The sequence below is a fragment of the Pseudomonas sp. NPDC087358 genome (genome assembly GCF_044900785.1).
Taxonomy (GTDB): domain Bacteria; phylum Pseudomonadota; class Gammaproteobacteria; order Pseudomonadales; family Pseudomonadaceae; genus Aquipseudomonas.
In genome coordinates, this window is sequence record NZ_JBJDOA010000010.1 from 121,537 (window position 1) to 179,072 (window position 57,536).

The 57,536-nt window shown below is 60.1% G+C and carries 48 protein-coding genes, 1 tRNA gene and 4 pseudogenes (1 of these 53 running past the window's edge); 26 read left to right on the forward strand and 27 right to left on the reverse strand.

Features of this window, described 5'->3' with window-relative positions:
• Positions 1-447: 447 nt before the first annotated feature.
• The 4 genes from ACI2KS_RS21870 to ACI2KS_RS21885 all read right to left on the reverse strand — a co-directional run bounded on the left by ACI2KS_RS21870 (position 448) and on the right by ACI2KS_RS21885 (position 7,164).
• A complete protein-coding gene (locus ACI2KS_RS21870; protein WP_404623095.1) occupies positions 448-2,139 on the reverse strand; it encodes an FAD-binding protein in 1,692 nt (563 codons plus the stop codon).
• A 9-nt stretch (positions 2,140-2,148) separates the two neighbouring features.
• Positions 2,149-3,858 carry an FAD-binding protein gene (locus ACI2KS_RS21875; RefSeq protein WP_404623096.1) on the reverse strand — a complete coding sequence of 570 codons (1,710 nt, stop codon included), beginning with the start codon at positions 3,856-3,858 and terminating at the stop codon, positions 2,149-2,151.
• Positions 3,859-4,042: 184 nt separating this feature from the next.
• The gene (locus tag ACI2KS_RS21880) at positions 4,043-5,623 is read right to left on the reverse strand and encodes an amidase (RefSeq protein WP_404623097.1); all 1,581 of its coding nucleotides are present in this window, start codon (positions 5,621-5,623) and stop codon (positions 4,043-4,045) included.
• 77 nt (positions 5,624-5,700) lie between these two features.
• Positions 5,701-7,164, reverse strand: coding sequence for a coniferyl aldehyde dehydrogenase (locus ACI2KS_RS21885; protein WP_404623180.1), 1,464 nt, complete (start codon positions 7,162-7,164; stop codon positions 5,701-5,703).
• A 169-nt stretch (positions 7,165-7,333) separates the two neighbouring features.
• Between ACI2KS_RS21885 and ACI2KS_RS21890 the strand changes: the two genes are divergently transcribed.
• The 11 genes and pseudogenes from ACI2KS_RS21890 to ACI2KS_RS21940 form a co-directional block, all read left to right on the forward strand.
• A complete protein-coding gene (locus tag ACI2KS_RS21890) occupies positions 7,334-8,317 on the forward strand; it encodes a flavin reductase (protein WP_404623098.1) in 984 nt (327 codons plus the stop codon).
• Complete coding sequence (locus tag ACI2KS_RS21895) at positions 8,314-9,642, forward strand: spinster family MFS transporter (protein WP_404623099.1); 1,329 nt, start codon at positions 8,314-8,316, stop codon at positions 9,640-9,642. The genes ACI2KS_RS21890 and ACI2KS_RS21895 overlap by 4 nt, the downstream gene beginning before the upstream one ends.
• Before the next feature lie 68 nt (positions 9,643-9,710).
• On the forward strand, positions 9,711-10,340 hold the full coding sequence (locus ACI2KS_RS21900; RefSeq protein ID WP_404623100.1) for a TetR/AcrR family transcriptional regulator: 630 nt from the start codon (positions 9,711-9,713) through the stop codon (positions 10,338-10,340).
• 238 nt (positions 10,341-10,578) lie between these two features.
• The gene (locus ACI2KS_RS21905) at positions 10,579-11,187 is read left to right on the forward strand and encodes a hypothetical protein (RefSeq protein WP_404623101.1); all 609 of its coding nucleotides are present in this window, start codon (positions 10,579-10,581) and stop codon (positions 11,185-11,187) included.
• A 329-nt stretch (positions 11,188-11,516) separates the two neighbouring features.
• On the forward strand, positions 11,517-12,047 hold the full coding sequence (locus ACI2KS_RS21910; protein WP_404623102.1) for an AAA family ATPase: 531 nt from the start codon (positions 11,517-11,519) through the stop codon (positions 12,045-12,047).
• 79 nt (positions 12,048-12,126) lie between these two features.
• Positions 12,127-12,357, forward strand: coding sequence for a hypothetical protein (locus tag ACI2KS_RS21915; protein WP_404623103.1), 231 nt, complete (start codon positions 12,127-12,129; stop codon positions 12,355-12,357).
• A 729-nt stretch (positions 12,358-13,086) separates the two neighbouring features.
• Positions 13,087-13,545 (forward strand): Hsp20 family protein, encoded by a 459-nt coding sequence (locus ACI2KS_RS21920; RefSeq protein ID WP_404623104.1) that lies wholly within the window; start codon positions 13,087-13,089, stop codon positions 13,543-13,545.
• 557 nt (positions 13,546-14,102) lie between these two features.
• Positions 14,103-14,543, forward strand: a complete 441-nt coding sequence (locus ACI2KS_RS21925) for a TspO/MBR family protein (RefSeq protein ID WP_404623105.1) — start codon at positions 14,103-14,105, stop codon at positions 14,541-14,543.
• Positions 14,544-14,686: 143 nt separating this feature from the next.
• Positions 14,687-15,265, forward strand: a complete 579-nt coding sequence (locus tag ACI2KS_RS21930) for a hypothetical protein (RefSeq protein WP_404623106.1) — start codon at positions 14,687-14,689, stop codon at positions 15,263-15,265.
• A gap of 264 nt (positions 15,266-15,529) precedes the next feature.
• Entirely contained in the window at positions 15,530-15,922 is a 393-nt protein-coding gene (locus ACI2KS_RS21935; RefSeq protein ID WP_404623107.1) for a RidA family protein, read from the forward strand.
• Between the two features lie 182 nt (positions 15,923-16,104).
• Positions 16,105-16,460, forward strand: a pseudogene (locus tag ACI2KS_RS21940) (LysR substrate-binding domain-containing protein); the annotation flags it as partial.
• 164 nt (positions 16,461-16,624) lie between these two features.
• Here the strand turns inward: ACI2KS_RS21940 and ACI2KS_RS21945 are convergent.
• The 6 genes from ACI2KS_RS21945 to ACI2KS_RS21970 form a co-directional block, all read right to left on the reverse strand.
• Positions 16,625-17,431: an IclR family transcriptional regulator gene (locus ACI2KS_RS21945; protein WP_404623108.1), complete on the reverse strand. Its 807-nt coding sequence runs from the start codon at positions 17,429-17,431 to the stop codon at positions 16,625-16,627.
• A 146-nt stretch (positions 17,432-17,577) separates the two neighbouring features.
• Positions 17,578-19,119: an AMP-binding protein gene (locus ACI2KS_RS21950; protein ID WP_404623109.1), complete on the reverse strand. Its 1,542-nt coding sequence runs from the start codon at positions 19,117-19,119 to the stop codon at positions 17,578-17,580.
• A gap of 2 nt (positions 19,120-19,121) precedes the next feature.
• Positions 19,122-20,825, reverse strand: coding sequence for an ABC transporter permease subunit (locus ACI2KS_RS21955; RefSeq protein WP_404623110.1), 1,704 nt, complete (start codon positions 20,823-20,825; stop codon positions 19,122-19,124).
• Positions 20,822-21,889, reverse strand: a complete 1,068-nt coding sequence (locus ACI2KS_RS21960) for an ABC transporter ATP-binding protein (RefSeq protein ID WP_404623111.1) — start codon at positions 21,887-21,889, stop codon at positions 20,822-20,824. Before ACI2KS_RS21960 ends, ACI2KS_RS21955 begins: the two co-directional genes overlap by 4 nt.
• A 10-nt stretch (positions 21,890-21,899) precedes the next feature.
• Positions 21,900-22,964, reverse strand: a complete 1,065-nt coding sequence (locus ACI2KS_RS21965) for an ABC transporter substrate-binding protein (RefSeq protein WP_404623112.1) — start codon at positions 22,962-22,964, stop codon at positions 21,900-21,902.
• A 156-nt stretch (positions 22,965-23,120) separates the two neighbouring features.
• A complete protein-coding gene (locus tag ACI2KS_RS21970) occupies positions 23,121-23,882 on the reverse strand; it encodes an enoyl-CoA hydratase/isomerase family protein (RefSeq protein WP_404623113.1) in 762 nt (253 codons plus the stop codon).
• 237 nt (positions 23,883-24,119) lie between these two features.
• On the opposite strand from ACI2KS_RS21970, the pseudogene ACI2KS_RS21975 reads away from it, so the two are divergent.
• Positions 24,120-24,308, forward strand: a pseudogene (locus ACI2KS_RS21975) (GNAT family N-acetyltransferase); the annotation flags it as partial.
• Between the two features lie 672 nt (positions 24,309-24,980).
• Here ACI2KS_RS21975 and ACI2KS_RS21980 read toward each other — a convergent pair.
• Positions 24,981-25,427, reverse strand: a complete 447-nt coding sequence (locus ACI2KS_RS21980; RefSeq protein WP_404623114.1) for an NUDIX hydrolase — start codon at positions 25,425-25,427, stop codon at positions 24,981-24,983.
• 885 nt (positions 25,428-26,312) lie between these two features.
• Here ACI2KS_RS21980 and ACI2KS_RS21985 point away from each other — a divergent pair.
• From ACI2KS_RS21985 to ACI2KS_RS22005, 5 genes are all read left to right on the forward strand, one after another.
• Positions 26,313-27,236, forward strand: coding sequence for a homocysteine S-methyltransferase family protein (locus ACI2KS_RS21985; RefSeq protein ID WP_404623181.1), 924 nt, complete (start codon positions 26,313-26,315; stop codon positions 27,234-27,236).
• Positions 27,233-28,780, forward strand: coding sequence for an ABC transporter substrate-binding protein (locus ACI2KS_RS21990; protein ID WP_404623115.1), 1,548 nt, complete (start codon positions 27,233-27,235; stop codon positions 28,778-28,780). Before ACI2KS_RS21985 ends, ACI2KS_RS21990 begins: the two co-directional genes overlap by 4 nt.
• 62 nt (positions 28,781-28,842) lie before the next feature.
• A complete protein-coding gene (locus tag ACI2KS_RS21995) occupies positions 28,843-29,781 on the forward strand; it encodes an ABC transporter permease (protein WP_404623182.1) in 939 nt (312 codons plus the stop codon).
• Positions 29,782-29,784: 3 nt separating this feature from the next.
• Positions 29,785-30,606 (forward strand): ABC transporter permease, encoded by an 822-nt coding sequence (locus ACI2KS_RS22000; RefSeq protein ID WP_404623116.1) that lies wholly within the window; start codon positions 29,785-29,787, stop codon positions 30,604-30,606.
• Positions 30,599-32,248, forward strand: a complete 1,650-nt coding sequence (locus ACI2KS_RS22005; RefSeq protein ID WP_404623117.1) for an ABC transporter ATP-binding protein — start codon at positions 30,599-30,601, stop codon at positions 32,246-32,248. The genes ACI2KS_RS22000 and ACI2KS_RS22005 overlap by 8 nt, the downstream gene beginning before the upstream one ends.
• Here the strand turns inward: ACI2KS_RS22005 and ACI2KS_RS22010 are convergent.
• Genes ACI2KS_RS22010 through ACI2KS_RS22020 form a run of 3 tightly spaced genes read right to left on the reverse strand, consistent with a single transcriptional unit; the run spans position 32,207 to position 34,643 of the window.
• Entirely contained in the window at positions 32,207-32,527 is a 321-nt protein-coding gene (locus tag ACI2KS_RS22010; RefSeq protein ID WP_404623118.1) for a histidine phosphatase family protein, read from the reverse strand. The two genes, ACI2KS_RS22005 and ACI2KS_RS22010, sit on opposite strands and share 42 nt — an antisense overlap.
• Positions 32,528-34,054: a GNAT family N-acetyltransferase gene (locus tag ACI2KS_RS22015; protein WP_404623119.1), complete on the reverse strand. Its 1,527-nt coding sequence runs from the start codon at positions 34,052-34,054 to the stop codon at positions 32,528-32,530.
• A gap of 16 nt (positions 34,055-34,070) precedes the next feature.
• On the reverse strand, positions 34,071-34,643 hold the full coding sequence (locus ACI2KS_RS22020; RefSeq protein ID WP_404623120.1) for an AAA family ATPase: 573 nt from the start codon (positions 34,641-34,643) through the stop codon (positions 34,071-34,073).
• Positions 34,644-35,571: 928 nt separating this feature from the next.
• Here ACI2KS_RS22020 and ACI2KS_RS22025 point away from each other — a divergent pair.
• The 6 genes from ACI2KS_RS22025 to ACI2KS_RS22050 all read left to right on the forward strand — a co-directional run bounded on the left by ACI2KS_RS22025 (position 35,572) and on the right by ACI2KS_RS22050 (position 41,659).
• Positions 35,572-36,111 (forward strand): MFS transporter, encoded by a 540-nt coding sequence (locus ACI2KS_RS22025; RefSeq protein WP_404623121.1) that lies wholly within the window; start codon positions 35,572-35,574, stop codon positions 36,109-36,111.
• 536 nt (positions 36,112-36,647) lie between these two features.
• Positions 36,648-37,418 (forward strand): alpha/beta fold hydrolase, encoded by a 771-nt coding sequence (locus ACI2KS_RS22030; RefSeq protein ID WP_404623122.1) that lies wholly within the window; start codon positions 36,648-36,650, stop codon positions 37,416-37,418.
• A 93-nt stretch (positions 37,419-37,511) separates the two neighbouring features.
• On the forward strand, positions 37,512-38,201 hold the full coding sequence (locus ACI2KS_RS22035; RefSeq protein ID WP_404623123.1) for a type 1 glutamine amidotransferase domain-containing protein: 690 nt from the start codon (positions 37,512-37,514) through the stop codon (positions 38,199-38,201).
• Positions 38,202-38,314: 113 nt separating this feature from the next.
• The gene (locus ACI2KS_RS22040) at positions 38,315-39,472 is read left to right on the forward strand and encodes an alkene reductase (protein ID WP_404623125.1); all 1,158 of its coding nucleotides are present in this window, start codon (positions 38,315-38,317) and stop codon (positions 39,470-39,472) included.
• Complete coding sequence (locus ACI2KS_RS22045; RefSeq protein WP_404623126.1) at positions 39,469-40,779, forward strand: CynX/NimT family MFS transporter; 1,311 nt, start codon at positions 39,469-39,471, stop codon at positions 40,777-40,779. Before ACI2KS_RS22040 ends, ACI2KS_RS22045 begins: the two co-directional genes overlap by 4 nt.
• A 277-nt stretch (positions 40,780-41,056) precedes the next feature.
• Complete coding sequence (locus ACI2KS_RS22050; protein WP_404623127.1) at positions 41,057-41,659, forward strand: TetR/AcrR family transcriptional regulator; 603 nt, start codon at positions 41,057-41,059, stop codon at positions 41,657-41,659.
• A gap of 260 nt (positions 41,660-41,919) precedes the next feature.
• Here the strand turns inward: ACI2KS_RS22050 and ACI2KS_RS22055 are convergent.
• Positions 41,920-41,995, reverse strand: a tRNA-Asn gene (locus tag ACI2KS_RS22055).
• A 268-nt stretch (positions 41,996-42,263) separates the two neighbouring features.
• The gene (locus tag ACI2KS_RS22060) at positions 42,264-43,655 is read right to left on the reverse strand and encodes an aldehyde dehydrogenase family protein (RefSeq protein WP_404623128.1); all 1,392 of its coding nucleotides are present in this window, start codon (positions 43,653-43,655) and stop codon (positions 42,264-42,266) included.
• Between the two features lie 151 nt (positions 43,656-43,806).
• On the opposite strand from ACI2KS_RS22060, the gene ACI2KS_RS22065 reads away from it, so the two are divergent.
• On the forward strand, positions 43,807-44,694 hold the full coding sequence (locus ACI2KS_RS22065) for a LysR family transcriptional regulator (RefSeq protein ID WP_404623129.1): 888 nt from the start codon (positions 43,807-43,809) through the stop codon (positions 44,692-44,694).
• Between the two features lie 10 nt (positions 44,695-44,704).
• Here the strand turns inward: ACI2KS_RS22065 and ACI2KS_RS22070 are convergent, their stop codons facing one another.
• From ACI2KS_RS22070 to ACI2KS_RS22100, 7 genes and pseudogenes are all read right to left on the reverse strand, one after another.
• On the reverse strand, positions 44,705-45,400 hold the full coding sequence (locus ACI2KS_RS22070) for a RibD family protein (RefSeq protein ID WP_404623130.1): 696 nt from the start codon (positions 45,398-45,400) through the stop codon (positions 44,705-44,707).
• 219 nt (positions 45,401-45,619) lie between these two features.
• Entirely contained in the window at positions 45,620-45,781 is a 162-nt protein-coding gene (locus ACI2KS_RS22075) for a hypothetical protein (protein ID WP_404623184.1), read from the reverse strand.
• A gap of 183 nt (positions 45,782-45,964) precedes the next feature.
• Positions 45,965-46,171 (reverse strand): annotated as a pseudogene (locus ACI2KS_RS22080) (hypothetical protein); the annotation flags it as partial.
• 138 nt (positions 46,172-46,309) lie between these two features.
• A pseudogene (locus ACI2KS_RS22085) lies at positions 46,310-46,639 on the reverse strand (phage infection protein); the annotation flags it as partial.
• A gap of 629 nt (positions 46,640-47,268) precedes the next feature.
• Complete coding sequence (locus ACI2KS_RS22090) at positions 47,269-47,556, reverse strand: hypothetical protein (protein ID WP_404623131.1); 288 nt, start codon at positions 47,554-47,556, stop codon at positions 47,269-47,271.
• Positions 47,557-47,805: 249 nt separating this feature from the next.
• Entirely contained in the window at positions 47,806-48,726 is a 921-nt protein-coding gene (locus ACI2KS_RS22095) for a LysR substrate-binding domain-containing protein (RefSeq protein WP_404623132.1), read from the reverse strand.
• A gap of 297 nt (positions 48,727-49,023) precedes the next feature.
• On the reverse strand, positions 49,024-49,536 hold the full coding sequence (locus tag ACI2KS_RS22100) for a helix-turn-helix domain-containing protein (RefSeq protein WP_404623133.1): 513 nt from the start codon (positions 49,534-49,536) through the stop codon (positions 49,024-49,026).
• Between the two features lie 220 nt (positions 49,537-49,756).
• Between ACI2KS_RS22100 and ACI2KS_RS22105 the strand changes: the two genes are divergently transcribed.
• Entirely contained in the window at positions 49,757-50,401 is a 645-nt protein-coding gene (locus tag ACI2KS_RS22105) for a phosphohydrolase (RefSeq protein WP_404623134.1), read from the forward strand.
• A 37-nt stretch (positions 50,402-50,438) separates the two neighbouring features.
• Here the strand turns inward: ACI2KS_RS22105 and ACI2KS_RS22110 are convergent, their stop codons facing one another.
• The 4 genes from ACI2KS_RS22110 to ACI2KS_RS22125 form a co-directional block, all read right to left on the reverse strand.
• Complete coding sequence (locus ACI2KS_RS22110; protein WP_404623135.1) at positions 50,439-52,721, reverse strand: ATP-binding protein; 2,283 nt, start codon at positions 52,719-52,721, stop codon at positions 50,439-50,441.
• A gap of 37 nt (positions 52,722-52,758) precedes the next feature.
• Complete coding sequence (locus ACI2KS_RS22115; protein WP_404623136.1) at positions 52,759-53,397, reverse strand: response regulator transcription factor; 639 nt, start codon at positions 53,395-53,397, stop codon at positions 52,759-52,761.
• A 16-nt stretch (positions 53,398-53,413) separates the two neighbouring features.
• Positions 53,414-54,937 carry an ATP-binding protein gene (locus tag ACI2KS_RS22120; RefSeq protein WP_404623137.1) on the reverse strand — a complete coding sequence of 508 codons (1,524 nt, stop codon included), beginning with the start codon at positions 54,935-54,937 and terminating at the stop codon, positions 53,414-53,416.
• A gap of 298 nt (positions 54,938-55,235) precedes the next feature.
• Positions 55,236-56,228 (reverse strand): MBL fold metallo-hydrolase, encoded by a 993-nt coding sequence (locus tag ACI2KS_RS22125; RefSeq protein WP_404623138.1) that lies wholly within the window; start codon positions 56,226-56,228, stop codon positions 55,236-55,238.
• A gap of 227 nt (positions 56,229-56,455) precedes the next feature.
• On the opposite strand from ACI2KS_RS22125, the gene ACI2KS_RS22130 reads away from it, so the two are divergent.
• Positions 56,456-57,536, forward strand: the 5' portion of a protein-coding gene (locus ACI2KS_RS22130; protein WP_404623139.1) for a mechanosensitive ion channel domain-containing protein. It continues 350 nt past the right edge of the window; the window shows 1,081 of its 1,431 coding nt (coding positions 1-1,081); its start codon is at positions 56,456-56,458; its stop codon lies beyond the right edge, outside the window.

A 57,536-nucleotide genomic window follows, 5' to 3' on the forward strand; every position in this document is an offset into this window, starting at 1 on the left:
ACGGACACCGCCCCGCTTCTGCCCGGAGGGCGTGGGAGTTGGCTTGCCGACGATCTGGCGCGAAGCGGCAGTAGACCCTGGAAACGTGCTGTACCTGACACGGCCAAGCTGTCTGGATTTACTGCCGGTGCCCGGCAGATCGCGGGCAAGCACCGCTCCCACGGCCTGCGGCCAGAATCAAAAACGCTCGGCGTATCGGTTGTAGAGGTTGGGGCTCTGGGAGTGCAGCATCTAAGGTGCGATGCCGGATGCCCCGCTTCTGCCCGGAGGGCGTGGGAGTTGGCTTGCCAACGATCTGGCGCGAAGCGGCAGTGGACCCTGGAAACGTGCTGTACCTGACACAGCGAGCTGTCTGGATTTACTGCCGGTGCCCGGCAGCTCGCGGGACGAGCCCGCTCCTACAGGCCTGCGGCCAGAATCAAAAACGCTTGGTGCATTGGTCGGTCATCATGTCATCTCGATCGCGTGGGGTTGTTCGGCATGCTCGCCACAGGCGACGGCAGCGCCAGCACGCCGACCGGAAAACACACAGTCGGCGAGGGAAAGACCGCTGATGTACAGATGCGAAGGAATGCCCAGGGCCGTGCGCCCGGCGGCGTACAGGCCGGCGATCGGCTGACCGTGTTCGTCCAGCACCGCGCCGCTGAGTTCATCGACCCGCAGGCCACCCAAGGTCAGCGCCCCCAGTGGAAAAACCGGATTGGTCACGGAAATGTCGCAGGCATAGAACGGCCCCTGATCCAGTGCTTGCCGCCCGGCCTCGGACTTGCCGAAGGGATCGGCAGCCTCGCCACGTGCAGCGGCGTTGGCCGCCAGCAACGAGGCACTGAGCACGGCCGGATTCATACCCGTGGCAGTGGCCAACTCGCTTGCACTGTTGCCCTTGCGAACCTTGAACAGCATCAGGGCCAAGGCCGGAAAACTCTGAAACCACCAGTAGCCGCCGAACAACGCCTCGCCAATGGCCTTTTTGCGCAACGGCGCATCGAGCACCAGCCATGCCTTGCCACCCTGCTCTTCCATCAAAGGCTGACCCAGGGTGGCGCCGTAGACCTCTTCGTTGCAAAACCGCAGCCCTTCCCGATTGACCACGATCCCCTTGTGCCAGCTGTAGGGCGGGTTGAGAAAGCGCCATGCCGAAACACGCTCCAGGCCGCTGCCCTGGCCCCCGACACTGGCGCCCAGGCGCAATCCGCTGCCATCGCAGCCGGTGGCACCGACCTTGAAGTTGCGCCGGAACCTGGGCGCGAACTGCTCGATCATCTGCCGATTGAAGATGAAGCCACCGGTGCTCAGGATCACCCCTTTGCGAGCCAGCACCCGTCGTGGCCGGGCAAAATCGCGTTCAAGCTGGCAGACCTTGCGCCGCAGCGTGTCGCAATACCTGGGAACGAAATTCTGCAAGCGCTCGGCGCGTGCCGCCAGGCGGGCATGCAACCGCGCCTCCTTGCTGCCTTCAGGCATGCACCAGAACTCGACACCGAGCACCCGCCCCTGCGGATCCGTCAGCAAGCGCCGCGCAGCCGCCTGCAGCAGCGGTCGAACTCCGTTCCTCAGGCACGCAGCCTTGAGGTGGGCGTAAAGCACCGCGCCGCCCTGGCCTTTCCCCACCGTACGATGACCGCGCGGCGCCGGTGGCAAGGGACCGCTGTGATCGGGCACCAACTCGTTACCCGAGTAATAGAGGAAGTAGCCATCGGGCGGGTACGAGGTCTTGCCCCCCGGCGGCATCTGATGCGCGTAAGGCGCGCCATGACCCTCAAGCCATTGGAGATTGTCCACACTCCGGGCACAAAAACGCCGCAGCGTGTCGTCGCTGATCACGCCTTGGGTTTCGTGCTTGAGGTAGTCGAACATGGCTTCGGGGCTATCGCTGAAACCGGCTGCCTGCTGGTGGCGGGTACCACCCCCGGCGTACACCACCCCGCCACTCTTGGCGCTGGCGCCACCACCGTTGAAGCGGTCGGCGATCAGCACATCAGCGCCCTGAGCGCGAGCTTCCAGGGCAGCACAGGCCCCGGCCGCTCCCCAGCCGACCACCAGTACGTCGCAGTGTTGGTCCCAGGACACGCTGGCGCTGTCGGGCACCTGCAAAGGCGGCAGTACCTCTGTGCAGGGAAGGTTGTTGGACATTGACATCACGGACTCCTAGCGTTGGCTGGCAAGGTGCTTGGCGGCGACATAGCCGAAGGTCATTGCTGGCCCCAGGGTGCCACCGGCGCCCGGATAGCTGGTGCCCATAACCGATGCAGAACAGTTGCCGATGGCGTACAGCCCGGCGATGGTGGAGCCGTCATCGCGCACCACCTGAGCGTGCTCATTGGTCAGCAGGCCGCCTTTGGTGCCGATGTCTCCGGCGTCCAGGCGCATGGCGTAATACGGGCCCTTGCGCAGCGGCGCCAGGCAAGGGTTGGGCTTGACGTTGCAGTCGCCGTAATAACGGTCGAAGACGTTACCGCCACGGTCGAAGTCCAGGTCCACGCCGGATTGCGCGTAGCCGTTGATGGTGCTCACGGTGTCTTGCAGCCCGGCGCTGTCGATGCCAATCTGCGCCGCCAGACCGTCCAGGGTGTCGGCCTTCCAGTACAGGTTACCCAGCCACTCCTTGCGCAGGCGGCCATCGGGCATGACCTGGCCCGGCATCATCGGACCCATGGCGTAGTTGAAGCGGAAATGCGCGTCGAAGATCACCCAGGCCGGCACCGATTGACCGCCGGTTTTCTGGTTGTCCTTGTGCATCGCATCGACGAACTCCAGATACGGCGCGGCTTCGTTGACAAAGCGCTGCCCCTGGCCGTTGACCACGATAGCGCCGGGGAAAGCGCGCTCGGCGAAGATACCCCTGGGCTTGTCTTCTCCCGGCACGGCAATGGTCGGTGCCCACCAGCCCCAATCCAGTAACGCGGTGGCCGCGCCATGGGACATCCCGGCTTGCAGTGCCGCACCGGTGTTATTGCCCGGCGGCGTCGCACTCCATGCCACCCGGGTCGGCTTGGGCAGGTACTGATCGCGCAAAGCCTGGTTCTGCTCGAACCCACCGCTGGCCAGGATGACCCCGTGCCGCGCATACAGGTGTCGCTCGGTCCCGCCCTGCTGCACGGTAATGCCGGCGATCCGTCCGTTATCGTTGATCAGACCGGAGAAATCGGTGTTGAGCCACAGCGGCACATTGCGATCCATCAGCGAGCGGCGCAGCGAAGCGACCAGGGAACTGCCCAGAGAAGCACGGCGATCCATCTTGCTCTTGCGGCGCCATTTGAAATCCAGCTTGTAGCGCAGCATCAATTTCATGATCAGCAGACGCCAGCCGAAACTGCGGGCCATGGCTTTGTGCGCATCGCGCGCGGTCCAGGCAATGCGCCCCATGAGCAGGGTCGAAGGCGACGGCTTGCGCAGATTGACCAGTTCCTCGCCCAGCAGACTGGTGTCGAATAACTCCGGATCAAGGGTACGCCCACCGGCAAGTGCCCCCGGCAAGTGCGGGTAATAATCCGGGTATTGAGCCGCCACCGCATAGCGCACCCGGCTGATGCGGGTCAGTTGTTCGATCATCTTCGGCGCGTTGTCCAGATACGCGCGCAGGCGCGCGTCATCGACATGCTCGCCCGCTGCCGCCCTGAGGTAGGTCAGCGCCGCTGCGTAGCTGTCCTTGCCGCGCAGGCGAGCGAAATAGTGGTTGTTGGGGATCCAGATGCCGCCGCCGGAGATGGCCGAGGTGCCGCCATACTGGTCGCTTTTTTCCACCACCAGGACACTCAGACCCTGGTCGCAGAGGAACACCGCCGAAGTCATCGCGCCTGCGCCCGAACCGACGACAATCACGTCGTAATGGTCCTGTGACTGAACTTGAGCCGTCATTATTGTTATGCCATTAGCTGAGGTCAGAAAGAAAACCGCCGGCGACGCAGCGGGCCCGCTGGCGGAGTGCAGCCCATGATCAGCGCTGCGGGGGATGGGCTCATCGTCAAAGTGGACTAGGACCTGCCCTCCCTCGGAACGCATCCAAGGGCGGGCGCAGGCCAGGGAGGCTTACAGGGCGGGTTTACACCACAGCGCGTCTCGCTGCCCACGGATGGACCTGTTCCAGCTGGCTGGCCAGGCGCAGCAAGACGTCTTCTGCTCCCATGCTCGCCGTGAACATCATGCCCACCGGCAAGCCGTCGTCGCTCTGGCCCAGAGGCAGTGAGATGGCTGGCTGTCCACTGACATTGGCCAGCACGGTATACCCGGCGCTGCCCATGGCATGTTGCACGTAGCTGTCCCAGGGCTGATCCAGGGACAGCAGGCCCAGCTTGGGCGTCACGCTGCCGGTCACGGGCGACAAGATAACGTCGTAGCGCTCGAAGTGCCGCTCCATCTCGGCGCCGATGCTCTCGAACGACTGGCGGGCGCGATACAAGTCCGCCCCACTGGTGCCCTTCCAGCGTTCGAGGTTGACCAGGGTGATGCGCTCCAGGTCTTGCGTGGTAGCAGCCCGTCCAAGCATCTGTTCACGGTCCTGGATCAGGCTCCGCAGCGCGGTACCAATGACCGTGCCATGGGCGCCGAACAGCTGACGCGGGTCAATCGTCAGCGTCAACTCCTCGACTTCGTGCCCCAGCGCCAGCAGCTGCTTGATGGTCTGTTCCAGGGTTGCGGCAATCGCCGGCTCCAGAGGGGCGCCGGTCAGCGACTGGCGCACCACCGCCACGCGCAGCTTGCCCGGCTCACGCTGCAGCTCTTGTGCATAGGGTCGGACCAGCGGTGGGCACCAATAGGCGCTGCCCGCCTCATGGCCTTGCCCGGCGTCCAGGAACAGCGCGGTATCGCGTACCGTGCGTGAGACCACATTGGCCACACTGGCGCCAAACCAGCCTTCGTAATGCAGCGGCCCGCTGGGCGTGCGATAACGGCTGGGCTTGAGCCCCACCAGACCGCAATACGAAGCCGGGATGCGGATCGAACCGCCGCCATCGGTGGCATGGGCCACCGGCACAATCCCGGCCGCCACCGCCGCTGCCGCGCCCCCGGAGGAACCGCCCGCGCTCATGGCGAGGTTCCACGGATTACGGGTCTGACCCCAGGCCAGGGATTCGGTGGTGGTGGTCAAGCCGAACTCGGGACAGGTGGTCTTGCCGAATGGCACCGCACCCGCCTGCTCGTAGCGGCTGATCAGGGTGCTGGTGCGAGTCGCCGGCGGCGAGTCCTTGAACAGCCGCGAACCGTTGCTGGTGATGGTGCCCTGCAGGGGCGTATTGAGGTCCTTGATCAACAATGGCACGCCTGCCAGCGCGCCTTGATTGTGAGTCCCCGCCGCGCGACGTCGGTCGAGCAAGCTGCGCGCATAGGCTTCATGCAGCATGTTCACCGCGTTGACCTTGGGATTGACTGCGCTGCAGCGCGCCAGCGCCGCCGCCAGCAGGTCCTCGGCGCTCAGCTCGCCGCTGCGGATCGCCTGACCCATGGCCCAGGCGTCCATCGCCTGATAATCGCTGGCCGAAAGACCTGCTGCGCGGGCATCGGCGAAACGCCCCAGCAGGCCGACGCCAACGGCCAGCGCGCCGGCCTTGAGCACGCTGCGACGCGGCCAGCCTGTTTCGGGAGCAGTAGCTGCGTTGAGTGGGGGATGTCCGTAATTGTCCATGGTAGTGGTCGCGACCTGATTGATTATTGTTGTCATATGTCTGAATAACGGAGTATCGCGGATGGCAGGGCCTGCCGTCAGTCGGCAGTGACCCCTGCCAGCATGGCCGCCAGGAAGTGTTCACCGTAGGGCGGCAACAGGCCCCACTCGCGACGTGGATCGTGGGCCGGCGCCTTGAACACCGCACGCAGGTGACTGAACTGCAGAAAACCTTCGCGGCCATGATAGTGGCCCATGCCCGAGGCACCGACACCGCCAAACGGCGCATCGTGCAGCGCCGCATGCATCATTACGTCGTTGATGGTGACCCCGCCGGACAAGGTGTGACCCAGCACCCGACGTTGCTCCTGTTCATCTTCACCGAAGTAGTAGAGCGCCAGGGGACGCGGCCCGGCGTTGATCTGGGCGATGACCTGATCGACGTCGTCGTAACCGAGCACGACCATGGCCGGGCCGAAAATTTCCTCATGCATGATCAGGCTGTCCGGGGCGGGATCGACCACCACCCGCAACGGTCGGCGACGGTCACCGACATCCACCGCCAGCGGTTCGGGCAGGCTTTCGATGCGCGCACCCCGCACATCGGCATCCTCGATCAAACCCTCGACCCGCTGCAGATGACGTTCGTTGACCACTGCCACCACATCCGGATTGCCAGCCACTGTCGGATGAAGATCGCGGTAAGCGCCGCGCAACGCATCAAGAAAAGGTTCCAGTTGCGCCTTGGGCACGTAGACCAGATCCGGATTGATGCAAATCTGCCCGCCGTTACTGGCCTTGCCTGCGGCCAGGCTCAAAGCGGCTTTATTCAGGTCGGCGGTGCGGGAAATGATGACCGGCGACTTGCCGCCCAGCTCCAGGGTCACCGGCACCAGGTTTTTTGCGGCATTGGCCATCACCTTTTTGCCCACCGCAGTACTGCCGGTGAACACCAGGTGATCGAAGGCGTGGCTGCTGAAGGCCTCGCCCAGCTCCGGCCCGCCGTTGACCACCGCCACCACTAACGGGTCAAGGTGTTCGGCGCACAGGCGCGCCACCAGCTCCGCCGTACGCGGCACGACTTCCGATGGTTTGAGAATGGCCCGGTTGCCAGCCGCCAGCACCGACGCCAACGGGCTGAACAAGGTGTACAACGGCGCGTTCCAGGTGCCGAGGATACCCACCACACCTTTGGGCTGGTGCATGACCCAGGCCGTGGCGCCCAGTTGGTCATAGGGGCTGAACACCTCGCGCGGTTGGTCCTGCATCCATTCCTGCAAATGGTCACGGGCATATTTGAGCGAGGCCAGCGCACCCAGTACGTCATTCATCAGGGAGAAGCCAGCGGGCCGCCCGCCAAAGTCCTCGTCCATGGCCCGGGTCAATGCCCCGTGATGACCCACCAACAGGTCGATCACTTGCTGGAGGCGCTGACGACGCGTGTCGGCACTGACACTCCCTGCGCTGACAAAGGCGCTTTTCTGTCGCGCCAGCAGACTGGAAAGGTTTTCGACGCAAGACGTGGCTGAACTCATTGTTATCCCCTTGCAGGCTGGCTCGATGGCCGTTAAGCGCCCGATGCGCTGGGCGCCACACTAGCCGGGGGATACCCGCAATGCCTCGTCCAATCGGACCAGACAGCGCAATAGTGTTAGTCCGTTGAGACGATGTTCAACACCTGCAAACGCCCAACAATGGCCATACGAAAACCTCTGATCAATGAGGCCAGCCATGGCAATGCAAGACATCAGCTTCGATCCCCAGGCCTTTCGTGCCGCGCTGGGTACGTTCACCACCGGGGTTACGATTATCACTACCCAGACCGAGGACGGTTTGCCGGTGGGCATCACCGCCAACAGTTTCAACTCGGTTTCGCTCAACCCCCCGCTGGTGCTCTGGAGTCTGTCCAAGCAGGCGCGCAGCCTGCCGGTCTTCAGCAGTGGCAAGCACTGGAATGTGCACGTGCTGTCCACCGAGCAAGAGACGCTGTCGGGACGCTTCGCCACCCAGGGCGAAGACAAGTTCGCCGAGATCAGTCTGGATAACGGGGTCAGCGAGGCGCCGCTGCTGCAGGACTGCACGGCACGCTTTCAGTGTCGCACCGCGTTCCAGTACGAAGGCGGCGACCATGTAATCTTTGTCGGCGAAGTACTGGCCTTCGACCACAGCGACCGGGCGCCTCTGGCCTTCCAGAGTGGTCAATACGCCCTGGCCACGCGCAAGCCCCGCAGCGAGCTGCGCCTGGCGACCACGCCGCCACCCCCGGAGTGCAGTTATACCGAGGACTTGCTCGGTTATCTGCTGGGGCGTGCGCATTACCAGGTCCTCAACGCCCTGCGCGAGCTCCTGAACAGTCAGCAACTCGACGAACAGACTTTTTTCGTGCTGTCGATTCTGTGCATCCGCGACAACATTACCCTTGAAGAAATCAATACGTTCGTCAGCTACACCGGCCGCCTGGTGACGCTGGCAGGCATGCGGTTTCTTGAACACCAGCGTCTGGTGGCGTTCGAGGGCCCGGCCCATGCGCTGCGTTTTGTCCTCACCGCTCAGGGCCGCGAAGTGTCACTGCATCAGCTTGCGCTGGCCAAGGCAGTCGAAGAAGACCTTTCGGTCAGGCTCGGGGCCGCAGATGCGCAGGCCTTGAAGGTATTGCTCAAGCGTTTGATCGTGGTCAGTGACCCCGGCCTGCCTGATTTATGGGCACCGCGATGACTGCTCGCGCAGGCCTGCTGCCACCGGCCAGGCTCGATTGGGGCCGTCATGGTTTGTTGGGGTTGCTGGCCATGGTATTTGCCGGCAACTTCGTCGGCCGCCAGATACTGGCGGTGATGGTCGAGCCGATCAAGTCCGAGTTCGCCGTGAGCGACACCGCCATCGGCCTGATCTCGGGCCTGGCATTCGCCGCGGTGTATGCGCTCATGGGGCTGCCTGCGGGGCGGTTGGTAGACCGCCTGCCGCGAATCCGCCTGCTGGCAATTGCCTGCTTGCTGTGGGCGATGGCGACCATGTTCTGCGGCCTGGCTGGAAGCTTCGTTGCCTTGGCCGTTGCGCGAATGCTGGTGGCTGTCAGCGAATCACCGACGACTTCGGCTTCACTGTCGCTGATCGCCGATCTGTATCCGCCCCAACGCCGCTCATTTGCCATCAGCTGCTTCACAGCCGCACCTACGTTTTCCTCGATCATCGGCTTGAGTGTCGGTGCCTGGGTCGTGGAGCACTACGGCTGGCGCAGCGCATTCATTGCCCTTGGTATGCCTGCGCTGGTGTTCAGCACGATCCTGGCCTTTTTCGTGCGCGATCCGCAGCGCGGTCGATGGGATGTCACGCCGCACGCCGCGGCGCAGCCCGCGCTACTGGGCATCGGCGCCGAATCACGCAATCTGCTGGCGCTGCCGGCCTACCGCTGTCTGATCCTCGCTGGCGGCCTGGCCACGCTCAGTTCATACGCCGTGGGCATGTGGAACACCAGCTTTCTGGTGCGCTCGCACGGCTTGTCACTGCAACATGCCGGCTTGCTGGTTGGGCTGACCTGCGGCATTTGCGCCGGAATCGGCGGCCTGTTCAGTGGCTGGTTGAGTGATCGTCTGTGCAGCCGTGACCCCCACTGGCAAGTTTCCATTCCGGTGCTGGGCCACCTGGCGGCCGTCTGTGCACTGGTCCCCTATCTGCTCTGGTCTGACTCCATTTTGCTGCGCCTGGGGGATGTCCCGATTCCGGGTGCAATGCTCTGGTGTGCGCTGTATTCCTTCTTTGCCGTGTGGTGGGTCGCTCCGTCCTACAATCTTGTCAGCCAACTGGTGCCACCCGGGCGCCGCGGAACGGCCATGGCGTTGCAAACCATCGTCAGCACCCTGCTCGGGGTCGGCGTCGGGCCATTGGTCACTGGACTGTTCAGTGACTTGTTGCTGCCGCTGTTTGGGCAAGAGTCGCTGCGCTATTCATTGCTGCTGGTGAATCTGCCGGTGATTTGCGCGGTGCTTTTACTGGTGCGCACGGCAAGGCATGCATCAGCAACCGGTTATCGCCACCCGGGATAAGGGAACGCCGCTCGCGTCCAGGAAAAGTACACGTGCCCTCACTGTCCAACTGACGGATGCACTTGCAAATGACCATCGCTTTGGCCAATCCAAAACCCAGCGCACGCGATCGAGTACTCAGCGGGGCCATTGAACTCTTTGCCACTCGTGGCTTTCAGGCCGTCGGCTTGCGTGACCTGGCGAGCTATCTGGGTTTGCAGGCAGGATCGCTCTACCACCATATCGAGAACAAGCAGTCCCTGTTGTTCGAACTTATGGAGGCCGCGCTCGCGCAGTTACTGTTGAACACGACATGCCGCGTGAAAGCCATCCGCAGCCCTCGCAAACGCGTGGATCTGTTTATTCAGACCTTTGTCGACTTCAGCATCACTGAAAAGTACAAATTAACCCTGATCACCCATGAATTCTGCAATCTGGACGAGTCACAAAAGCAACGGATCATCCAGTTGAAAAATACTTATGCGTCGCTTCTGAACGCCATCATCACGGACCAATACCGACCCGATGCAACCCTAGGCACTCACCTCTGCCCGGTCGCCAATACGGTGATCGCCATTCTCTTCGGACAGGCCCAGTGGTACACCCTGGATACCACTGAGCCTGCCTTGGGAGAGACGCTGAAAAATGTCGTGCTGTGCCTGGTCTCGAATCAGCCGTGCTCTGGTGCAAATGCGCAACAGCGAGCGACCATCAGGTGATCGCCAGTGAGTTGAACCAGGGCTCGCATGCTGCGGGTGGCATTGGGGGAGTGACCGCGATATCGCTTCAAATGCCGCCACTGGTGACCGGCAGGTATCAGCCACTGGCCGCCGGTCGCGGATGTTGCGCGAAGGCGACCTCTTGACGCACCGAGTGGCGGTTGAGGTCTATGCTCATAGCGATTTAGAGACCCTTCACAACCAAAGCGAGCTGACGTCGAGTCCGTTGGGAGCAAAGATGAGCACTCAACCCGCAATCGGTTTCTGGCAGGTAATGCCAATCATCACATCGCTATTGGCACTGGTTTTCATCTATACCAATGCGCGCTTCAGCATTCGAAACAAGCAAGCGGACCTCATCATCCACTTTCACAAGCAATTTGACGAAATGCAGAAAAAACGCTGTGAGCTATTGGTCGCACAGGCAGAGTTGGCCAGCGGGTCGGCAGGAGCCTGGACCCCGGAGCGCATCAACGTTGAGGCTGAGATGTTCTTCGATAGATTCTGGAGCCTTCAGTTCGACCAGTTCCTGGCGTGGTATGAGGGCCATCTGCCGACGTCGATCTACATTTACTGGGTATTCTCGCGCTGGCGCGAGCTGCACCAACCGTCTGCGGGTTGGACCGTCTGCGCAAGTACGCTGGCATCTACCCTCGACACCTTGAACATCAGGTGGCAGAAGAATCAGGATAAATCCTCCAGACTGTCAGCTCATCTGACCAGTTTTTTCGGCTTGATGTTCGCACTCAAGCAGAATGCCGCGTCCGCCGAGGTTGAAGAGCAACTGGGGCATTTTGGACCCTCGGCTGCACGCCGATTCGGTCGATGGCTATTCGGCGCGTATTGACGAGCACGCGTAAAGGCATGGGGTTTCCCCTTCGCCCGGAATAGCGCTGACACGCCCCCTTGATGACCGCGCTGTGCCCGTCGACCTCGACCCCGTGGAAAGCAGATCCGAGCGTGGACACTCGAACGCTCGAACTGATCGTTTGCCATGTCGTTATGCAGCGGAAAACGGGCAGCATCGAGCACAAGCCTCATTGAGTCTGCGTGCAGGAACGGTCAAGATCCGCATGGTAGCTTAAGTACGCCCTGCCCCGTCTGAACTTGGACGGGTGTGACCGCATGTTTGGCCACGGCTTATACTGGCTCAATTCACTCATCCAAGGACAGGCAATGCTCATTGTATTCAGCGGCGTTCCTGGCACCGGAAAGACCACGATCGCCAAGGATCTCGTCGCCACGACCGGCGCCGTTTACCTTCGGATCGATACGATAGAGCAAGCCATTCGAAACTCAGGTGCTCTTGCACACGACGTTGGACGTAGCGGTTATCTGGTCGCCAACGAGCTTGCGCTGAGTAATCTATGCCTCGGCCGCACGGTGATCGTTGATTGTGTCAATCCGGTGATCGAAAGCCGTAAGGCGTGGAGCGAAGTCGCCACAAAGGCGGGGGTCCGGCTAGTCAATATTCAAGTGGTTTGCTCGGATAAGCACGAGCATCGGCGTCGGGTGGAATCAAGGCTGACAGATATTCCGGGGCTGACCCCACCCTCCTGGCAGTCGGTGCTGGAGCATGAGTATGAGGCGTGGATCGACGCTCCGTTTTGCATAGACACGGCGCTGACTTCGCCGGCGCAAGCGGTGTCGATGGTCACGAAACGACTGGCGCAACGCTATAACCCCCGCCATCATTGCAGTGATTGAGGTTGATGCCACCGCCCAATAGCCAACCTCGCCAGAACCGCTGCCCTGCCCCAACGTTCACTCACCTAGATGGCCCGCAATGTTCGATACCGAGTCATACAAGTTGCAGAGCCTGGAGGCCAAACTGAACCTGCGGTATGCACATGAACGGCTGAATGAAATGTTCAATGCCGGCTGCATCACCGGCCCTCTGTTTCGCAAGCGCCAGCTCGAGCTGGCTTCCTGCATTCAGGCCTGGTGCGACCTTTCTCAAACAAGGGAAGTCGAGATCAAACGCCTTCGCAAATCTGGTTTACCCGCCGCCAGTTGAACCGGAGCGTTTGCGCCTCGACGTGAGCGACGCCAAGTCTCACCCCGCCTGGAAAGCATCAGCACAAGTAGTCGTGCGTATCTGCTGGTGCACAGCGTCCGCAATCGGCTGATCGAACCGTACTACTGGCCACGTCTCTAACGGCACGGGTGCGTTCGATTCAAATCACCGAACCAAATTCGACCGCCGTAGGTCTAGAAACCAAGTCCAGTCGATGAAAGAGAGTAAAACATGTTTAAATTTCTAGGCGGCACCATAGGCGTCATTTTCCTGATCGGCCTGATCGTAGTGATTGCCCTCTTCAAGTTCATCTTCTGATCGGGACGGTCAATGGATGACTTATCGGTGCAGGCGTCAGCCCGCACCGACACCCCGAACTTCGCTGTCGCGCTTATGGCTTCCACCGTCCCCATCGCCCATCGCCCGTCGGCCCTTGTGATGGGCCCAAACCCTGAAAAAAGTTACACCACCCCTCCCACTTGACTCTTGTGGCTTCTGAGCAAAAACGGATCGCAATGTCTGCGCACAAGCCCGTTGCGCTCAGGCTCCAAGGCTCAAGGACGGTGCTCATAAGGGATTTATGACGCTGTGGCGCGTGTGTAGTTTCGCCGCAAAATTTTTTTTCTGATGCTCTTGAAATCCTTTTTCCCTGATCCTAGATTTGCGTCACGCGATGCCGAAAACGGGTCGCGTCTTAAATCACTTGGAGAAACCTCAGGAGATTTTGCTATGGCTACTACACTTTCGTTGGCACCACTGTTCCGTCAATCCGTGGGCTTTGATCGTTTCAACGACCTTTTCGAATCGGCGCTCCGTAGTGAGGCCCCTAACGCCTATCCGCCTCATAACATCGAGAAGCGCAGTGACAACGAATATCGCATCGTCATTGCTGCAGCCGGGTTGTCTGAAGAGGATATGGAGATTCAGGTTGAAAGGGGTGTTTTGACCATCGCTGGTGGTAAACGCGAGAACGAAAAAGAAGTGACTTATCTGCATCAGGGCATTGCCCAACGGGCGTTCAGACTGTCGTTCCGCCTGGCGGATCACATCGAAGTCCAAGGAGCCTCGCTGACCAATGGCTTGCTGAGCATTGATCTGCTCCGGGTGGTACCTGAGGAAGCCAAGCCACGCCGTATTGATATTGGAAGCGCCAAGAAGCCCGATCTCAAAACGGTTAGTCTGCAGTAAGCAGTAGTCAGAGGCGCTCTACGGAGCGCCTCTCTCTTTTAATCGACCGGTTGGTCTGCTCTATGTGACGAGGTTGCAACGCTCCGCACCGCGATTGCGAGTGGCTTGCGCATTGATGACTTCTCACACCGATAGCTTAAGGATTTGCTCATACTGATCTGTGCAACGCCCTCTCACCGGGAAGACCAAGACGGGTGCCCAGGCCAATCACTTTCGCTGTAAACGGTTGAATGCGTTTCAGAGAAACTTCTCGAACATGCCGACCCTCGTATCCGCCCCAATCTCCATGAAGCGCCAGGGTGACGGCAGATTCATGTATGTCGAGTCCTCGAGTGTTGATCATCAATCTGCCACACCGTGACACAGCAGCGTCTCTCCCATTGGGTGAAATGGTTGAGAATTGCCCGCTCGAGCAACGCAGGCCCGCCTAATGTACGGGCCAAGGGGACGAGTTTTCCAAAGGGCTACGCTCGTCCACGAACCGACGTTAAACCGCGCTTGAATCATTGAAAGGTTAATGCGGTCGAAACCAGACTGCTCCAGCCCAAGGACAACAGATGACTTTCTATATCTTCCTCATAGCCTGCTGCGCTGCCGCCGCTACCGGCATCATCTTCAAGCCAGGTGCATGGTACCAATCGCTTCAGAAACCCAGATTCACGCCGCCCAACTGGCTCTTTCCAGTCGCTTGGACGACGATCTATCTGCTGCTTGCCTGGGCGGGATATCGCCTGACCCTGCTGCCAGGAAGCGAGACTGTTTTGGCGTTGTGGGCGGCTCAGATTGCGCTTAATACCTTATGGACACCGGTCTTTTTTGGCGCGAATCGTATCGTTGCGGGCATGGTGATACTGGTCGTGCTTTGGCTTGTTGTCGCCGCGATGGTGGTATTGGCGTTGCAACTTGACGTCATCACCGGATTGATCCTGTTTCCCTACCTGGTATGGCTCTGCGTCGCAGCTGCGCTGAACTTTTCAATCATGCGCGACAATCGATAGGGGTAAAAAACCAGACGTCGATCCGCTTGAACGGCTGCAACGCGCTGCGGTTTTATGCAGCAAGCCTTCATTCTGTGTCTATGCTCCATCGCACGGACGCACTCTGCCGTCCACCCTGCAGCTCTAGACACGGAATGTTGCCCATGAAGCCGAAAGCTTTCGCTACAACCATCGCGCTGACCGTCGCGCTGTCCACTGCCAGCTTTGCGCTATTAGCAGCGGATATACCGCTGTCCGCGGTCGTGGAAGAAGATCAGGTAGTGACTAAGGTATTGGCCGTCGACGCTGCCAGACATCAAGTTGTGCTCGAGGGGCCACAAGGCCACCAGGTGCACGTGCAACTCACGGACAAAGCCAAGGACCTCGGGCATCTCAAGGTTGGCGACAAGGTGAACGTGCAAGTGCTGCATTCAGTGGCGGCCTACCTGGACACCGACGTTGAGAAAGGACTGCCGGGTGCAAGAGAGAGCGTCGGTGATATGCGCGCCACCAAGGATAATCCCAATCCGGGTGGTGAAGCGTTTCGGCAAGTACAGGTGCAGTTGAAGATCACCCACATCGATTTGAAGAACAACCAGGTCACCTTTGAGGGGCCCGCAGGCAAATCAAAAGTTGTCGATGTCCAGCGGCCTGAAGTTCAGCAGAAACTCAAGGCGCTAAAAGAGGGGCAAAGTGTGGTGGTGACCTATACCGACGTTCTTGAAGTAACTACCCAACACTAGGATCAAGGGCCGGTATAGCGGCTGTTCAATTCTCTGCCATGGCTTGATCTGCCAGTCATGACAGTGCCTGTTATACAAAACGAGAGTACGCATCCATTACACGGCAGGGGTTCGATGCAGTCCCAACTCATCCAGGAGGGTCAATCTCAGAGTTGTGGCTTCGACCACGCCCTTGCTGTTGCTTAATGAGCCGTGACCCCAGTAGACGGCGCTCTGGCACCTGGGTTAGGTTTCGTATCCGTTTATACGTTGAGCTCCACGACCATGACTGATCGTCAAATCATCGTTCCAGACGCCATGAGATTGCTTTGCGATCAAGCGGGTTATGCGCCAGCGGTAAAGGTAGGAAAAACGCTTTACTGCGCCGGCCAAGTAGGCCGGACGCCGGAATTATCAGTTATCGAAGACCCTGAACAGCAGTTTTTCGCCGCGTGGGAGAATCTCCGGCTCGTGTTGGCTACCGGTGGCTGCGACTTTGAGGATGTCGTCGAAATGACGACTTATCACGTTGATATGCAACGCCACATGCCCATCTTTAGACGAGTGAAGGATGAGATTTTTCCCAGGAGCACTTGCGCATGGACCTGTATAGGTGTCGCGGAACTGGCTCGGCCGGGCCTGCTCGTGGAGATCAAATGCATTGCCGTGCAGCGCTAGTTTTTCAGACAGGCAGGTGAATGTTTAAACCTTGATGCTCCGGGTTTGATCAAGGCGGTACAACGCTCCCGGCGTCTGCCGAGCATACGACGCCGGTCGAGGATTCGAAAAACCAGTCATTTGATGCGCTGCATGTTCTGGGGAAATGCAGCATCAAACACTCGCCTTCGTTCAAGAACCCCCTTCACGTCCATCGACGCCTAGCCTTCGGCGCCCACGCGAGCAAACTGCCCAGCAGCCAATACTGCACTCGACCCAGTTGGGGCAAGCGGAAAGCTACCCGGCGTTGCTGGAGATGGTCCGCGCTGCGCTCGACTGGGCGACGTTGCCCCGTCAACGCCTACAGCGTGAGCTGGCCAACGGCGAACGGGTAGAACTACAACTCTCGGCCTACCCGCATACGGACTGGCAAGTGGGTGTCGACCTTTTATGGGCGCGTCAACGGCCCTTGGGCAAGGCGCAACGCTGGCTCAAAGAGACATTGCAGGGCAACAAGGTGTTCGAACTCGATCGCAATGGGCAGATCACCACGCGCTGACTACAGGGGCCTCGAACAACCCTGCCGCCCACATCCCGCCGCCCGCGCCTCTACCGCGGATGGGAAAGGCCGCATCGACATCCACATTCGCGACCTGGACCAGATCGAGCCGACACCGTGAAAGACTCGATCGTCTGCAGCGGTTGCGCACGGATGCTCGGTGCTCAGTTGTGCCGTTTGCCCGAAATTGAAGAGGCCGTCGAGATCACCAGGTCCGCGTATCGACGCATGTCGCGTTTTTCATCCCAGCGCGAGCGGGACACCGCGATGTTGACAGCCCCAATCCCGCGACCATTGCTGTCGACGATCGCCGCTGCGGTGGATATATCGCCGTAGAAGTATTGATCCTCGACGTGGGCAAAGCGCTCTTCGCGCACCCGTTCGATGTGCGCGCGGATTTGCCCGACATCCGTCACCGTGGCCGGTGTGTACTGCTGAAACTGGCTGCGCTCGAAGATATCGTCCACTTCGTCGTCCGGATACGTCGCCAGCAAGGCCAGGCCCGGCGCCGTGCACCATGCTGGCAGCCGGGTGCCGACGATGACATTGGCGTTGAACACGTGACGGCTGACGATACGCAGCACGAAGACGATGTCCGTATCGTTCATCACCGTCAGGTTGGTGGCTTCTTCGGTTTCACCGCTGAGTTGTTGCAGGTACGGCGCTGCCCGGTTGACCAGGTCGCTGGAGACCAGGTACTGGAATGTGAAATCCAGCAGCTTGGCGGACAGCTCATATTTCCTGCCCGGGTCTTTGTTGAGGTAGCCCAGGGTCGACAGGGTATGGGTGAAACGCTGGGTGGCGCTCAGGTCCATGCCCGTGAGGCTGGCGATGTCCGAGAGGGACAACTGGCGCTGGCTGCCATTGAAAGCCATCAACACCTTCATGGCTTTTTCCACCGACTGAACATAAAGCGAGGATGCCCTGGGATCAGTGACGGCTGATTTTCGTGGAGCTTTTGGATTCGCCATAAAATACGCAGCATCGGGTTGAAACCGCGATTATCCGTATACAGGCCGATATATTCTATTGCTATTCACTAAATTACTTCAGCAATGGGCTGCCGCGCGCAGGGCAAGTGATCGCAACCTGATCACTTGCCTTGGCCGCCGGCGCTCTAGCCACGCCGATCCCAGGCCCCTTCCAGGTTCCGGTCCAGCAGGTGTTTCTTGATCCGCTCGCTGGGGGTTAGCTCGAAGTGGTCGATGGCTTTGTAGTAACGGGGTTGCTGATAGGTCGCCAGTCGCTCGTCCGCCCAGCCCGCCAGGCTCGCCATGTCAGCCGCCGCGCCTTGCTCTTGCTGCACATAGAGCAGGATTTCCTGCTCGCCGACCGCTGAGTTCACGCCGACGGCCGCACAAGCCCTGATGGACGGGTGCGCGCTGAACACGCGCTCCACCTCCCAGGCCGATACGTTTTCTCCGCGCACGCGCATGCTGTCAGTCCGGCGCCCGACGAAAAACAGGTCGCCATCGGCATCGAAGCGGGCCATGTCGCCGGTGTACAGACGTCCATCACGCAGTGCGCTGGCGGTGGCTTGCGGGTTATCCAGATAGCCGGGAAGAAAGACCCCTTCAATCGGGCTCGACAACACCATCTCGCCCAATGACCCGACCGGTACGGGCTGCCCTTCTGCATCCAGCAATTCAACGCTCAACCAGGGCAGCGCCTTGCCGACCGAGCCCGGTTTGTTGGTGGCATTGAGCGTGGCGAAACTCGAGCATTCGGTCATTCCGTAGCACTCGCGAAGCGGGCAATTGAAGCGCTCGGCGATGGCTGCCCAGCTCCCCTGGCTGATACCCGCACCCCACAAGGTCCGCAGGCTGTGCCTGGCGGGCCATTGGCTGGCATCCTGTTGCATGAGGATGTCGAGCATGCCCCCCAGATAATGCAATTGCGTGGCCTGCGCCTCCATGCATTGCGCCCAGAAACGGCTGGCGGAAAAACGCTTGACCACGCTCAGCCGGACGTCGGCCAGAAACGGCAGGAGCAACATCTGCGCCCCGCCAATGTGGCAGAGCGGCTCCCACAACAACAGGCGATCACCGTCCTGCACATCGGCAACCTTCAACACCGCTTCGCTGGCGATACGCATCATCCGGTGAGTGAATAAAACGCCCTTCGGCGCTCCGGTAGTGCCCGAGGTGTAGATAAGGCAGAGCGGTGCATCGGTAGCGCTGGGAACCAACGTCAGTGATGCCGAGGGCCAGCTTTGCGCCGCTTCATGCAAGGTGTCGATCGAGCGATACAGCAGCGACCCGAGGGCGCCTTTGCGCAACAACGGTTCAAATTCGGCGTCCCCCACGACCAGATCCGGCCGGGCGTGTTCGAAGGGATAATCCAGGCCGGGCCCTCGCAGCTTGGTGTTGATCGGAATCCACACCAGCCCCGACAGAATCAGCGCATAAATCAGCACAATCTGCTCGTCGCTGTTGGTCAGCATCACCGCCACCCGCTGACCGGGCTCAAGGCCCATGTCGGCCAACACGGCCTGCAGCGAGGCAACGCGTTGACGCAACGAGGCAGTGGTCAGTGAGCGGCCCTCGAATGCCAGGCGCACACCTTCATCGTCCGCCAGCAGCCCGGCATGAATCAAAGGGGCGGTATCCAGCTGATCACCGGCAATTCGATGGGGGAAAAAATCGGCATATGGATGCATCGTCAAAGCCCTTTGCGTTTCGAGATGGAGCGTCGCGATACCCATTGGGCGACCACGGCGAAAAATACGATAAACACCAGCAAGGTCGTCGAAGCGGCCGCCAACGTGGGCGTCAGCGCCAGCTGGATGCTGTCCCACATCTGCTTGGGAAGCGTCGTGTTGATCCCGCCGCTGACAAAAATGGCCACGGTGAGGTCGTCGAACGAGGTGATGAACGCCAACAGGAACGCCGACACCAGGCTGGCCGACATCAAGGGCAAGGTCACAGTGCGCAGGCGAGTGAAGGTGCCGGCACCCAGCACCCGCGCGGCATCGTCAAGACGCCAGTCGTACTGCTTGAAGGCCGCAGACAAAGTCACGACCACATACGGCAGCGCCAGCACCGTATGCCCCAGCACCAGCCCCAGATCCTTGCCCGCCAGGCCCATGCGCGAAAACAGGTACAGCAAGCCCAGAGCGATCACGATGCGCGGCACGATCAGGGGCGCGATGAACAGCACGAACAGCCCCTTGCGCCAGCCCGGCGACAGCCTTGTGAGGGCCATGGTTGCACCGAAACCCAGGGCCAACGCGAGCAGCGCCGTGGCAATCCCGACACCGAACGAGCGCAACAGCGCCGCCTGCCAGACAGGTGAAGTGAAGAATTCCACGAACCATTTGAAGCTGTACATCTTGGGTGGGAAGGCAATGAACGGGCTGCTGGTGAAGGCCAGCGGCACCACGACCAGCACCGGGAGCACCAGCAGCATAACCAGCAAGATGCTGTAGCCGGTCAGTAGCTTGCTATCACCGCCCCGCGCACGCTCATCGCCGAACCGCGCGCTGAAATGCCCGAGCCAGATCAGCAGCTGCAGGCCGCGCCCCGAACGCTTGCCTTCTGGCGCCTCGCCACCGAGCGAAGACAGCCCGGCGACCCGGTCGTAGACTAGGAAAACCACTAGCGATGACGCCAGCAATACCACTGAAAGTGCGCCCGCAAACCGCATGTCGAATAGGTCCAGCACCGAGGAGATAACCAGTTGCGCGACCATCATTTCCCGGGGTGAGCCCAACAAGGCCGGCACGATGAAAAAGCCAAGGCTGGTGATGAACACCAACAACGCAGCGGCGGCGATGCCTGGCGCTGACAACGGCAGGAAGATGCTGAAGAAACCCATGGCGCGACTGGCGCCCAGCGTCTGCGCAGCGGGTGTCAAACGCTGATCGATGCTGCGCATGATCGGCAGCAGGGTGATCACCGCCAGCGGCAGCATGGAATGCACCATGCCGATCAACACCCCGGACAGCGCGGGGACCAGCCCCGAGGGATTGTCAATCACCGAAGCGGCAAGCGTGGTGACCAATCCCTTGCGAGACAACAACAGCATCCAGGCGTAGGTCTTGACCAGGTAGCTGGTCCAGAACGGCAGCATGATCCAGAGCATCCATCGTTCGCGTCCGTAGGGCGAGAGGCGGGTCAGCAGGTACGCGATGGGGTACGCCATCAGCACCGAAACCAGCGCCGTCAACGCAGAGATCCAGAACGTGATCCCCAACACCCGGCCATACACCGGTGTGGAGGCGATACGCTGGAAATTACCCAGGCTCAAGCCGCCATTGGCGTCCTGAAAACTGCCCATGAGCATTTCGCCAACGGGTAGCAGGAAAAACAGACACAAGAATAAAAGCGCTGGAATGGCGGGTAACAAGCCGCGCCGCAGGTTCATGGTCGTGCCTCGTCAGCCAGCAACGTCGCCCGATGCGCGTCCCAGGTGATCCCCACCTGGTCGCCCACCCGCGGATTGACCTGGCGCGCACAACGCACGCTGAATCGTGCTCCGGACGGCAGCCGGATCAAGGCCCGCGTGTCGCTGCCCAGGAACACGCATTCATCCACGTGGCCCACCAGCAAGCCCTGGCCGGGCTCGGTCAGACGCGCAGCTTCAGGCCTGACCAGCACGAACGCGTCGTCGGCAACCGACTGCGCAACCTCTTGTCCCACGCAACCACAGAGGTCGACCAGGCGGCCCTCAATGGCAAATTGTCCGGTGTTTTCGCGACGAACCTTGAGTACGTTGGAGTGGCCGATGAACTCCGCGGCGAAACGGGTCGCCGGGCGATCGTAAAGCTCCTGGGGCGTGGCCAGTTGCTCGATGCGTGCGCGATTCATCAGGCAGATGCGATCAGAAAGCGTGAGCGCCTCTTCCTGATCGTGGGTGACATAAATGAAGGTCGCGCCCAGCTCTTTATGCATGTGGCGGATTTCAAGCTGCATGTGTTCGCGCAGGTTTTTGTCCAGTGCGCCCAAGGGTTCGTCGAGCAGGATCACCGAAGGCCGATAGGCGAAACAGCGCGCCAGGGCAATCCGTTGCTGCTGCCCGCCCGACAATTCATTGGGGTATCGATGGGCGAAATCCTGCATGCGCACCATGGCCAGCGCATCGTCCACCGAGGTCTTGATCTGGGCCTTGCCCAGTCGCCGCATGCGCAGTCCATAGGCCACGTTGTCCCATACGCTCATGTGCGGAAACAGCGCATAGCTCTGGAACACCAGGCCCATACCGCGTTTGCCTGGCGCGGTATGGGTGGCGTCCTTACCATCGATCAGCAGTTGACCGCTAGTGGGCAAGACCAGCCCGGAAATCATCTGCAGCAAGGTGGTTTTACCAGAGCCGGATGGCCCCAGCAGAGTCAGGAATTCACCTTCCTTGACCTGGATATCGGTGGGTTGCAGCGCCACGAACTGGCCGTACGTTTTGCCCAGACTGCGCGCTTCTAGTTTGACGGTCATGCAGCCACTCCTACGACAAGATCCAGGCATTGAAACGCTCAGTCACCTGAGTGCGATTCTCAGCCCACCAGCTCGGGCTGGGCAGGCGCATGTTCTTCAGGTTTTGCGGGGCGGTTGGCAGAAACGCGGCCCGCTCGGGCGCAATTGAATCGAAGGCTTTGCGGTTGGTGGGGCCATAGGCCAGAGCGTCGGTGAAAGCAGCCTGTCGCTTGGCATCGGCACAGAAACGCACGAACTGTTTGGCCATCTCCGCCCGCGGTGTGCCTTTGGGGATCGCCCAGCCTTCAATGGAATACAAGCCCTGATTCCAGACCACTTGAACAGGCGCACCATTTTCAATCGCGGCCTGGGCGCGACCGTTCCAGGTTGAAATCATGTCGACTTCCCCGCTCTGGATGGCTTGCATCGCCTGGGCGCCGGACGTCCACCACAGGTCAATGTGGGGCTTGATCTTGTCCAGGCTTTTGAAGGCGCGATCCACGTCCAGCGGATACAGCTCGTCCAGCCCTACTCCGTCGGCCATCAACGCCTGCTCCAGGGTGTCCAGGGGGCTGCGACGCAAACAGCGGCGGCCAGGGAATTTCTCCACATTCCAGAAATCGGCCCAGGACTGCGGCCGCTTGCCTTCCTCCAGCGTGTCGGTGCGAAAGGCCAATACCGTGGAATACACATCCAGACCCAGGAAATTCGGGGTGATGGCCTCGGGAATGATGTCCGGATAGTCCTTGGCGTCCAGCCCGATGGGTTCGAGGAAACCTTCGGTCTCCAGGTACGGGATGTCAGCCGAAATCGTCAGGATGGTGGCGTCCCACACGTAGTTGCGGGTTTTGACCATGGCTGCAAACTGCGCGACAGGCTGCGACTCGCGCGCCACGCTGACGACCTTGATGCCAGTGGCGTTTTCGAAGGGATCGTAAAACGCCTTGCGGTAGGCAATGGTGTAGGGACCACCGGGATCGGAGACCACGATCTGTTTGTCCTGCGCGCGAACGACACTCGGTAGACCCAACGCCAACGCGAGGGTGGCGCCGGCTTTGAGAACCTGACGACGATTGGGGGTAACTGGACTGCTCATGACTGACTCCTACGGCACGAATAGATCGTTTGTGTAGATGGACGTCGGCAGGGGGAAAAGGTCAAGCAGCTGGCTAGAGAGGTACATTGCCCCTGTCATCCATGGTGCGATGAAGCCCGGCGCCAACCAGTCGGTCGGCTACCGGTCAAGCAGTTGTCACTTCTTGGCGCGCTTGCGGAAAAACTCTTCCATCATGCGGGCAGGCTCGCCGGAATCGTAGGCTTCTTTCTGCAGACGCCGGCCCGCTTCGATGCAGCTCTTGAAACCTTCCTCGCTCATTTCACGGAAACGCTGCTTGTCCAGACGCATCGCAACCGGGGGCTTGGCCGCCAGTTCCTGAGCGATCTCCATGGCTTTCTCGAACACTTGTTCAGCCGGCACCAGATGATGAACCAGACCGATGCGGTGACACTCTTCAGCGTCCATCAGGCGCCCGGTCAACACCAGCTCGATGGTGCGTGACATACCCAGCATGCTGTTCATGATCCACGGACCGGTGGTGCTCGGTATGCCGGAATTGATCTCAGGCTGGCCCATTCGTACAGCCGGGTGCCCGACCCGGATATCGCCGAGCAGCGCGACCTGGAATGCCGATCCTGCGGCCGTGCCGTTAAGCGCAATCACCAGCGGCTTCGAGAGCCCGCGCAGCGTCGCATAGTAATGCTCCCACTCGCCGACCCACTCCACCGCGCGATCACCGCTGAAGTCATGGGCTTCGGACAGATCCTGGCCAGCCGAAAACGCCCGGTCCCCTGCCCCGGTCATGATGAAAGCCTTGATCGCAGGGTCCGCTTCGTACTGTTTCAATGCCGCGATGATTTCGTTACGCATAGGCGTGGTCCAGGCGTTGAGCACGGCGGGCCGGTTGAGTGTGATGACCGCGACAGCACCTTGGATCTCAAGCAGAATGTCTGACATGTTTATCTCAATGCGATAGTTGGTGTTTCCATACAATAGTTAACTATTGAGGATTGCGCAACGGCCTGGATTTTTTCGTTGACCGAGCGCCGGGAAAGGGCGACCTCCAACCTCCCGCGTGATGAATCCCAGGATGACCCTGCAGGGGATGTGATATTGATCGGACGGCGGACGGATCAGACATCCACGCGTGCGCTTTGGATAAGCAGTTGACGGCGTAACGGAGTAACGGCGGACGGCGGCAAACCGGTGGGGATGATCGGCGCCGCAGTGAGTGGTGCAAGCCGCTATAACTTGATCGGAATGTGGATTGACGGCTGCGCACGAGGCTTGGGTATAGCAACTCGATTGGTCGAGGCAGTGAAAGCTCGCGCTTTGGCTAAAGGCTTTGATGGTGTGTACCTGGATCTATCTCCAGACAATGCATTGGTCAGGAGACTGACTTAGCCGTCTGCGCTATCGGTACCGATGAGCCGCTAGCTGAACCCCACCAAGGTCTGCTTTGTGTCGATTGCAGCCCCTCACGGACAAGCCCAGCTGCGCTCTGTCCCTGCGCACAGGCCAACAGGCTACAACGAGGAAGAAAAAGACCGGCCTGAGACAGGCGAAGCCCCAAGCCGCTGGAATCTCTCGCCTGGGTCTTTATGGCGACGGCGTCCGACCGGACCCCGTCATATCCAATCCAAGGCTGAGCGTCTGTCAGCGATTCTTCTGCAACGGGCGAACCCGAAAACCCCGCTACTTTGCGAAGTACCCGGTCTGTCCCGTTACGCGGACTACCGAGGCGTCCGGATGGTCATCGAACCAGTTTTCATTGGGGTATCGGTACATCATGTCTACCATCAGGCGACGCTCCGCGATGGGTCAAACACCATTGCGACACTCGAATCCATCGAAATAGCGCGCCCATGACTTCAGTGTATCGCCCTGCCAGTGATGCCGCTCTGAAGCTGCGTGATCAGCCTGTAAACAGGTTTCGACATACGCAATCTCCGGGCCGTCGAATTCGATCAGGCTGTTGCCCGGGAAATGCCATCAGCGGGCGAATCATGGTGCGTCTTTCCAACAGACGTCGAAAGTTGCAATCGTCCTGCGTGATCAGCTGAGCAGTGAGAGCGACTTCAGCAGCGCGGATAGGCCCTCCGGCACCAGTGTTCCCTCATGGCTAAAACTGGAACTGTCGCACCACACGGCCTTGAATCGTTCACCGTCACTCTCCTGCCCTTCCAGCCAGGGTTTATCGTAAAGCGCAGGATCTTCAAATCGGGCGTCGTAGACCTGCACGACTTCGTGGCCCGGCTTGCCCAGGTAGGTAAAAATGCTCTCCAGCGTGCCGAGCAGCCGCACGTCGCGCATCGGCAGGTCCAGCTCCTCACGAATTTCCCTGACGATTGCATCAATGCTCCTTTCGCCAAACTCGACGCCGCCCCCCAGCGGACGAAACAAAGACTGCTGCTTCACGGGATCGTGGAACCGGTTGACTAGAATCTTTCCCTGATGATGAAAAATGCAGATGGCCAAGTGGCGGATACGGGGCTCTGACATACATTAATTCCGTTATGAATGACTGATGCCTGGAGCGGACATTTAGCGCCTGGCGAGCAAAGGTAACGTTCCTGCACAAGGTCATGGCGTGAATCGCTGCAAGTTCGGCCTCGCCGAGAGGGGCGTAGAGCTCGCCGGTGTCCAGATGCAGACCAATGCCCAAAGCTATCAGGAGCGATGGGACTGCTGAGTACACCTGACGCAGATCTAGCTTAATGAACGAATACGCAAGGCGAAAGTGTCGGCAAACAAAACGTAGAGCATGGAGCGTGCCAGCATATCTAGTTGTTATGACCCACGACGGGACTGTTACAAGGCAAGCGACTGAACTTCGACAAACACTTACTGTTGGGTTGCTGTTTGAATCGAGACAGTTGTACTGCACGCTTGAGTGTTCGGTCGAAGTTGCCAGTGGTGTCTTGAGCCCGTCTGAAAGTGTCGTTAACCAGTAGGAAAAACGAACTTAAGCCGCTCTTGGGTCGGTAAGCCGCTGCGTTGAGACTTCCAGATGATCCTAAAAACTGACGCGATATGCCTGAATTAACGTCTGTTATTCCATAAAACAGGTTGCACTCGATTTTTTACTGCGTTTCAATCTAAGCGCGTTCTGGGTATGTTTCTGACATTCGGAATAAAAATGTAGCCACTCTTTCCAGGGACTGACGTCTTCCGCGCACTGCTCGTTATTACTTTAATGACAGCAGTACGCAAGGGCGTTGGATGCGGCACCGCTATTAACTGTGACGTTTGCCAGTCGTGAGCAATAACGTTCGAATCACCAATGACATAACACCAACAAACGCACGTCTGCAACGTCAGACGATGGATCGGCGCGCCGCATGCGCGGTAGTTAGATATTAAATATCAAGATTTCTGGTGAATAAGATGGCGAAACAGATTCAAATTCTGGACGGCGGCATGGGCAGGGAGCTTTCGCGTAATGGTGCGCCGTTCCGTCAGCCGGAGTGGTCTGCGCTGGCGCTGATCGAAGCCCCGGAGTATGTGCGGCAGGCGCATGACGCGTTTGTTAACGCTGGTGCCCAAATCATTACCACCAACAGCTATGCAGTGGTGCCGTTTCACATCGGAGAAGCCCGCTTTCAAGAAAACGGGCCGTCATTGGCACGCCTCGCCGGTTCCATTGCCCGGGCTGCGGCTGACGCCAGCGCCCATCCCGTCCGCGTTGCAGGCTCGCTACCTCCCCCACTCGGTTCATACCGTCCGGATCTGTTCGAGCCAGTGGAGGCGGCCAGGATTTTACAGGTGTTGATAGACGCTTTGAGTGACGATGTCGATCTCTGGTTAGCCGAGACGCAAAGCTCCATCGCTGAAGTGCGTCTGGTAGCTAAATTGTTGAACGATGACCCGCGACCGCGATGGTTCTCCTTCACGCTCGACGATGCCCTTAATGCGCAGGGTCATGCCCAGTTGCGATCGGGCGAAAGCATCAAAGACGCCGTAGCAGCAGCGACCGAACTAAGCGCGGCAGCTGTGCTGTTCAATTGCAGCCCACCAGAGGTCATGAGTGCGGCCCTGCTTGAAGCACAGAGCCATAGCGCCCTGCCGCTGGGGGTTTATGCCAATGCCTTCGAGCCGTCAGATAACAAGCGTGGCGCCAACGTGGGCATCAGCGAACTGCGCCGCGACACGCAGCCACCCAATTACTTGCGTTGGGCAAAAGAATGGGTGGATCAAGGCGCTGGAATCGTAGGCGGTTGCTGCGGCATCGGACCTGAACACATTGCCGCTCTGGCGGCTGCCTTTCCTCTCGGTGACTCCTCAACCGATCCACTGGATAGCCCGGCATGATTGATCGTCGCTCGTTTATCAAAGGTACTGGGGGCATCGCCATCACCGCCGCCATGACCTCTTCGTGGTCATTGTCCAGGGCCTTCGCTGAGGAGCCTTCGCACCCTAAAAAAGGCGGGCATCTGGTTATCGGGCTGGACAACGCGTCCACCACCGATCGGCTCGACCCTGCATTCTGGTTCGAGAGCTGGATGTATTTCACCGGGAGCCAACTGTTCAACGCTCTGGTTGAAATAGACGACAAGGGAGAAATCGTACCTTCCCTGGTCGAGTCGTGGTCAAGTAGCGATGGCGGCCGTAAATGGGTGCTGAACATCCGTAAAGGCGTGCAGTTCCATGACGGCCGCTCCTTGAGCGCGAAAGATGTGATCTGGTCGCTGAATCATCACCGTGGCGAGAAAACGTCCTCACCGGTCAAGGGATACCTGGAGCCTGTCACGGGCCTGGCGGCCACCGGGGAGCATGAGGTCACCATCATCCTGGATGAGCCGAACGTGGAGTTTATTTCTCTGCTGTCGGCGGTTCATTTCGTGGTCACCGCCGAGAACGAAGCGTTTGAAAAGGGCATCGGCACCGGTGCTTTTATCCTCGAAAGCTTCCAGCCCGGCGTGCGCATGCTGGTCAAGCGCAATCCCAACCACTGGAACCCTGGGCGGGGCCATGTGGATTCGGTTGAAACCCTGGCCATGAATGACTCGACCGCCAGGGTAGCGGCGCTGATCAGCGGTTCGGTGCAGATCATCAACCGAGTCAATCCCCGCATCGTCGGGCGAATTGACAAAATTTCTTCGATTCAATTGGTGCGGGACAAGGATAGTCAGATATTCACGTTGCCCGGGCTGGCCAACCTTGCGCCATTCACGTCCCTGGACGGGCGTCTGGCGTTGAAATACGCCGTTGATCGTCAGCAGATGATCGACACGGTGCTGGGCGGCTATGCCTCGTTAGGCAACGACAATCCGATCTTTCCATCCAACAAGTATTTCTCACGGGATATCCCGCAGCGGCCTTACGACCCTGACCGAGCACGGTTTCACTGGCAAAAAGCGGGCTTCGACAGCCCGCTGGTGCTCTCTGCCGCAGACGCCGGTTTCCCAGGCGCGGTGGACGCTGCACAGCTGTATCAGCAATCGGCCCAAAAAGCGGGCATCGTGCTTAACGTCGAGCGGGTGCCGGACGATGCTTTCTGGACCGACACCTGGTTGAAAAAACCGTTTTGCACCTCTAACTGGGGTGCCCGCCCTACCGCAGATGCGCTGCTGTCTCTGGTGTTTACCAGTAACGCCCCGTGGAACGAATCTGCCTGGCGGGTCCCAGCCTTCGACCAGTTGGTGAAAGCTGCGCGAGGGGAAACCGTGGAAAACAAACGCCGCCAGATTTACCACGACATCCAGGTGATGCTGGTCGATCAAGGCAGCGAAATCATTCCGCTGTATGCCGACGCTCTTTCAGCGACCCGCAAAAATGTACGGGGCTTCACCTCGGTGCCGGGCGTGCCCCTCAGCGGAAATCGCGCCGCCGAGAAAGTCTGGCTGGAAGGATAATTTTCATGGCTTTGACACTGCCGGTTTTCGCTCGGGCAACCGGGCGAAACCTTCTGGCCAGCATGATTACCCGTCGGCTGATCATCGGGCTGCTGATGCTTCTGGCGATTTCGCTGTTGATCTTCGCGGGGCTGAACCTGCTACCCGGCGACACCGCCACCGCAATTCTTGGCCAGTCGACCACGCCTGCTGCGGTCCAGGCGCTCAAATTGCAACTGGGCCTGGATCAGCCCGCAGGATGGCGTTATCTGAATTGGCTCGGCGGTGTGTTGCGGGGAGATTTCGGCATTAGTCTCACCTCCCGGGAAAACATATCTGTCGCCCTGTGGGACCGACTGAAAAACACCCTGTTCCTCGCCGGGAGTACCGCGTTGGTGGCGGTGCCTCTTGCGCTGGCAATTGGTTTCGTCTCGGTGCGTTTTCACGGCGGCTGGGTCGATAGCCTGCTAAATCTGTTGACCCGCGCGGCGGTGGCCCTACCGGAGTTTTTCTCGGCCTATCTGCTGATTTTCATTTTCTCGATAACCCTTGCCTGGCTTCCCAGCAACAGCAGTGTGCAGGTGGATATGCCGCTGTCAGCCCGGCTGATGGCGATTTTCCTGCCTGGAGTAACGCTGGTGCTGGCGGTGCTGGGCCACATGAGCAACATGACACGGGCAGCGCTGTTAAGTGCCCAGCGCAGCAGTTATGTCGATACTGCCATCCTGAAGGGCCTGTCGCCCATGCGCGTTCTGTGGCGCCACGTATTGCCCAATGCCTGGGGTCCGATCATCAACGTCATCGTGCTCAACATGGCATATCTGATGGTGGGCGTAGTGATCGTGGAGAACGTTTTTGTGTATCCCGGCCTGGGCCAATACATGGTCGACAGCATCAGCAAGCGTGATGTCCCTGTTGTGCAGGGCTGCGCGCTGGTGCTGTCAGCCGTTTACATCCTGCTGAATCTTTTCGCCGATGTAGTCGCCCTTTTGACGAATCCGCGCATACACCACGGAAAATAGTCCATGCCCCCGTCCAAGCTTTCTCACCTGCCAGGCGTTGTCGGTTTGATTCTGTTCATGGCCGTCGCGCTTTTCGCGCCGTGGCTTTCTCCTCATGCCCCTGACCAAGTGGTGGGGAGGGCTTGGGATGTACCGTCGAGCCTCGCACCGTTGGGGACCGACAATCTAGGCCGAGACCTTCTTTCCCGTTTGATCTGGGGCACCCGCACCTCGCTGTCGGTGACCACTGTCGCGGCGCTGATCGCATTCGTGGCTGGCACCACGCTGGGCTTTATCGCAGGCATATGCGGCGGCTGGATCGATCAACTGATCTCGCGTGTCAACGATGTCCTGATGGCGATACCGACGCTGATACTGGCGCTGGTCATTCTGGCGACGCTACCCAGGACGCTCGGCGTGATTATTCTTGTGCTAGGCCTGCTGGAAGCCACCCGTATTCTGCGGGTCGCGCGCGCACTGGCGGCCGATATCGCCGCCATGGAATTCATCGATGTGGCGCGCATGCGTGGCGAAGGTCTGGGCTGGATGCTGCTGCGGGAGATTTTGCCTAATGCATTACCGATATTGATTGCTGAATTTGCCTTGCGGTTTGTCTTCATTCTGCTGTTTCTTTCTGCGTTGTCTTTCCTGGGGCTGGGCATCCAACCGCCTACCGCCGACTGGGGTGGGCTGGCTCGGGATAACAAGGACGGCATCTTGTTCGGGGTCTGGGCTGCGCTCATACCGGGAGCCGCTATCGCAACGCTGGCGCTGTGCATCAATACGCTGGCCGACTGGCTGCTCGGCGCTAACACGCGTGCGTGGGGAGCCCGCAATCATGCTTGATTTTCCACAATCTGTTGCCGGTCCACTGCTGAGTGTCGAGCGGCTACAGATCGTCGCCAAGGGCAAACCACAACGGACACTGGTCGATGATATTTCCTTCACGCTCAACCCAGGTGAAGTGCTCGGTTTGATTGGCGAGTCTGGAGCAGGAAAGTCCACCATCGGGCAGGCAATATTGGGTCATCTACGCGAAGGCATGACACTCACCGGCGGACGCATTCTGTTCGCTAGCCAGGATCTGCTGCGTTTGTCTGAACCTCAAATGCGCCAGATCCGGGGCAAGCGTATTGCCTACGTAGCACAGTCTGCCGCCGCAGCCTTCAACCCGGCGCTGACCATCGGCGAACAGGTAGTCGAAGCCGCCCAAGCGCATGGACTGATGGATGCTCAGGTGGCCAGGGAGCGAGCGCTGGAGTTGTTCCGCCGGTTCTCCCTACCGCAACCGGACCAGTTTTTTCTGCGCTATCCGCACCAGGTGTCGGGCGGTCAATTGCAGCGCGCGATGATCGCCATGGCACTTTGCAGCGCGCCTGATCTGATTGTGTTCGATGAGCCGACGACCGCGCTGGACGTCATCACGCAGCTAGGGATTCTTCAGGCCATCGCCGGTTTAATCCGCCAGGCCGGAGTTGCAGCGATCTACATCAGTCACGATCTGGCGGTGGTCGCTCAGTTGGCTGACCACATCATGGTACTGCGCCATGGACGGCGGGTGGAGTACGGCACGACGCGGCAGATTCTGCACGCCCCGGTTAACGAGTACACCCGCGACTTGCTCAACGCCGAGCGTGCAGGCGATCGCCCCGGGACAGTGAGATCCGAGAGCACGCAGCTGTTGGCGATCCAATCGCTCAGTGCCAAGTATCATCATCAACCGGTTTTGCACGACATCTCTCTACGTATTGCCCAGGGGCGTACGTTGGCGATCATCGGCGAATCGGGCTCTGGCAAGTCGACGTTGGGCAAAGTGATTTGCGGGCTGTTGGCGGCCGATGCAGGCACGCTGACGCTTAACGGCCAAGTGTTGCCGTCGACCCTTCGCCAGCGCACCGCTCGGCACCTGCAGCGGATACAAATGATTCACCAGATACCCGATAACGCACTCAACCCCAAACTGGTGATTGGCAGACAACTGGAACGCGCGCTGCAAAAATTCACCAGGCTGGACCGGGATCAGCGTCAAGGACGTGTCATTGAGTTGCTGCGTCAGGTAGGGCTGGACGCGACCATCGCGCAGCGTTATCCGCAGACGCTTTCCGGGGGCCAGAAACAGCGGGTATGCATAGCGCGAGCTCTCGCAGCGGGGCCGCAGCTGATCGTTTGTGATGAGCCCACCTCGGCGCTGGATCCTCTGGTTGCGCGGGGGGTATTGGCTTTACTGCGTCAGCTACAACAGGATACGGGCGTGTCGTATTTGTTCATTACTCACGATCTTCATGTCGTGAAAGAGATTGCCCATGATGTGGCGGTGCTCTGCGACGGGCGTATCGTCCGTCAAGGTTGCGTTGATGAAGCACTCGCTGCCCCGCTTGATGCCTACACCCGTCGCCTGATCGACGCGGTACCGCAAATGAGGGAGGACTGGTTAGCACAGGGATTATTATTTACCGCCGCTATCAGTCCAAGGGCAGAGAGCATCTGAGAGTCTTTCATTCAGAATGCTTGCGGTTTGTACGGCCCTGAGGCGTGGAGAAACGACAAGTACATCGATATTTTCAGGCAATTGCTCGCAAAGCGTCTGAGCCTGTTGCCGGCCCAGCGCCGTAAGCTCTGGATCAAGTGATGCAAGGTATCGATGTTCAGCATTAGCCCAGGTTTCGCCATGGCGCACGACGTATAAATGCATGAATCGCCTCAGAGAATAAACGAAAGTTGTACCTTGGTTCGTGTTCACCCACCACTCGCATCTGGAACGGATCATTCACCTCGCCGCCCGCTGATAAATCAAGGTATCGCACACCCCATGCCGTCCTGAAACCCGCGCGCCAGGGAGGATGCCGACACGCTCGAATCCAGCCGCTTCGGCCAGTTTCTGACCAGGGATGTTGGCCGACGATGCCGTCAATCGCAGCGTGTGCCCAGAAAGCTTCGACACCAGTGCGGTCAACGCCTCTTTCATCAATCCGCGGTTGGTGTGGTCCTGGCCTACCCAGTAACCGATCTCGAAACCGTGATCCTGGTCTGCGCTTGGTCTTACCCCGATACACCCCACCAGTGGCTGATCATCGTGGCGCAGCAGCAGGTAATACCGTTTCTCCGCATCAGCGGTGTAGAAGTCCTCAGCCGCGCGTTTGAGACTTTCCTCGGTGTCTTCCAGCGTCCAGTGAAGCTTGCTCCACATCAGAAAATCACGATGCAGTTCGTAACTGGCGTTCAGCGCAGTTGCCAGCTTTTCAGCGAGTCCGACATCGGGTATCACCAGCCTAAGCCGCGCGGTGTGTAGCGTCTTGGGCAAGTTCGCTTGTTGTTCGATGGTCTGCACCCAGATAAATCCGTCATCTTGCGTGGGTGGTTCAAGCAGCTGGTACACACTGTTCAGCGCGTCTTCGGGTACGCGTTTGTCAGGGCGGCGGCGCGCATTGCGTGATCGGGCAAGATCGAGAGAAGCCTTCACAAAAATAGCGATGACCGGGACCTGATGCTCGCGGGCAATGGCGAGCAGCTTTTCCCGATGCCGTTGCGCAGGCAATGCCGCATCGAACACGATCGCACGGTGACCCAATCGGCCCAGGTTCTCCGATATCCAGCGAGATTTGCCTGCACCCTGCACGCCCATCACCAGGTAAACGTGCGCACCACGCCTGGCTCTCGACAACTCGTCACTCAAACGGGCATACGCCGACTCCCACGCATGGCGATTGCGTTCAGGCGTAAACTCCCTGCCGAATGCGGTTTCCAGGTAGTCGTCCGGGTTGATCAGCAGCGGCGAACCGGCGGCATCATCGTCGCCGTTCTTGTGCAGCAGGTGGACATCCGGCACATCCTCGCGCGGCCCCAGATCCCGCCAACCGCCATGCTTGTAAAAGGTCCAGGCGGGCTGATTGTTCGGGCTCGCAGAAAGACGCAGGGATTGACAACCCAGCCCGCTCAGGAAGCACCAGGCATAGGCTTCAAGCAACGTGCCCAGCCCCTGCCCTCGCCGTTCGGGAATCAGATAGAACAGATTTACGTAGCCCATCGATGGGTCGCTGGCCAGCACGCCCATTTCGATCTGGCCGATGATCTCTTCATCGCACCAGACATGCACCAGACACCCCGGCAGTTTTATCGCCTTGCGCCGTAACCACTCGGCATAACCCTTTGCCCCGCCGTGGAGACTGTGAAAACGCTCCGCCGAGCCGAAAGCGCAGGTATGCGCATCGATTCTGAACCGCTGACAAACGTCGAGGTGGGCGTCCAGATCGACAGGCTTGAACGACAAGATCGTAATGGAGGGGGTTTGTGTCATTGAAAAATGCGGTCCTTCAATAGCGCAGCGGTGTTGTCGAAGCCGAAACGGCTTGAGGCTGCTGTACGCAGGACTCTGGCCCGACCGTCGAGAGAAAAAGCCTGGCCTGACGGTTGGATCGCAGGCAGACGACGCGGCATGTCGAGGGTGCGGCTGCCACCAGCTGCTTGAGCTTGGCACGCGCCGTTTTACGAGTCGTCCACATGAAGCTGAAAAACTCCGGGAGGTTGCGCAACTGCTCTGGACAGTCCTCTGGAAGATCGGGTCGAGGGCTGCCTCGGTGAATCAACGTTCGCACAAGCACCCGCCAGAAGCGCAGCGCCGAGGAGCGATCAATCCAGATCAACAAATCAGCCCGGGCGATACGGTGGTCCCAGGTGGCGGAATGACCGCCTTCGAATATCCACTGATCGCCAGCCTCCACCTCGAGACACAGCCGCGTCTTCTCGTCGATGCTTCGCTCGATCCAGCCGGGCTGCCAATGGATAGTGTCGATGTGGATAACCGGCAGACCTGTGCGATCACCCATCTCCCGGGCCAGCGTACTTTTCCCCGAACCAGGTTGGCCTACGATCATGACACGCTGCATCAGAACTCCTACTTATCGCAAACAGAATGCAAACACCTTTAAGTATGGGCCCACGCCCCTTACTGGATGCCAGCTCACTGCCTGAGCTTTGCATCGAGGCCAGGCACCTTGCCAATGACATCAACTAACGATGGCTGAACAGGCTGACATGCGCTTTGTCCGTGGCGTGCTGGTTGCCGTTTAGAGCAATGGAAAAACCCACGGCACTAACAATGGAACGTCCTACACAGAATCCCAACGCGACAAACTTCCGATTTGTCGATGCCCCTAGCTGCGCACAACTTACGGACGAAACGGGGTTTGTGGTGTTCGGTAAAATCGGACTCGACCGGTCCCGTAAACACCCCGCAGCCATCGGCCCTCAACACCGCGCCGCTGGAGCTCAGGAACCTATACCGTTTTGCAAGAACCTTGCCGACGCGGCTTTAGGCCAAAGTGGGCCGTGCGCGTCGCTGAAGCCAGTCGACGGTTTTTTTATATCGCCAATAACCGGAATGTCCTTCCGGCAAAGCGTGCCTGCCTTGTGCAAGCGCCGAGCGCATGAGCTGCGCGGCTGTGAATGATTGAGAGATGTTCACGTCGTCTCTCTGTTTTGAGGGCTATAAGAAGCAGGCTGTCTTAACCTTCGATATGTCCCAACACCCCTATAAAGCATGCCGTGTTGGTGCCTCCATGTTTAGCGCAGCTGTTGTTTGATGCCACACACACAACAGCTGAACAACACTTTGCTCGGGCAACCACAGCAAGCTGCTTTCAGAACACTTCGATCTGAGCTTGCAACAGATGCGTGTGGCTGCCGGCTATCGGCCAGTACCGGTCATTGATTTACTGAAAGCCGTGAACCCATGAGTCCCCAGTAATTTCCAATCACCGACTCAAGTTCCGCTTTGCATTGAAGCAGTGCCGCTTTCAGCTTTTTCAAGTCGTCATGGAAGCGAAGCGCAGGCACGGCCAGCGAGATTGCGTAGTGCCCAGTTGGCTGGTCACAGTCCCATCATTGGGAGTGACCGTGTTTGGAGCCATTGCCGCAAAGCTCATCGAGCGCCTGAGCCTATACAAGGCGCTATGCCTCGGGTTGTTCAGCTATGAATTACTGGGTGCCGTGGGTTTGATGCTTCATGGCCCGATCGCGGTGTTTAGCGATCGCCTCCTGCTCGGCGGATCGACAGCCCTCGTCATGGCGGCAGGTACGGGGCTGATCTCTGAGTTTTACGAGAGCAAAGCTTGCATGACTATGATCGCCAGCCAAGGCATGGCCATCGAGCTGGGCGGCGTGATTTTTCTGTTCATTGGGGGGCTGTTGGCCAGCGCAGGATGGCGATGGCCGTTTGCGCTTTACCTCACCGCCTGGATATTTCTTGCTCTTATCCTGATTTTCGTCCCGCGGCCTGAGCGTCATCATCGGGCAGGACACGTCAGCTGCGGGTGTTCGGGTGTGCTTGCGTCATCGCTTAAGGGGTGGCACTGATGCTTTTGTTTGCTCATAAACATCGCTGAATAAGGTTCACTGCTCAAGCCGACTGCTGAGCCGGCAGCGAGTGGAGGAAAGCCGCTTTGGGTCGAAACAATCTACCTCTGGGCCAGTTCTTTATCTGGCGGGAGCATTTACTGAACGCCAGCGCGGCATCGTCAGCAGGCTAAACCGTCACAAAGCCCTCACCCGAACCCCGCCTGCCTTTCAATCACTCACAACTAGAACAGGTTTATCTGCTGATGCCGTTCGCCTCGAATAACCCGTCCAACGCGTATTGCACGGTCGGCGTGACTGATCGGCGAGGCTCGAACTGATCGGCTCGGCTGCGCGTTCAAACAGATCCTGACCTCGGTCCCCCCGCTACCCGCAGATCGGCGTCGCGCATCCGGTGTTCTGCCTGTTCAATCGCTCTGAAGCATCAGCGCCACCGTCCATTAGATCTGGCCTCAGAAAAAATAGCCGAACTTACTAGACGACTGGTCTACTTGCTGATACTTTTGCCTCACTCTCACCCAACAAAGGAATCCGCCATGAAGACCCGCCTCAAGCTGTTGGCCTTTGCATCATCGTTAGCGCTGTCGATCCACGTCGGTCTGTCTGCTGCTCAGGAAACTGCAGCGAGCACGCCTGCCAAAACGGTTGTTCTGGTCCACGGCGCTTTTGCCGACGGCTCGTCCTGGAACAAGGTGATTCCTCTTTTGGAGAAGGCTGGGTTGAAGGTCGTCGCCGTGCAGAACCCGCTCGACTCGCTTGAAGGGGATGTGGCGTTTACTGACCGGGCTATCGCCGACGCAAACGGACAGGTGGTATTGGTGGGGCATTCATGGGGCGGCGCAGTCATCACCGAGGCCGGCGTCAACGATAAGGTCCACTCGCTCGTCTACGTCGCCGCCTATGCGCCAGACGATGGCCAGTCGGTGCTCGATACCGCCAAAGGCTACCCACAGATGCCCGGCCGGTCTTCGCTGGTCAAGGACGCAGCTGGCTATATCAAGGTCAGCGACGAGGGCGTCGCCCAATACTTTGCTGCAGACCTTCCCCGCTCCGAACAGGCAATAGTTGCCGCCACTCAGGGCGCATTGAACAGTGTTGCACTGAGCCAACCCGTCACTCGTGCAGCGTGGCACGACACGCCGTCTTACGTTGTGGTCGCCAGCAACGACACCATCATTTCCCCGCAGCAGCAAAGGGACCAGGCCAAACGCATGCATGCGACGTCCGTTGAAGTGCCGTCGAGTCACGTTGCGATGCTTGCCTACCCCAAGGCCGTTGCTGATTTGATTATCAAGGCAGCACGCTAAAAAATTTGCCGACTCACTAGACGACCGGTCTACTTAAATGTGCCGTCACGTGATCTGCCCTTCACCGTCACCTCTCTTCAACAAGGAATCAAAATGAAAATCCTCATGGTATTGACCTCTCACGACACACTTGGCAACACCGGCCGCAAGACCGGCTTTTGGCTGGAAGAACTGGCAGCGCCCTACTACGAATTCCTTGCAGCCGGAGCGCAAATCACGCTGGCTTCGCCCAAAGGCGGTCAGCCGCCCCTCGATCCGAAAAGCAACGAAGTCTCGTTCCAGACCGATCTGACTCGCCGCTTCGAGGCTGATGCGCAGGCGAACGCCCAATTGGCAGCCACGGTGCGCCTGGACAGCGTGTCCCAAGCGGATTACGACGCAGTCTTCTACCCAGGCGGTCATGGTCCGCTATGGGACCTGGCCGAAGACATGAACTCGATCCAGCTGATCCAGGCATTTCTGGCTGCCGGCAAGCCTGCAGCCCTCGTCTGCCATGCGCCTGGCGTGCTGCGCCATGTAAAGAACGCTGACGGCACACCGCTTGTGCAAGGCAAACACGTCACTGGCTTCACCAACACCGAGGAAGAGGCTGTCGGCCTGACCAATGTGGTGCCATTCCTGGTGGAAGACGAACTTAAAGCTAAAGGCGGGCTGTATTCCAAGGGCGAGGATTGGGGCTCATATGTGGTCAGCGATGGCCTGCTGATCACGGGTCAGAACCCAGGCTCGTCAACCGAAGCCGCGAAAGTTCTGCTCGAAAAGCTGAGCCATTCAGCTGGCTGAACCTCCCATTGTCGGAGGCGCTTGGCACCTCCTTCACTACCCGTTGAACAGTGTGGATCGCAGCGGTCTGCCCCGGCCGCTGCGATCAAAGCACGCTCTGAAGGAATCGAATCATGCAGCACAGCTCACTCTTTGAAGCAGTAACACTGGGTTCCCGTGTCCTGAAAAACCGGATTGTCATGCCTGCGCTCACTCGCCAACGCAGCGGCCAGCCCGACGATATCCCCACGCCCCAAATGGCCACTTATTATCGGCAACGTGCTGGCGCAGGCTTCATCGTTACCGAAGGCACCCAGATCGAGCCGCGCGGCAAAGGGTACGCCTGGACGCCGGGTATCTACAGCCAGGCGCAGATTGAGGGATGGAGCAAAGTGACGGACGCGGTACATGCCGAAGGCGGCGTGATTTTCGCGCAGCTCTGGCACGTTGGCCGGGTTTCCCATACCCAGTTGCAGCCAGGGCATGCAGCGCCTCTCGCTCCTTCAGCGATCCAGGCACTGAATGCCAAATCCTTCATTGAAACCTCGCCGGGCGCTGGCAGGCTGGTCGAACCATCGATGCCCCGCGAACTGACCGTCACAGAAATAAAGGAGTTGGTTGAGCTTTATGCCCAGGCCGCACGCAATGCGCTGAACGCCGGTTTCGATGGCGTCGAGATTCATTCGGCCAACGGCTACCTGGTCAATCAGTTCATCTCCACACATGCGAACCAGCGCACGGATGAGTATGGCGGCTCGCTGCATAACCGTCTGCGCTTACTGCGTGAAGTGGTTGAGGCGGTCAGCGCAGTGACAGGGCCGGACCGGGTTGGGGTGAGATTCACACCGCTGTTTACCAGCACCAACGAAGACCGCGTCTACATCGGTTTCGTCGAGCAAGATCCACATCAAACCTACATAGAAGCCATCAAGGTACTCGAGCAGGCCGGTATTGCTTACCTGTCTATTGCCGAAGCCGATTGGGCCAACGCCCCGGACCTGCCCGAGACTTTTCGCCGTGAAGCGAGGCGCACATTCAGCGGCCGCATCATTTACGCAGGGCTCTATGACGCGGCCCGCGCGGCGCGCATGGTCGAGGCCGGTTACGCCGATTTCATCGCGTTTGGACGGCCATTCATCGCCAACCCTGATCTGCCCCAGCGGATTGCCAACGGCTGGCCCCTGAACAAGGTCGATCCGGCCACGCTGTATGGCGGCGGCGAGCAAGGCTTCACAGACTACCCGGTGTATTCCAGGGCCGAACTCACTGCCAATGAAGAGGCGTTGTCATGAGCATGCACAGTATCTGCAGCGCCCGGTCGGCCCCCTTTTATCGCATCCCGATGCCCGACCCGACATCGCCTGTCCAGTGGACTCCGGTCCACCCGACCGGGGTAACCGCAAAGCCTGAGACCATCCCGGCAACCCTTGCCGTTCTCTGCATCGTCCTGGTTGCGCTCACCTTGCGCCCGGCCATCGTGTCCGTTGGCCCGTTGCTGCCTGACATGCTTCAGACCTTCGGTTTGTCGCACACACAGGCCTCGTTGCTGACGGCGATTCCCACGCTGCTGATGGGTTTGCTGGCGATTCCGGCGCCCTGGCTCGCCCGTCGCTTGGGCCGCGACCGCGTCATTCTGGCTGCGCTGGCGGTGTTGTGTGCTTCCACCGTCCTGCGCCCTTTCGTTGGCTCGATCGCCCTGCTGTTCCTAAGCACCGCAGGCGTGGGGGCCGGTATTGCAGTAGCCGGCGCCCTGATAACCGGCTTTATCAAAGCCAGCTACCCAAGGCAGGCGGCGCTACTGGTAGGGGTTTACGCGACCGCCCTGGCACTAGGCAGCACGCTGGCTGCTGCCCTCACGGGCCCCTTGGCCTCGGTCGCCGCCAGTTGGCGTATCAGTGCAGCCTTCTGGGCGCTGCCAGTGATCGTCGCGCTCGTCGCCTGGTTGTATGTAGAACGTCGGGGGCGGGTTGGCGAACAGACCAAAGTACCCAGAGCCGCCCATCCAATGCCGTTACGTAATCGGACTGCCTGGTTGATTGCCGTGTTCTTCGCCTGCAACAACTTCATCTTTTATGCCTACATCTCATGGATTGCGCCGATCTATGTAGACCTCGGACAGACGAACACCGCCGCAGGGCTCATTCTGGCCAGCTTTACCCTGGCCTTCATGATTGCCAACCCTCTGTTTGGGTTTCTCAGTAGAAATGAAGACCGACGCCTGGCCCTGGCCGTCAGTTCCGCAATCGCGTTCACGGGAATTCTCGCCACGGCACTGGCGCCACAGGCCATGCCGTTTGTGATGGTTTCGGTGATTGCCTTCGGCACCGGCGGGGCGTTCACATTGGGTATGACCTTGCCACTGGACAACACCAGGACGTCAGAGGAGGCGAATGCGTGGAACGCCATGGTGCTGCTGTTCAGCTACATCGTTGCTGCGGCGGGGCCGCTGGTCATGGGATACCTGCGAGACGTCACCGGCAATTTCCAGCTTTCACTTTGGCTCCTGGTCGCTGCGAGTTTCATTATGCTGGCGTTGACACCCTTTCTTCAGCCGTACCGAAAAGAGGCCGCATCAGAGCCTGCGCCGCAAGGCCGCTGAGCTTCAGGGCCAGCAGGATCCCGACGCACTCGCAGCGACAGTCACCCGCGACTTCGGGCTATAGACGACCGGTCTAGTTAGCACTAGAGTGTCATCCGACGCCAATGCAAGTGAGTGAATCAACCCCAACCGTGCGCAGGTGAGCTATGCATGGGTGATCCGAGGCTTTGTCCTGCGGCCCTGAATCAGCAAGCGTGCCGCAGGTCTTTCCCGTTACGTTGTCTGCCAACTGCAACAATCTGCACAATCCACCGTTTATCACTGTGAAATAACCAACATGACAGCATCCGCGAAATTCAAGACGTCCGATGTGCGTGCGGACATCCTCAGTGCTGGCCAACGCATCATGGCCGCCAAGGGCTATTCTGCGGTCGGCTTGAACGAAATACTGGCGACCGTAGGCGTACCGAAGGGGTCGTTCTATCACTACTTCGGCTCCAAGGACGCTTTTGGCGAAGCCCTGTTGGAAAGCTACTTCGAAGACTACCTGGCGGAACTGGATCGAACGCTCAGCCAATCAGACATGAGCATGGCTGAGCGCCTGATGGACTACTGGCGCATATGGCAGGAATCACAATCTTTCGAGGACTGCCAAGGCAAATGCCTGGCCGTGAAACTCGGGGTGGAAGTAGCCGATCTGTCTGAAGCCATGCGTGCGGTGCTCAAGCGCGGCACTTCGGGGATCATCAGCCGAATCGAGCATGCTGTCGAAGCTGGCGTCGCAGAAGGCTCGTTTGCCATCAGCGAAAATCCACAGACCGTGGCTCAGAGCCTGTATCAGTTGTGGGTCGGGGCAAGTGTGATGGTCAAGATCACCCGCAGCATGCAGCCTTTCGAGACTGCAATGCTTACGACCCGAAGATTACTCAACGTCGCCTGATGCTGCCAAAGAGTGTCCGCAGTGTTGGTTACGGATACGCCGCAGACCTTCATGTGGCAAGCCCATGGGTTACGGCGATGGGACAGTTGCTGCTGCCAATCCTTCGTGCAGATGATGGCCGCTCCCTGCCTCGGACCTTGGAAGGCGCATGAACTCCGGTCAAAGGACATCACTGATCAGTCGCTCTGGTGTGGCGACACCAGACAAAAGACGAGCACAAAAAAAGGCCAGCTATGCGCTGGCCTTTTCGGTACTTCGTTTGGCTCCACGACCTGGACTCGAACCAGGGACCCAGTGATTAACAGTCACTTGCTCTACCAACTGAGCTATCGCGGAATGCGAGCTATCTTACTGATTAAAAAAGAGAAGTCAAGCGACCCCGGTAAAAATTTCAAAGCAACCGCTCATCCCTCTGTCTGGCTGCAAGACCAACTGTGCCAGATAGCCTCAGGCCCACCCAAGGCTTGCCTGTCTGCAGCGCGCAAACGTGCATCACGGAGTAATCACGCGTCAGGCTGGTGCCCCGGGCAGCACGCAGTGCATTGGCGTCGCAATGCCCCGAGCCGAGTTCCACCCGGAGCACGTTTGAGCGGATCAAAACGGCTTAACGGCGATCCAGCCACACGGTCTGTGCATTGCAGAACTCGCGGATGCCGAAGTGCGAAAGCTCACGGCCGAAGCCGCTTTTCTTCACACCACCGATGGGCACGCGGGCGTCGGATGCGGTGTAGCCGTTAATGAACACGCCGCCGGTTTCCAGGCGCGCGGCGATGTCGCGGGCTTTTTGCACGTCGGCAGTCCAGACGCTGCCCGCCAGGCCGAACTCGCTGTCGTTGGCCAGTTCCACCGCATGGTCGGCGTTTTGCGCGACGATGAGCGAGGCCACCGGGCCGAACAGCTCTTCCTTGAACGAGGTCATGTCAGAACGGACGTTGGAGAGGATGGTCGGGACATAAAAATTGCCCTCGCCCGCCAGTTTGTCGCCGCCCAACAACAGCGTGGCGCCTTCGGATACGGTCTTTTGCACCTGGGCGTGCAGCTCATCACGCAGGTCATATCGCGCCATCGGGCCGATGTAGTTTTCCTCGATCAGCGGATCGCCGATCTTCAGCGCCTTGACCGCCGCCACGAACTTCTCGGTGAATGCAGGCAACACACTCTCCTCGACAATGATGCGCTTGGCGGCCACACAGATCTGACCGCTGTTCTGATAGCGCCCGGCGGTCGCGGCCTTGACCGCTTCGTCCAGATCAGCATCGGCCAGTACGATGAACGGATCCGAGCCACCCAGCTCCAGCACGCATTTCTTCAGCGCTGCCCCCGCCTGCGCGGCAATCGCCGACCCGGCACGCACACTGCCGGTGACGGCGACCGCGGCAATGCGCGGGTCGGCAATGGCGGTGGAAACGCCTTCGTTGGTGACGTTGATCACTTCAAAGACACCCTCCGGCAGACCGGCCTGGGCCCAGGCATCGCGCAGCAGATAGGCGCAGCCCATGACGTTCGGGGCGTGTTTGAGGACGTAGGTGTTGCCAGCCAGGATCATCGGAATCGCGCCGCGCATCACTTGCCAGATCGGGAAGTTCCACGGCATGACGGTCAGAATCGGCCCCAGCGGCAAATAGTCGATGTACGCCTTGTCGTTTTCCACCGGGGTTTTTTCCGGAGTCAGCATGGCTGGGCCGTTCTCGGCGTACCACTCGCAAGTGACCGCACACTTTTCGACTTCGCCCCGGGACTGAGCGATCGGCTTGCCCATTTCAGCGGTGATCATCTGCGCCATCGCTTCGGCATTGTTGCGCAGGGCCTGGGCCATCTTGCGCAGCTGCTCGGCGCGCACGCTGACCGGTTGTTTGCGCCAGCTCTTGAACCCTGCGGCGGTGCGAGCCAATGAGCGCTCGAGATCGGCCGCCTGCTCAAACGGGTATTGGGCGAAGACCTCGCCGGTGGCGGGGTTCAGCGAGATGGCGTGCGATGCAGATGCGTGTTTCGACATGACGGAAAGCCTCCTGTAGGGGTTGATCTTCACCGCTTGGCTGACGCCTGTTGATGAAGTCTTGGGACCACGATAGGCTCTCGGCTGAATTTCCGATAATGAATAATTATCAAAAATACATTCACTTTCCGAGAAAGATGCGAGTTCACTCATGGACCTGACCCAACTTGAACTGTTCCGGGCAATTGCCGAAGAAGGCAGTATCACCGCCGCCGCCCAGCGCCTGCATCGCGTGCCCTCCAACCTGACCACGCGCATCAAGCAGCTGGAGCAGGAACTGGGCGTTGACCTGTTCATCCGCGAGAAACTGCGCTTGCGCCTGTCAGCCACCGGCTGGACGTTCCTGGACTACACCCGGCGCATCCTGGAACTGGTGGAGGAAGCCAGACAGGCGACCTCTGGCTCCGAGCCCCAGGGCGTGTTCTCGCTCGGTTCCATGGAGAGCACCGCCGCAGTGCGCATCCCGTCGCTGCTGGCTGCGTTTCATCAGCGTTACCCCAAAGTCGAACTGGATCTGTCCACCGGTCCTTCCGGCGACATGATCGACGGCGTCCTGTCAGGTCGTCTCAGTGCCGCCTTCGTCGACGGACCTCTGCGCCATCCCGAGCTTGAGGGCATCGAACTGTTCGAAGAGGAAATGCTACTCATCACCGCAGCCAGCCATGATCCGGTGGCCAGGGCGCAAGACGTGACCAGCAAGACGGTGTACGCGTTTCGCCAGAACTGCTCGTACAGGCGGCATTTCGAAGCCTGGTTCAAGGCCGATATGGCGACCCCCGGCAAGATCTTTGAAATGGAGTCTTATCACGGCATGCTCGCCTGCGTGACCGCCGGTGCCGGGGTGGCCATGGTGCCGCGCAGCATGCTCGAAAGCATGCCGGGCAGTCGCAACGTCAATGCCTATCCATTGAGTGAAGAATTTCGCTACCTCAACATCTGGCTCACCTGGCGTCGGGGTGTGCGCTCACCGGCGCTGAGCGCATTCATCGATCTGGTACAGACCACCGTGGGCCACGAGGGGATACCGTCCGCCGGCTGAGCGCTGCCGATCATGACGAGGCTTGGCTGGTGTACCGCAGCCAAACCGCCCCACCGTCCTGTACCTCGGCCGACGAGAGGGTCAGATCAGCAGGCCGTTGCCAAGCATCCGGCGATACCTCGAACGATGCCGGGTGCTCTCCCCGGCCATCCACCAGCGGCAAAATCAGCACACTCACCTCATCCACCAGCCCGGCGTTGACGAACGAGCCGCTGACATGCGGGCCGCCTTCGACAATCAGGCGTTTGCAACCCAGCTCATTGCCCAGAATCTCGACGACCTGCCGCAGGTCGATATCGGTCTTGCCGGCAAAAATGTACGACACACCCACAGACTGCAAATAGGCCAGGTAATCGTCGGCCACAGCCTCCGTAAGCACTTCGACGACATGGGAATCAAGTGCCTGATTGGTCTTCCAGGCGACCTTGCCGTGCGGGTCGATGGACACCGCGTACGTTTTGGCGTCGCGGTCGGCGAAGTGATGGGTACGGGGAATGGGGGCTTTGGCCAGCCCTTTGGGATAGCCGTCGTCGTGGGCAATTTCCTGCATCGTCACGCGGCCGCAGATCCAGGCGTCGAACTCGAATGTCTGGGCCAGTTTCTCGTAAAGATCCCCGGCGTTTTTCTTCAACGTGCGATCCCAACCGTCCGTCAGGGCGTGGCCGTCAAGCGACGACATCATGTGGCAGATAACGTAAGGCTGCATGGTGAACTCCATGAGTGGTTGAACGATCTAGAGCCGACCCGGATCAGCCGCCAATAGTTCAGCCCGAAACACTCATCGCTGGCCGCCCGCGCGGCTTATCCACCGGCCGGGCGGCCCGCCATGCACCTGCTCTTGGGTAAACGCCAGCCGCTCCGTTCGCCTGGCAGGGACATCAAAAGCGATCATCGCGCGTTGAATCGGGATGATCGCTCGCAGCGCTTACCTGGTCAGGCACTCGTAGCAGAGTTCGCCCGCCAGCTCCCGGACTTTCATTCGGTCCCACTTGTCCGCCGCCACGCGAGAGGCGCCGGTCTTGTCCGACCCATCGGATGCCAGCCCACGCTCAGGCTGACCATTGGCCGCGACCGAGTTGGCGCCCACGTGATCGGCACCGTCGGCTGCTACTGCGTTGGCACCGACGTGATCAGCACCGTCAGCGGCAACACGGTTGGCACCCACACGATCTGCACCGTCGGCTGCCACGGCGTTGGCGCCGACATGATCAGCACCATCAGCCGCAACACGGTTGGCACCCACGCGATCGGCACCGTCCGCTGCTACTGCGTTGGCACCGACATGATCAGCACCATCGGCTGCAACACGGTTGGCACCCACACGATCGGCACCGTCGGCTGCTACTGCATTGGCACCGACGTGATCAGCACCGTCAGCGGCAACACGGTTGGCACCCACGCGATCGGCACCGTCGGCTGCTACCGAGTTGGCGCCGACATGATCCGCGCCATCAGCCGCAACACGGTTGGCACCCACGCGATCGGCACCGTCGGCTGCTACTGCGTTGGCACCCACATGATCCGCGCCATCAGCGGCAACACGGTTCGCACCCACGCGATCGGCACCGTCGGCTGCTACTGCGTTGGCGCCGACGTGATCGGCACCATCAGCGGCAACACGGTTGGCACCGACACGATCGGCACCGTCAGCGGCAACACGGTTGGCACCAACACGATCGGCACCGTCGGCTGCTACCGCGTTTGCGCCGACATGATCAGCACCATCAGCGGCAACACGGTTGGCCCCGACACGATCGGCACCATCAGCGGCAACACGATTGGCCCCAACGCGATCGGCACCATCAGCGGCAACACGGTTGGCACCTACGCGATCAGCGCCATCAGCCGCAACTCGATTGGCCCCAACGCGATCCGCACCATCAGCCGCTACTGCGTTGGCACCCACATGATCGGCGCCATCGGAGGCAGTGGCATTGGCGCCCACATGGTCCGCGCCATCGGACGCCGTCGCGTTGGCGCCGACGTGATCACTGCCATCGGATGCGGTTCGGTTCGGGCCTACTTTGTCGGAGCCGTATTCGGCGACGGTCTTGCCCTGATTCACATCGCTGGCCGCATACGCGGCCGACACACCCAAAGCCAGTACGGAAACCGTCAGGCCCCAAATCAATTGTCTCTTCATTACCGATTGCTCCAAGTGTCATGTCGGTTGATGCGAGCAAGATGCTCAGGTGACTGCCTTCCTCGACATATAGAAGTCGTACTTATAACAAGAACGACCATCAGATCCTGACGTGCACATATGGCCTAATTATCAGCGGGCCGGAAACGTTTTAACCGGACAGTTAATCGCAACGGCCAACACTCGCGCACGGTCAGGATAGACCCTGACCACGCCGAGTGCCCGTCTATCCGGGGCCGATCCGCCAAGTGGCGCTTTTACAAAAGCACTCAGGTTCGATAAAGCGCTTTGCTATTAGTTCGCCAACCTTGGAATAAAAGCACGATCAGGCAATGGAGGCGCAAGCAACCTGCCCAACTCATTAATTGGATTTTGGTAATAATGAGCAACCAGACTAACGCCCCTATTAAGTGCAGCAGATAATCAACTAACTAAATAGCGTTGCGCACTTCAGGCAAGTCATTGATTTCATGAACGTCACTTTCGGGCATCGGCGATTGCATCCGAACGCCCCGCGTGTGCGCAAACGCCGATTGCAACCTCATCTGTAGCAGTCCGGCATGCTGGCGGTGGCGATTTCCTGCATCAATATCGACGCCATTGCCCATGGCCGCAGGGGAAAAACCACACGTCGGCCGCTGAAAAAGCCGATCCGAGTGTGCCCAACGCCCGTCCCAGAGCCGCCGCAGCTTTCTATTAATGCGGTCGATGTTCAACATAAAGGTGATTGTCTTCAGGTCTTCCGGTGCTCGCGTAACATCGCCTCCATCGCAAGTCAGCCAACATTTACCTTCAAGGACTCACGACCATGACTATCCATCTGATCAACGCCGCCGCGCTCGCCGCCGTCACCGTCTTCCTGGTCAACCGTGCCTTTGCGTTCTACGACCTGGTCAATGCAGCCACCGTTTCCGAGCACATCTGAAGCCGCGTTCAGACCCTCGGGCTGGTCCACGGGCGCGAATGCCTCAAGGCATCGGCCGGGTCTCCTGGGACATGAACTCGGTGATCCGCGAGCGCAACCAGCGTTCGGCCGGATCGTTGTCATGCACCCCGCTCCAGACCATCGACAACTCCGCCGGCTCGATCGGGAATGGCGGATCTTCGGCCCGCAGGGCACAACCTTCCACCAACGCGCAAGCAGCGTAGTCAGGCACGGTTGCGATCAGCTCGGTGCCGGCCAGCAAGGCGCGCAGGCCGCTGAATTGCGGCACGGCCACCACCACCCTGCGCGCGCGCCCGACCTTGGCCAGGTCAATGTCGATGTTGCCGCTCAAGTCCCCGGAAAACGAGACCATGGTGTGCGGACGCTCGCAGTAATCGTCCAGCGTCAAGGCGCCAGGGCGCTTGTCGCCGCGCAGCACCTTGCAGCCGATGTCGCGCAATTTCTTGCGCTTGGCGTTGGCCGGCAACTCGGTGGTGTAGCTGATGCCCACCGAGATTTCGCCGGAAGCCAGCAACGCCGGCATCAACAGGAAGTTGGCTCGGCGCACGACGACGATGATCCCCGGCGCCTCCTCGCGCAGCTGGCTGAGCAATGGCGGAAACAGACCGAACTCGGCATCATCGGACAGCCCGATGCGAAACACGTCGCAACTGGTGCTGGGATCGAACTCCTTGGCCCGGCTCACCGCCCCGGAAATGGTATCCAGCGCCGGCTGCAGCTCTTTGAGAATGTCCAGCGCACGAGCCGTGGGTTCCATGGCCCGGCCGTTGCGCAACAACAGCGGGTCATCGAACAGGTCGCGCAGTCGCGCCAGCGCCGCGCTGATCGCAGGTTGGCCCATGAACAGCTTCTCGGCCACGCGAGTCAGGTTTCGCTCGAACATCAGGGCTTCGAAGATCACCAGCAGGTTCATGTCGACACGGCGCAAGTCGTTGCGATTCATTGATCGTTTCCGGGGTAAACGTGGGGAATTGGCCGAGACGGCCAGAAACCGTGCAACAGGCCTGTGCAGATATACACGCAGCGCCGCCGTGCGGATTGAACAAATGTGCTCCGGGCACAACTGCCCTGTCCAGCGTCGTTGCCACCTCGGTGGGCAGAACAGCGCACCGCCCGGGCATCCACAGCGCGGGCGGCTGTCAGATCAGCCCCTCACCGCCCCCCCCGCTCGAGCATCAAGCATCAAGCATCAAGCATCGAGCATCAGCCTTGTCCGCCGCGCGACAGAGGCCCATGCCCATCAATCCGCGCAGCAGACCAGCGCTTGCGCCATCGAGCGACGCCAGTTGAACGGCGTGACGCCCACCACACGGGTAAAGACCCGGGTGAAATGCGATTGATCGGCAAAGCCGCAATCCAGGCTGATCTGCGAGATGGTCAACGCCGATTCGCCGAGCAGGCCCTTGGCCCGGTCCAGACGCAATTGCAGATACCAGTCGCGTGGCGAAAGACCGGTGTTCTTCTTGAAGGCTCTGGAAAAATGGCTGCGCGACAGGGAGCACTCGCTGGCGATTCCGGCAATCGACAGACCTTTGTCCATCTGGCTGGACATCAGCTCCTTGGCTCGCCGCTCCTGCCAGGGCGACAGCGCAACCCGCTCCACCGGCGCCGGGGCGACCTTGGGTGCAACGGCTGGCCCCAGATGCAGCGACAGCTCATGCATGACCTGTTCGAGCAACGCTCGCTCGCTGCCCGGCAGTGAGCGCAGGGACGTCAGCAACGAACGAAACGGTGAAGGGTTGATTGCATTCATTGCGAAAACTCCAGCTCACAAGCGGTCACAGGAGTCTGGTTCGATGGCGCCTTAAAGTCCTTCTCGGGGTATTAAATGTTCTGAATGGTTACTAATCAATGCGCTTGATAACGCTGTTGCAGACGCTTTCAGAACATTTCAGTCGCGCCACAAGGACGCCTTGCCCGCACCCGCCTATGGTGGTTGTTCCAAGAGACACGGTTCGCTGCGAGGGATGCAAGTGACCACCCGATACGTTGCTGGAATCCCGGTCCCCGACAGCGCGATGGCCCGCGCGGCGACCGAGTTGATGAGCCAGACCCAGTCCGGGCTGATGTTCGACTCAGCCCGGCGTACGTTTGTGTTCGCAAGCCTGCTGGGCGGCAGTCGAGAGCTGCGCTACGACCCCGATCTGCTGTACATCGGCGCGCTGTTCCTGCGCATTGGCGTCACTGCGTTGTATCGTCATTCACAGCAGCGGTTCGAGATCGACAGTGCCGACGCTGCGGCGCAGTTTCTACGAGGCTACGGCCGCTCACGCGACGACATCGCCGAGGTCTGGGATGCCATTGCCCTGCACACCACCCCAGGCATTCCCGAGCACAAACCGGCGTTGACCGCACTGCTGTCAGCTGCCGTGCAGACCGATCTGCTCGGCACGCATTGCCAGGCACTGTGCCCCGGTGTGCTGGCGCGGGTGCTCAGCGCGTACCCCCGCGAGTCTGGCTTCAAGTTCAAATTCCTGCACATTCTGGCCCAGGGCCAACTGCACCGACCTCAGAGCACGTTTGGGACCATCAATGCCGATGTGTTGTCGTTTCATGATCGGCGCCTGAAGGTAGGCGGCTTTTGCGAGCAGTTGCTGGCGTCCAGCTGGCCCTATTGAGCACGCGCGGCGGGATGCCGAACTGCGCTGTAAAGAGCTACGCCAGCGCCGGCAAGGTAAACACGAACGTCGTACCGCCATAGCGTGCCGGCATGACATACAACTGTCCGCCATGGGCATGAATGATCGAACGACAGATCGCAAGTCCCATGCCCATACCTTTGTCCTTGGTGGTGAAGAAGGCGTTGAACACCTTGTCCTGATGCTCTGCCTCGATCCCCGGGCCGCTGTCCTCGACACTGACCACCAGGTAATCGCCGCCGACCGCTTCACTGGTGATCGAAAGCCGGCGCAGCACCTGATCGCCTGCGCTCATGGCATCCAGTGCATTGAGGATCAGGTTCAACACGACCTGCTGCAACTGCACGCTCGAACCGTGGATCTGCAGCGGTGAACGGGTCAGATCGGTGGTCATCAGCACACGTTGTTGCTCGACTTCGACCAGCGTCAACGTCACCACGTGGCGGATCACATCATTGATCAACAGCGGCCGACGATGCTGGGTGCCCTGTCGTGCCAGGGACTGCAATGCGTTGACGATGGCGCCGGCGCGCTTGCCGTCCTGAACGATGTCACGCAACCCGCACAGTGCCTCGTCGATCTGTGGCGTCTGGCGATCGAGCCAGCGCAGGCTGGCGGCGGCATTGGAGACCATGGACGCCAACGGCTGGTTGATTTCATGGGCGATCGAGGCCGCCAACTCGCCCATCACAGTCACTTGAGCCACCTGCGCCAGCTTGGCGCGGGCGTTGTGCAAAGCCATTTCAATGTCCTGGCGTCGGGCATTTTCTTCCATCAACTGATTCTGCAGGCGCGCAGCCTCCAGCGAGACGGCCGCCTGCCCGGCGAGCAGTTCCAGGACGCCGGTGCGACTGGCCGTGAACACCCCGCTCGCCAGGTTGTTTTCCAGGTACAGCACACCGATCAACTGGCCTTGCTTGATCAAGGGCAGGCACAGTGCCGAGCGCACGCGCTGACGATTGAGGTACTCGTCGGCACCGAAATAGTCGTCGGCGTCGACGTCGTCGATCACCAGTTTTTGCCGGGTGCGCATGACCCGATACAGAATCGACAGTGGCAGATGCAGTTTGCTGGGCGTTTGCTCGACGAGCTCGATCTGCAAGCCGTTATCGTCGGCCTGGCCGATGGCGCAGATCATCGGCGCCTCCTGCTTGACCAGCACCAGCAGCGCCCGTTGCGCGCCCGCATGGATGATGGTGGTGCTCATGAGCATTTCCAGCAGACGATCCTGTCCGGTTTCCTCACACATCGCCTGGACCGCTTTCATCACCGAGGCCAGGTCCAGCGAGTCCTGACCGCCGGGGATGGTCACCGACGCCCGGGACGCCAGCATTGCATCGCGATAGTGCGCCACAGCTTCCAGCGTCTGGCGGCCCGATGCACCAAGACCTGATTGCTGCCCCATGGCCAGGTCCGGGATGTCCTGGAACTGCTGCCACTGACAGCGACAGGAGCGCAGGTCGGCCAGCAGGCTGGCAGCGCTCTGGTAACGGTCGTCCGGATTTTTCGCGATCAGCCTGAGCACCAGCTGCGACAACGCAGCCGGAATGTCGCCGCGAAACAGCTTGAGTTCGGGCGGCTGACGGGCGACGTGGCAATACACCCACTCCACGGCATCAACCGCTTCGAAGGGCAAGCGACCGGCCAGCCATTCGTAGAACGTCATCCCCAGTGAATACAGATCGCTGCGCGAGTCGGCGTGCCGGCCGACCCTGCGCGACTGTTCCGGCGACATGTACGCGAGCGTGCCGCAGATCGCGTCCGACACCGGCAGATAACCCGGCGGGTGGGCCTGCACGCTGAGGCCAAAACCGCTAAGACGCACCAACCCGTCGCTGCCCTCCACCAGATGGCACGGCTTGACGTCGCGGTGCAGCAGCCCGCTGGCATGCACCTCTGCCAACGCCGCAGCGGCACCTGCGGCCAGATGCAGAAAACGCTCGATGGAAAACGGCTGATCAGCCAGCTCATGCAACGGCTGCCCGCCCGGATCGCTGAGCACCAGTAAATGGCCGTCATCGCCCGACAGCAAAGCCAGCGGTTGCAATGCCCACTGCGGCAGGAGCCGATCAGCGAGGGCATATTCATGCTCGAGCCTGCGAGCGATATCGTCGGCCACGCCAGCACTCGCCCTGACCACTCGCCACTGCTGCGTGGGATCCTCGGCAAGCCGGACCCGGTAGTGAGACAACTGGCCCTCTTCGAGCAGCAACTCCCAGACCAGTTGCTCCAGCCACTGCCTACCAAAAGGGCCTGCGTCTGAGCTCATGGCGGCTGGCCAATTGAAGATGCTGCTCATGAAAGCCCCTGATGACGTTCACGGCACCGGCCAGGCGTCAGCATGCAGGCGTGATGCAATAAGGAACAAGCGCGCCGAGCCGCTCGTGCATCTTCAGAAGTTCGATGACGTTGCCGGCATGCATTTTGGTCATGACGTGCTTTTTGTGAACCTTGGCGGTGACTTCGCTGGTCCCCAGTTCGACCGCGATCTGTTTGTTCATCTTGCCGGTGATCAATAGCGCCATGACTTGTTTTTCCCTGGGTGTGAGGCTGGTGAAGCGCGCCACAACGTTGCAGGTCAGTTGTCGCTCGGTCAGATTGAGCGCATCGCTGGCCAGCGCTTCACGCACCAGGTCCAGCAGCTGCTCGGGTTCGAAGGGTTTGGTCAGGAACTCATGGGCGCCGGCCTTGATAGCCTTCACCGACATGGCGATGGTGCCGTAGCCGGTCATGAAGATGATCGGAAAGTGCTGCCCGCGCTTGAGCAACTGCGCCTGCAGGTCAAAGCCGGTGCCATGCGCCAGGTTGACGTCCAGCAACAGGCAGCTGGGCGCCTCCTCCAGCGGATGCGCCAGAAATGCTTCGGCGCTTTCGAACGCCTTGCAGGCGATATCTTCGGAGTTCAGCAGCCGCTGCAGCGCGGTACGAATGGCTGCGTCATCGTCAACCACGTACACCCTGGGTGTCGCTCTCATAAACTCTTCCGTCGATTCAGCGGCCAGCCGCCAAGGCTCTCTGATGCCGGGCATGATACCCGTCCGGACCGATAGGCACAGCCCTGACCACCTGCTGCAGACCGGCATACGGGTCTTTGGGATCAAGCCGGAGCGCCTGGCTGGCGATCTCCTGGGCGCGACCGATGCGCAGACAGGCGCGGGTGGCCGCCAGCATCCGGTAAAAGCGGTAAGGGCCCTGTACCGAGACCATCAGCAGTGACTTGGTGGCCAGCCTGACCATGCAATCCATGATGCTGGCCCGCGCCAGTGTCGCGCATTGCAGCGCGCTGCACGCCTGGTCGAGGGTGAAGCGGCCCTCAAGGTCGGCCAGCAGTTGCAGCACCGTACGCTCGTCACGGTCGAGCAGGCGAAAACTCCAGGCCAGAGAGGCCTCCAGTGTCTGCTGGCGCGGGGGCGCTGTGCGCAAGCTGGCGGACAACAGGTGCACGCTGTCGTCCAGGCTCTGGACCAATTGATACAGCCCAAGGGCGCACGCGCGCGCCGCGGCCATTTCCAGCGCCAACGGAATACCGTCCAGGCGCCGGCAGACCTCACCCACCAACTCGATGCTGTAGTCATCCAGCTCGCCATCGACGGCATTGGCCTGGTGACTGTCCAGAGCGCGCAATTGGCGCAGAAACAGTCGCGCCGAGGCACTGCGCAGAATCGCCTCGCGGCTGGCATCGGGCTCAGGAGAGGTCAACGGCGGCACTTGCAGGCTGCGCTCACCGGCGATACGCAGCGGCTCGCGGCTGGTCGCCAGTATCTGCACGGACGGTGCGCCGGGCAGCAGGGTCGCGACCAGCGCCGCCAGAGGGTCGATCAGGTGCTCGCAGTTGTCGAGAATGATCAACCCCGGGCCCTGCGCCAGGTGGCGCACAAGCAGGTCTGACAGCGAGTCGGCACCGGAGCAATCGATGCCCAGTGCGGCGGCCAGCGCTTCGGGCAACAGTTCGGCACATTGCACTTGGGCCAGCGGCACGAAATACACCGGGGCTGTCCCCTCCTCCAGCCGTTGCCGTGCCAATTCCACCGCCAGGCTGGTCTTGCCCACGCCCCCCGGGCCGATCAGGGTAATCATGGCGTGGCTGGCACTCAAGGCGGCGTTGATCTCATCAAGCAATGACTCACGCCCCACCAGTTCGACGCTTGCCGGCAGCCTGCTGCGTCCCGCCGTCGCCGGGCGCAGGGCCACCGCAAGCAGCGCTTCGTGGGCGCCTTCTTCGGCCCCCTCGCCGCCCAGCAATACATAACCGCGGCCCGGCACGGTACGGATCAGGTCACGGTCACTGCCCAGTGCCTTGCGCAGTGCAGAGATATGCACCTGCAGGTTGTTTTCCTCGACGACGGTGTCCGGCCAGACCCGCTGCAGGATCTGCTCCTTGCTCAGCAGTTGCCCCTGATGACGGATCAGCAATTCGAGGATCTCGAACGCTCGAGTACCGATGCGCAGGGCAACGCCGTCCTTGAAAACATCCCTGAGGTCCAGGGACACGGTAGCCTGACCGAGACTTATCATCTTGTTCGCAGTCCTTAGAGTGGATTCGCACGCCCTGAGATCGCCGAAGGCAGACACGCGGCAAATCGCTCGCGGCCACGAACAACGCAGCAGATCCATTTTTAGTCAGCGCCCATCTAATCAGCAAAAAACATCGAGCGATATTATCCGTAGGGGTAGTGACTTCTGGGTAATTGTTCTAACCGGACACTGTTGCAGCGCCCGGACTTGTATCAGATGACGATGAGGTGCCCATAACAGCCCACCTGTGCGTCGCGCCGCCAGCGTTGTACAGCGCCGAGCGACGCGGCGCTCAAGGCTAGTCGATCAGCGGCACATGGGCAGCCCGTTGATAGGGGCCATATTCCACCGGCACCCACTGGAAATGCTTGCCAGTGCGCTCGATGTGTCCGGTACCGGGAAACGGTAGGTGCGCGGCGGCCACCCAGGCCTTGGTGCCGGCAACTTCGGTAAACACCGCATCGCGGCTGGCGATGGCCTTGGTGCTGTTCTCATCGAAGCTGATGCTGACCTCGGGATGTTCGAACTGCACCGCCAGGTTATGCACCAGGTCGCCGATGAACACGATGCTCTGCCCTTTGGAGGTGAACTGGTAGGTGGTGCTGCCAGGGGTATGGCCAGGCTCGAGTGCGGTGCGCACTTCAGGGACCGGCGCATCGCCCGGATTGAAGGTCTTGAAGCGTCCAGCGGCGACGTAAGGCGCGGTCGAATCCTGAGCAATCCTGAAGTACGCCCTGGCCTGCTCCGGAACCCGTGAAAGCGCGCTCGGGTCCAGCCAGTAATCGGCTTCCGGCCTGGCGGCGTAGACCGTGGCGTTGGCAAATATCGGTTGTTTGTTGGCGTCCACCAGGCCGCATACATGGTCAAGATGCAAATGGGTCAGCAGGATCGTATCGACCTGATCAGGCTGATAACCAGCCGCCTTCATGTTCTGCGACAGCATCCCGGCGGTTTCGCCGATGCACTGCCCGGCGCCGGTGTCGACCAGGATCAGGTGCGTGCCGGTATTGATCAGAAAAGCGTTGAACGCTGTCTGCACGCCCGGTGTTTCAATCGCATGCCGGGCCAGCAGCGCGCGGATCTGTTCGGGCTTCATGCCCTTGAGCAACTTGGGTGACAGATCGTTGTAACCATCGAACAGCGCGGTGACTTCGTAATCGCCCACCGCCAGCCGGAAATACCCGGGCGCCTGGGTTTTCTGCTGGGCCGGTGGCTGGGCGAGTGCCAGGGTCGAGCACAGCGCAAGACCCAGCCCGACAGTGCGAGCCAAAGGAAACAGGGATGAGCGCATCAGAAGCCTCGGAACGAAGAAGAAAGGCCCTCCATAGTGAGGCTGACAAAAGTTGATTGATTGAAACAATGTGCTGGTTTTGGCGATGGCGGCGCAGACATGCATGCACTGCAGGAGGGAGCGTATGCAGCCGATTCGCGCGCCATCGGTTATAGACATCCACCAGCGCCCTGCCTAACATCCGCGCGTGCCACAGCGGCCTACGCCTTTCTAGCGGATATCTCCCAATGTCGACCGTCGTCCCTCACTACTCGCTGGCCTGGAGCCTGCTTCTGCTGTTGGCCGATGTGCTGGCCTGGCACCTGTTGGCCGAGCGCAACCGGCTGCTGCGGATCGCCATCCGCCTGGGGGGCTTTGTTGCCTACAGCCTGGTGATCATCAACGCCGGTGTCAGCCCGCTGGAAGCGCCCGCCTGGCCGGACGACAGTGCGCTGCAATTCGGCGCCACGGCGCTGGCCATCGTCTGGTGGATGTACGCCGCCCGCACCCTGACCGTGCTCCTGGGCCTGTTGCTGACCGGCCGCGTCGGCCACAGCGGGCGCCTGTTGCAGGAGGTCATCGGCGCAGTGATCTTTCTGATCGCCATCGTCGCGGCGGCAGGCTACGTGCTGCAACTGCCGGTCAAGGGCTTGCTGGCCACCTCCGGGGCCATGGCGATCATCGTCGGCCTGGCCTTGCAGAGCACCTTGAGCGACGTGTTCTCCGGGATCATCCTCAACACCACCAAGCCCTATCAGGTGGATGATTCGATCGCCATCGACGGCATGGAAGGCAAGGTCATGGACATCGACTGGCGCGCCACGCACTTGCTGACCGGGGTCGGCACGATGGTGGTGATCCCCAATTCGGTGGCGGCCAAAGCCAAGATCGTCAACCTGAGCCGACCGGTGCATATCCATGGTGTGTCGATCAACATCATGATGTCCCCGCACATCCGCCCGCGGCGGGTACTCGATGCGCTGGAGCGCGCCCTGCAGGGCTGCAGCGCGCTGTTACCGACGCCACGACCGCGCGCCGTGGTCAAGGACACCAGCCCCACGACTATCGAATATTCGGTCACCGGATTCATCAGCGACCTGGGCAACAAGAGCGACGTGCGCAACCTGCTGTTCGACCTGGCGTACCGCCATCTGGAAGCGGCCGGCATCGCCTGGCAGTCGGAGACCACAGCCGAAGCGACCTCGCGACCACGGGCGTTGCTCGATGAAGTCAAAGTCTTTCGCACCAGCACCGTCGATGAGAAAAATCTGCTGGCGCAGACCATGGTCGCGCGCGAATACGCGGTCGGTCAGACCATCATCGAGTTGG

Excerpts from the sequence above, each read along its gene's own strand:
- ACI2KS_RS22090 (WP_404623131.1), bottom strand. The coding sequence starts at position 47,556 with ATGTTGAACATCGACCGCATTAATAGAAAGCTGCGGCGGCTCTGGGAC.
- ACI2KS_RS21970 (WP_404623113.1), bottom strand. The coding sequence starts at position 23,882 with ATGTCAGACATTCTGCTTGAGATCCAAGGTGCTGTCGCGGTCATCACA.
- ACI2KS_RS21935 (WP_404623107.1), top strand. The coding sequence starts at position 15,530 with ATGACTGATCGTCAAATCATCGTTCCAGACGCCATGAGATTGCTTTGC.
- ACI2KS_RS21910 (WP_404623102.1), top strand. The coding sequence starts at position 11,517 with ATGCTCATTGTATTCAGCGGCGTTCCTGGCACCGGAAAGACCACGATC.
- ACI2KS_RS21995 (WP_404623182.1), top strand. The coding sequence starts at position 28,843 with ATGATTACCCGTCGGCTGATCATCGGGCTGCTGATGCTTCTGGCGATT.
- ACI2KS_RS22120 (WP_404623137.1), bottom strand. The coding sequence starts at position 54,937 with ATGATAAGTCTCGGTCAGGCTACCGTGTCCCTGGACCTCAGGGATGTT.
- ACI2KS_RS22110 (WP_404623135.1), bottom strand. The coding sequence starts at position 52,721 with ATGAGCAGCATCTTCAATTGGCCAGCCGCCATGAGCTCAGACGCAGGC.
- ACI2KS_RS22065 (WP_404623129.1), top strand. The coding sequence starts at position 43,807 with ATGGACCTGACCCAACTTGAACTGTTCCGGGCAATTGCCGAAGAAGGC.
- ACI2KS_RS22005 (WP_404623117.1), top strand. The coding sequence starts at position 30,599 with ATGCTTGATTTTCCACAATCTGTTGCCGGTCCACTGCTGAGTGTCGAG.
- ACI2KS_RS22020 (WP_404623120.1), bottom strand. The coding sequence starts at position 34,643 with ATGCAGCGTGTCATGATCGTAGGCCAACCTGGTTCGGGGAAAAGTACG.
- ACI2KS_RS22040 (WP_404623125.1), top strand. The coding sequence starts at position 38,315 with ATGCAGCACAGCTCACTCTTTGAAGCAGTAACACTGGGTTCCCGTGTC.
- ACI2KS_RS22125 (WP_404623138.1), bottom strand. The coding sequence starts at position 56,228 with ATGCGCTCATCCCTGTTTCCTTTGGCTCGCACTGTCGGGCTGGGTCTT.
- ACI2KS_RS21870 (WP_404623095.1), bottom strand. The coding sequence starts at position 2,139 with ATGTCAATGTCCAACAACCTTCCCTGCACAGAGGTACTGCCGCCTTTG.
- ACI2KS_RS22060 (WP_404623128.1), bottom strand. The coding sequence starts at position 43,655 with ATGTCGAAACACGCATCTGCATCGCACGCCATCTCGCTGAACCCCGCC.
- ACI2KS_RS21945 (WP_404623108.1), bottom strand. The coding sequence starts at position 17,431 with ATGGCGAATCCAAAAGCTCCACGAAAATCAGCCGTCACTGATCCCAGG.
- ACI2KS_RS22035 (WP_404623123.1), top strand. The coding sequence starts at position 37,512 with ATGAAAATCCTCATGGTATTGACCTCTCACGACACACTTGGCAACACC.
- ACI2KS_RS21990 (WP_404623115.1), top strand. The coding sequence starts at position 27,233 with ATGATTGATCGTCGCTCGTTTATCAAAGGTACTGGGGGCATCGCCATC.
- ACI2KS_RS21890 (WP_404623098.1), top strand. The coding sequence starts at position 7,334 with ATGGCAATGCAAGACATCAGCTTCGATCCCCAGGCCTTTCGTGCCGCG.
- ACI2KS_RS22025 (WP_404623121.1), top strand. The coding sequence starts at position 35,572 with ATGGAAGCGAAGCGCAGGCACGGCCAGCGAGATTGCGTAGTGCCCAGT.
- ACI2KS_RS22045 (WP_404623126.1), top strand. The coding sequence starts at position 39,469 with ATGAGCATGCACAGTATCTGCAGCGCCCGGTCGGCCCCCTTTTATCGC.
- ACI2KS_RS22115 (WP_404623136.1), bottom strand. The coding sequence starts at position 53,397 with ATGAGAGCGACACCCAGGGTGTACGTGGTTGACGATGACGCAGCCATT.
- ACI2KS_RS21900 (WP_404623100.1), top strand. The coding sequence starts at position 9,711 with ATGACCATCGCTTTGGCCAATCCAAAACCCAGCGCACGCGATCGAGTA.
- ACI2KS_RS21905 (WP_404623101.1), top strand. The coding sequence starts at position 10,579 with ATGAGCACTCAACCCGCAATCGGTTTCTGGCAGGTAATGCCAATCATC.
- ACI2KS_RS21965 (WP_404623112.1), bottom strand. The coding sequence starts at position 22,964 with ATGAGCAGTCCAGTTACCCCCAATCGTCGTCAGGTTCTCAAAGCCGGC.
- ACI2KS_RS21985 (WP_404623181.1), top strand. The coding sequence starts at position 26,313 with ATGGCGAAACAGATTCAAATTCTGGACGGCGGCATGGGCAGGGAGCTT.
- ACI2KS_RS22095 (WP_404623132.1), bottom strand. The coding sequence starts at position 48,726 with ATGAATCGCAACGACTTGCGCCGTGTCGACATGAACCTGCTGGTGATC.
- ACI2KS_RS21950 (WP_404623109.1), bottom strand. The coding sequence starts at position 19,119 with ATGCATCCATATGCCGATTTTTTCCCCCATCGAATTGCCGGTGATCAG.
- ACI2KS_RS22030 (WP_404623122.1), top strand. The coding sequence starts at position 36,648 with ATGAAGACCCGCCTCAAGCTGTTGGCCTTTGCATCATCGTTAGCGCTG.
- ACI2KS_RS22070 (WP_404623130.1), bottom strand. The coding sequence starts at position 45,400 with ATGCAGCCTTACGTTATCTGCCACATGATGTCGTCGCTTGACGGCCAC.
- ACI2KS_RS21880 (WP_404623097.1), bottom strand. The coding sequence starts at position 5,623 with ATGGACAATTACGGACATCCCCCACTCAACGCAGCTACTGCTCCCGAA.
- ACI2KS_RS22100 (WP_404623133.1), bottom strand. The coding sequence starts at position 49,536 with ATGAATGCAATCAACCCTTCACCGTTTCGTTCGTTGCTGACGTCCCTG.
- ACI2KS_RS21980 (WP_404623114.1), bottom strand. The coding sequence starts at position 25,427 with ATGTCAGAGCCCCGTATCCGCCACTTGGCCATCTGCATTTTTCATCAT.
- ACI2KS_RS21895 (WP_404623099.1), top strand. The coding sequence starts at position 8,314 with ATGACTGCTCGCGCAGGCCTGCTGCCACCGGCCAGGCTCGATTGGGGC.
- ACI2KS_RS21960 (WP_404623111.1), bottom strand. The coding sequence starts at position 21,889 with ATGACCGTCAAACTAGAAGCGCGCAGTCTGGGCAAAACGTACGGCCAG.
- ACI2KS_RS22010 (WP_404623118.1), bottom strand. The coding sequence starts at position 32,527 with ATGATCCGTTCCAGATGCGAGTGGTGGGTGAACACGAACCAAGGTACA.
- ACI2KS_RS22000 (WP_404623116.1), top strand. The coding sequence starts at position 29,785 with ATGCCCCCGTCCAAGCTTTCTCACCTGCCAGGCGTTGTCGGTTTGATT.
- ACI2KS_RS21875 (WP_404623096.1), bottom strand. The coding sequence starts at position 3,858 with ATGACGGCTCAAGTTCAGTCACAGGACCATTACGACGTGATTGTCGTC.
- ACI2KS_RS22050 (WP_404623127.1), top strand. The coding sequence starts at position 41,057 with ATGACAGCATCCGCGAAATTCAAGACGTCCGATGTGCGTGCGGACATC.
- ACI2KS_RS21925 (WP_404623105.1), top strand. The coding sequence starts at position 14,103 with ATGACTTTCTATATCTTCCTCATAGCCTGCTGCGCTGCCGCCGCTACC.
- ACI2KS_RS22015 (WP_404623119.1), bottom strand. The coding sequence starts at position 34,054 with ATGACACAAACCCCCTCCATTACGATCTTGTCGTTCAAGCCTGTCGAT.
- ACI2KS_RS21920 (WP_404623104.1), top strand. The coding sequence starts at position 13,087 with ATGGCTACTACACTTTCGTTGGCACCACTGTTCCGTCAATCCGTGGGC.
- ACI2KS_RS21930 (WP_404623106.1), top strand. The coding sequence starts at position 14,687 with ATGAAGCCGAAAGCTTTCGCTACAACCATCGCGCTGACCGTCGCGCTG.
- ACI2KS_RS21955 (WP_404623110.1), bottom strand. The coding sequence starts at position 20,825 with ATGAACCTGCGGCGCGGCTTGTTACCCGCCATTCCAGCGCTTTTATTC.
- ACI2KS_RS21915 (WP_404623103.1), top strand. The coding sequence starts at position 12,127 with ATGTTCGATACCGAGTCATACAAGTTGCAGAGCCTGGAGGCCAAACTG.